This is a genomic window from Streptomyces sp. NPDC052910 (assembly GCF_055585605.1).
The window spans coordinates 1,189,780-1,245,422 of record NZ_JBVJJR010000001.1 but is presented as its reverse complement, the minus strand read 5'-3'; the positions used below and the strand labels follow the sequence as shown (position 1 = coordinate 1,245,422).

The following is a 55,643-nucleotide window of genomic DNA, read 5'->3' as shown; positions in this document are numbered from 1 at the left end:
CTCGGGAAGCGGGCCGTGGTCACCGCGCAGGACCAGGCCGTGGCCCTCGGGCACGACTTCGTCGGCACCGAGCACCTGTTGCTCGGGCTCGTCGCCACCGCCGACGGCGGCGGTGCCGGCGACGTGCTCGGCGGGTACGGCGTCGACCTGCCGCGGGCGCGCGAACGCGTCGCCGGGCTGCGGCGGGCGGACGGGACGGAGCCCACCGGCGGCCAGGCGGCGAAGGACGCCCTGGCCACCCTCGGCATCGACGCCGACGAGGTCCGCCGCCGGGCCGACGAGTCGTTCGGCGCCGGCGCTTTGCGGTTTCCGCGTCCGGCCTACACGGAGAACGCCAAGGAGGCCCTCACGGCCGCCGTGCGCGCGGCCCAGGGCCTCGGACACGACCGGATCGGCACGGAGCACGTGCTCCTCGGCCTCCTCGGAGCGGAGGAAAGCTCCGCGCTGAAGGTGCTCGCCGCGCTGGACGTCGACATCGCCGCCGTCCGCCCCGCGGTCCTCAACATGCTGGAACGGCAGGCCTCCTGAGCCACTCGGAGGCGCACGGCGCCGCTCGGGCAGTTGCCGGGCGGCGCCCCGGACGGGCCGCGCGCCGTGGCGAACGGGAAGGAACGCGAGTTCGCAAGGGAACGCTTGTTCGCGCCAGGGGTCGAATGAGTGATCGCCCGCCGAAAGCGGGATGCGCGGCGCGCGGCAGTCCTACGTTCGGCTCATGGTCACATCGCAACACGAGGCGTCCCACCGGATCTTCCAGGAGCAACCACCCCTGCTGGGGCCCGTCTTCCGGCTGCTGGGGGTCTGCCTGCCTCCCGAGAGATCCGTGGAGATCCTGTCGCCCGACCTCACGGAGATCAGACCGCTGGAACGGCGGGTGGACAGCCTGCTGCGGATCGAGCCGAGCGACGGCAGCAAACCCTTCCTGGTCGCCGTCGAATCGCAGGGGCGCAAGGACGCCGACAAGGCGGTGAGCTGGGCCTACTACCTGGCGTTCCTGAAGGCGAAGTACACCTGTCCCGTGCTGCTCCTCGTGTCCTGCCAGGACAAGGCGACCGCCGACTGGGCAGCGGGCCCGTTCCACCTGGGACCGGGGAGCTGGCCCTCGCTCTCGGTCCGCCCCCTGGTCCTGGGCCCGGGAAACATCCCGAAGATCCTCGACGCGGAGGAGGCGGCACGCGACCTGACCCTCGCGACGTTCTCCGCGATGACACACGCGCGGGACCCCGAGATCCCGGACATACTGAAGGCACTGGCAAGCGCCCTGGGGTCGGCCGACCGGGCTGTCGCCCCCTACTACGTGGAGCTGTTGGATATCGCCCTGGGAGACACCAAGGCGAGGGAGACCTGGAGGAAGCTCATGGCCATCCGCACCTATTTCCCCGGACGCGGGACGTTCGTCGAGGAGACGCTGCTGGCCGGCGAAGCCAAGGGGCGAGCCCAATCCGTCCTGCAGGTACTGGAGCACCGTGGCATCGCGGTGCCCTCCGAGGTGCGGGACCGCATTCTCGACTGCGCCGACCTCGACGCACTGGACCAGTGGTTCGACCGGGCATTCGTCGTCGACCGGGCCGAGGCCCTGATCGAGGGGCAGGAATGAGGATGCCCGTGTGCCCCCACAGCGGAGGCGCCCGATGGCTCTGATCCCGAACTTCCCCGGCAGTGGCACGATCATCGAAGAGGCGTTTCTGGCGGGAAAGAAGGAAGAACGCGCTCGCGTGGTGCTGCGCGTCCTGGAGAAGCGGGCGATTCCCGTGTCGCTCGACATCAGGCGGCGCGTGATGAGCTGCCCGTGCCTGGACGCGCTGGACCGCTGGTTCGATCGTGCGTGGGCCGTGATGGAAGCCGAGGAGATCTTCAAAGGCTGGAGCTGAGAGCCCACTGACGCCGCCCGGCAGCAGGACCGTCCGCTGCGGGGCGGCGTCGCACGTGCCGCCGGTCGCTTACTTCACGACCGTGATCCGGTCCGCCTTCGGCGGGGACAGCGGGTTCGTCTTGGAGGAGTGGGCGCCCAGGTAGGCGAGGAAGACGTCCAGGTCGGACGCGCCGACCCGCTTGTTCTTCGCCTCCTTGAACGCGGCGAAGCCGTCACCGCCGCCCATCAGGAACTCGTTGGCCGCGACGCGGTACGTCTTCACCGGGTCGATCGCCACGCCGTCGAGCTTCACGGACGAGGCGACGACGCGGTCGGCGCCGGTCTTCGTCAGGTCCAGGGTGTACGTCAGGCCCTTGCTGATCTGCAGGATCTTCGGCTGGGGGCCGTTGACCGCGCCACTGACCTGCTGCTGGAGGACGGAGATCACCTGGGCGCCGGTGAGGTCGGCGGTCTGCATCATGTTGGTGAACGGCTGGACGGTGAACGCCTTGCCGTAGGTGACGACGCCGTCGCCTTCGCCGCCCGCCGCCTTGTAGGCGAGGTCGGAGCGGATGCCGCCGGGGTTCATGAAGGCGATCCGGGCGCCGCCCTTGTCGGCCGGGGCCAGGGCCTCGAGCTGGGAGTCCGCGATGACGTCGCCGAGCGGCTTCTCGTACGCCTCGGAGCCGCGGCCGTTGATGTCGGCGGAGATGTAGCCGACGGGCCGGTTGGCGATGGGGGCGGCGAGCGCGTTCCAGCGCGCGATGAGGGAGGTCATGTCCGCGGCCTTGGGCCGGTCGCGGTCGACGACGTGGTTGGCGGCGTGCGGCCGGGCGACCGGGGTGCGGACGATGTCGCGGGTGCGGCGGTCGTACGTCAGCGTGGTGTCCGTGTACAGCCGGCCGAAGGAGGCGGCCGAGGTCACCGTGCGCGGGTTGCCCGCGGGGTCGGGGATGGTGCAGGCGTACGCCTGGTGGGTGTGGCCGGTGATGAAGGCGTCGACCTTCGGCGTCACCTTCTTGGCGATGTCGACGATCGGGCCCGAGATGCCGGCGCCGGCGCCCGGGCTGTCGCAGTCGTCGTTGTAGGCGCCCGAGGCGGGCATGCCGCCCTCGTGGACGAGGGTGACGATCGCCTTGACGCCCTGGCGGTCGAGTTCCTTGGCGTACTTGTCGATGGTCGCGACCTCGTCGGCGAACTTCAGACCCTTGACGCCCTCGGCCGTGACGACGTCAGGGGTCCCCTTGAGGGTGAGGCCGATGATGCCGATCTTCACGCCCTTGTGCCGCCAGACGGTGTACGGCTTGAGGATGGGCTTGCCGGTCTTCTCGTCGGTGACGTTCGCGGCGAGGTAGGGGAAGTCCGCGCCCCGGAACTTTCTGCCCTTCTCGAAGCAGCCTTCCTTGGGGTGGCAGCCGCCGCGCTGCATCCGCAGCAGTTCGGCCCGGCCCTCGTCGAACTCGTGGTTGCCGACCGAGGTGACGTCGAGCTTCAGCTTGTTGAGCGCCTCGATGGTGGGCTCGTCGTGGAACAGGCCGGACATCAGCGGGCTGGCGCCGATCATGTCGCCGGCCGCGGCGGTGATCGAGTACTCGTGCCCCTTGCGCGCGGTGCGCAGCGCGTCGGCCAGGTACTCCATTCCGCCGGCGGGTATGACCTTCTTCGTCCCGTCCTTCTGCGTCTCGGTGACGGTGCCGGACGAGCCCTGCGGCGGCTCCAGGTTGCCGTGCAGGTCGTTGAAGGACAGCAACTGGACGTCGACCGTCCGGCCGTGGCGGTGTCCCGGGCCCTGGGAGCCGTGGCCGTGGGAGCCGTGGTCGTGCGAGGTCGCCGCGCCGGCGGGCGTGGCGGCGAGGACACCGGCGGTGGCGGCGAGGACGGCGGCGCTGGCGGCCAGTTGTCTCGCGAGGCGCTTCCGTGGCGGCGTCGCGTGCATGGGTTCCCCTTTGTGCGGAAATCTGCGGATGTGGGCGCGGGCCGGCAGGTGCCAGGCGACGCGGTCTGCGAAAGCGTACGGTCAACGCGCGTAGCGCGCAGGAGGGTTGAGGTGACGAATTGGTAGCGCTTGTGCGCTCCTGTTCCCCAGAGCCCGCCCCCGGGACCTGCCCCCGGATCTGCCCCCCGGGACCTGTTCCCTGCGGCCTTCCCTCCCGCGGACGCCGGCCGGGAGCGGACGCCGACCGGGAGCGGACGCCGGCCGGGAGCGGACGCCGCTCGGAAGTGGACGCCGGCCGGGTCCGTTCCCCGCCGCGGCATAGGCTCGGGGCCATGACTGACGAGTGGAACGACGAGAGCGGACGGCGCCGTATCGAGGTGCTGGACGAGCCGACGCCCGAGCGCGCGCGGGAGGTGCTCCGGCTGATCGCGGACGCCGCGGCCGCCGACGGCCGGTACGCCGTCTCCGAACAGGGCCGGCTCCAGTTGAAGGGCGGCCGGCCGGGCGTCCGGCACCTGCTGCTGCACGACGTGACCGACGGCACGGAGACGCTCGCCGGGTACGCGCAGTTGGAGGACACCGACCCGGTCGAGGCGCCCGCCGGTGAGCTCGTCGTGCACCCGGCGTACCGGGGGCGAGGTCACGGCCGGGCGCTGGGCAACGCGTTGTTGCGGGAGTCCGGCAAGCGGCTGCGCGTCTGGGCGCACGGCGGCCACCCGGCCGCACGTCACCTCGCGCAGGTGCTGGGGATGAGCCTGTTCCGTGAGTTGCGGCAGATGCGACGGCCGCTGGACGGCCTGGACCTCCCCGAGCCCCGGCTGCCCGAAGGCGTGACCGTACGGACGTTCCGTCCCGGCACCGACGACGCGGCGTGGCTCGCCGTCAACGCCGAGGCGTTCGCGCACCATCCGGAGCAGGGCTCGCTCACCCAGCGTGACCTGGACGACCGCAAGGCCGAAAGCTGGTTCGACCCCGAGGGCTTCTTCCTCGCCGAGCGCGACGGTGCGATCGTCGGCTTCCACTGGACGAAGGTGCACGCCGAGGAGCGGCTCGGCGAGGTGTACGTCGTCGGCATCCGGCCCGGGGCCCAGGGCGGCGGGCTCGGCAAGGCGCTGACCGGCATCGGCCTCCGCCACCTCGCGGCGGCGGGCCTGCCCACGGCGATGCTCTACGTGGACGCGGACAACGCCCCGGCCGTGTCCGTGTACGAACGGCTGGGCTTCACGGTCCACGAGACGGATCTGATGTACCGCACGGAGTCCTGACCCGCGCGTCCGGCCCCGCTCCCGGTTGCACCTCCGGCCATACTCCCGTGCCGGATTCCGGCTGCGCGCCCGATGCCCCGAGGGTGTTGACGGGGGAAGCGGAGCGACGTCATCCTGCTTTCACTAGGCATTTGATGGAATGGTCCGGTGCAAGCGGGGTGGGGCGAGGGCGTGGTCGAGTTCCGCATCGACCGGCGCAGCGGCGTCGCTCCCTATGTGCAGATCGCCCGGCAGGTCGAGCAGGCGCTGCGGCTCGGCCTGCTGGTGCCCGGCGACCAGCTCCCCACCGCCCGCGAGGTTGTCGCGGCCACCGCCATCAACCCGAACACCGTGCTGAAGGCGTACCGCGAACTCGACCGCGCCGGCCTGGTCGAGGCGCGCCCAGGGCTCGGGACGTTCGTCCGGCGCTCCCTGGCCAGGCCGGACGCCGCCGCCGACTCGCCGCTCGGCGTCGAGCTGGCCGGCTGGGCGGAGCGGGCCCGCGCGGCGGGGCTCGACCGGGACGACGTCTCCGCCCTGGTGGCGTCCGTCCTGGAGAAGTGCTTCGGCGGCGCGTCGTCCGGCGGCTCGTACAGCGCCTCACCGGATGACCCGACGCCGGGCACGGCGGCCACGGGCGCACCGGCGGCGGCCGGCCCCCCAACTGCGGCGAGCACCCCGGCGGCCATGGGCGCGCCACCGGCCGCGGACACAGCGGCCCCCGGCGCCTCACCCGACCTCACCACCTTCACGGACCTCGCCGACGAGGGGACCGGATGACCGACCTGACCTACGTCCCCGGCGGGACCGCCATCGAGGCGGCCGGACTGGGGGTGAGGCACCGGCGTGCCTGGGCGCTGCGGGACTGCTCGTTCCGGGTGCCCACGGGGCGGGTCTGCGCGCTCGTCGGGCCGAACGGCGCCGGCAAGTCCACCCTGCTCTCCGTCGTCGCGGGGCTGCGGCGGCCGGAGGCGGGGCGACTGGAGGTGCTGGGCGGTCCGGCGGGCGGGCCGGGGACGCGGCCCCGGGTCGCCTATCTGTCCCAGGACAAGCCGCTGTACCCGCAGTTCACGGTGGCCGACACCCTGCGCATGGGCCGCGAGCTCAACCCGGGCCGCTGGGACCAGGCGGCTGCGGAACAACTGGTCAGGGAGGGCAACCTGCCGGCGCACGCCCGCGTCGGCGCCCTCTCCGCCGGCCAGCGCACCCGCGTCGCCCTGGCCCTGGCCTTCGGCAAGCGCCCCGACCTGCTGTTGCTGGACGAGCCGATGGCCGACCTCGACCCGCTGGTGCGGCACGAGATCACCGCGGCGCTGATGGCCGAGGCCGCCGAGCACGCCACCACCATCGTGCTGGCCTCCCACGTCCTCTCCGAACTCGACGGCGTCTGCGACTACCTGGTGCTGCTGGGCGACGGCCGGATCCGGCTGGCGGGCGAGGTCGAGGACCTGATCGGCGTGCACCGCGTCGTCGTGGGCCGCCACGAGGGCCCGGAGCCGCCCAGGACGTTCGGGGCGCACACGGTCGTCTCGGCGCGGACCACGGGCCGGCAGCTCACCGCCGTCCTCCGGCCGGAAGGGCCGGTCGCAGGGGAGTGGGAGGTGTCGGAGCCGACCCTGGAGGACCTGCTTCTCGCGCACCTCCGTTCCCCGGAAGTACCCCCGCTGCTCACCCCGAGCGCCGAACCCCGGTCCGGGAGGGCCGCCGCGTGACCGCCACCCTGACTCCCGCACCCGCCCCCTCCGCGTCGGCGGCCGGCCGGCGCGGCTTCCGGCCGCGCGGTTTCGTCTGGCTCGTCCTGCGCCAGCACCGGGCCACCCTCATCGTCCTGGCCGTGCTCCTGGTGGCCCACCTCGGGCAACTGGCGCTCCTCGGCCTGATGCTGCGGCACAACGCGGACGTCCGGGCCCTGCACGACCTGTGCGCGGGCGGTGGCACCGAATGCGCCGAACGCTGGTCCCCGGCCGCCGACTTCCAGGCCGGGTACGGGGACGCGCTGCACTTCAACGGACTGGTCGTGCAGTACGTGCCGCTGCTGGCGGGGCTGTTCACCGCCGGCCCGATGGTCGCCCGCGAGCTGGAGAGCGGTACGTGGCGGCTGGCCTGGACGCAGTCCGGCACACCGGCCCGCTGGCTCGCGGCCAAACTCGCCGTGCCCGTGGTGCTGGTGCTCGTCGGGGTGTCCCTGATGTCGGCGCTCTACACCTGGTGCTGGACGGCCGTCCCCACCGAACTGCTGCCCGGCCAGCGCTGGTACGACGCGTTCGGCATGCTCGGCCCGATGCCGGTCGCCGACGCCCTCTGCGGGGTCGCGCTCGGCGCGCTGGCCGCGCTGGTGACACGGCGCACGGTGGCGGCGATGGTCCTGACCCTGGTGGGGTACGGGCTGGTGCGGACCGTGCTCGGCATCGTCCGCCCCCACCTGTGGCCGCGCACCCGGGCGGTCTCGCTGAGCATGCCCGGATACCCGAACGACGGCACGTGGGTGCTCGGACGCGGTCTCCTCACCCGTTCGGGTGAAAGTCTGCCGGATGACGTCTGCGGCGTCGGGGTCTCGCCCGAGCGCTGCCTCGCCACGCACGACGCCGACCGCTGGTACCTCGATTTCCACGCACCGGCCCACCACTGGCCACTGGCGTGGCTGGAGGCGGGCATCCTCACGGTCATCGCCGCGTTCGCCGTCTGGGCGGCGGTGCGCTGGATACGGCACACCGCTCCCTCCTAGCAAGGCGCCGGGCCCCGGCGGCGGACGCCCCGGCCGCGCCGGGCTGACACCGGGGTGACGCCGGTTGACGCCGGGTTGACTCAGGCGGTGACGCCGGACCGACGAGACCTCGTGCCGGGCCGCCGCCGCGCGCCGGCCACGCTCCTCCGCACCACCCGGAACCCTCCGGTCACCCCCGGGAGGCGTCCGGGTTTCCCGCACGCCATGTGGGCGTTACCCGTGATTCAACCGCGGTTGCCAGTCTTGCGGAATGCAGCCGGTCGCCCCCCACGCACGACAACGCAGGCCACGCGGAACCGCGGTCGCCGCCGTGCCCGCCCTCCAGGACGAGCGGAACAATGAGGGCATGGCAGACCCTCCGTCGTCCTCGTGCCCCCGGGGGAACCGGGAAGACCGGCCGGCCCGGCAAGACCAGGACCGGGAAGACCGGCAGGTCCGGGAAGACCGGCAAGTCCGCGATGACAGGGAAGGCCGGGAAGAGCGGCGGGCCCGCGAGGACCGCGCAGCGGAGCGGCCGTCCGGTGACCGGTACGCGGTCCCGCGCCCCGGCGGCTTCCTGGCCGCCGCGCACCGCCCCGGCCCGGCCGCCCCGGACGTCCCCGAGCTCGAACCCGACCTGGACGCCGACCTCGACGGCTACGGCGTCGGCTACGGCGATGACGACGGTTACGGCGACTACGAGGGCCGGGACCCCGCCCGCTACGCCGAAGCCCACGGCGCCGCGGAAGCGGGGATCGACTACGCCGACGGTTACGACGACCGCGCGGAGGACCCCGCCCGGGACGGCGAGTCGCTGCCCGAGAACCGTTTCCTGGACCGCGAGCGCAGTTGGCTGGCGTTCAACGAACGGGTGCTGGAGCTGGCCGAGGACCCCGCCACGCCGCTGCTGGAACGCGCCAACTTCCTGGCGATCTTCGCGAGCAACCTCGACGAGTTCTTCATGGTCCGCGTCGCCGGGCTCAAGCGCCGCATCGCCACCGGCGTCGCCACCCGCTCCGCGTCGGGCCTGCAGCCGCGCGAGGTGCTGGAGCTGATCTGGACCCGCTCCCGCGAGCTCATGGCCCGGCACGCCGCCTGCTACCAGCAGGACGTGGCCCCTGAGCTGGCCGAACACGGCATCCACCTGATCCGCTGGCCGGAGCTGACCGAGAAGGAGCAGTCCCGCCTCTTCACCCTCTTCCGGCAGCAGATCTTTCCCGTCCTCACCCCGCTCGCCGTCGATCCGGCGCATCCCTTCCCGTACATCTCCGGGCTGTCGCTCAACCTCGCGGTGGTCGTCCGCAACCCGGTCAGCGGCCACGAGCACTTCGCGCGGGTGAAGGTGCCACCGCTGCTGTCCCGGTTCCTGGAGGCGTCGCCGCAGCGGTACGTGCCGCTGGAGGACGTGATCGCGGCGCATCTGGAGGAGCTGTTCCCGGGGATGGAGGTGCTGGGGCACCACATGTTCCGGGTGACGCGCAACGAGGACCTGGAGGTCGAGGAGGACGACGCGGAGAACCTGCTCCAGGCCCTGGAGAAGGAGCTCATGCGCCGCCGCTTCGGCCCGCCCGTGCGGCTGGAGGTGGAGGAGTCCATCGACCCGTACGTCCTCGACCTGCTGGTCCGCGAGCTGAAGATCTCCGACGCGGAGGTCTACCCGCTGCCCGGCCCGCTCGACCTGACCGCCCTGTTCCACATCGCGGCACTGGACCGGCCGGAGCTGAAGTACCCCACGTTCGTCGCCGGGACCCACCGGGACCTGGCCGAGGTGGAGTCCGCGTCGGCGCCCGACGTGTTCGCCGCCCTGCGCGAACGGGACGTGCTGCTCCACCACCCGTACGACTCGTTCTCCACCTCCGTCCAGTCCTTCCTCGAACAGGCCGCGGCCGACCCCGACGTCCTCGCCATCAAGCAGACGCTCTACCGGACGTCCGGCGACTCCCCGATCGTCGACGCGTTGATAGACGCCGCGGAGTCCGGGAAGCAGGTGCTCGTCCTCGTCGAGATCAAGGCGCGCTTCGACGAGCAGGCGAACATCAAGTGGGCGCGCAAGCTGGAGGAGGCCGGCTGCCATGTCGTCTACGGGCTCGTCGGGCTGAAGACGCACTGCAAGCTGTCGCTGGTGGTACGGCAGGAGGGGGACACCCTCCGCCGCTATTCCCACGTGGGGACGGGCAACTACCACCCGAAGACCGCCCGGCTCTACGAGGACCTGGGGCTGCTCACCGCCGACCCGCAGGTGGGCGCCGACCTCTCCGACCTCTTCAACCGGCTGTCCGGCTACTCCCGCCGACAGACCTACCGGCGGCTCCTGGTCGCCCCCCGCTCGCTCCGGGACGGCCTGGTGGCACGGATCTCACGGGAGATCGCCCACCGCCGGGACGGCCGCCCCGCCTCCATCCGGATCAAGGTCAACGCGATGGTGGACGAGACGGTGGTCGACGCCCTCTACCGCGCCTCGCGCGCCGGGGTCCCGGTGGACGTGTGGGTGCGCGGGATCTGCGCGCTGCGGCCTGGGGTGCCCGGTCTCTCGGAGAACATCCGGGTGCGCAGCGTCCTGGGGCGGTTCCTGGAACACTCCCGCGTCTTCGCCTTCGCGAACGGCGGCGAGCCCGAAGTGTGGCTGGGCAGCGCCGACATGATGCACCGCAACCTCGACCGGCGCATCGAGACGCTCGTCCGGGTCACCGACCCCGCGCACCGCGCCTCGCTCAGCCGGCTGCTGGAACTCGGCATGTCCGACCGGACCGCGTCCTGGCACCTCGGCCCGGACGGCGGCTGGACCCGCCACGCGACCGACGCCGAAGGCCGGCCGCTGCGCAACGTCCAGGAAATCCTCATCGACGCCCGGAGGCGCCGGCGTGGCACAGCGACCCCCTGACTCCTCGGGCGCCCTCACCGCGGCCGGGGGGCGGACCGACACGACGACGGACACGGCCGGTGCGCCCGACGCCGGGCCGCCGCCGCTGACGCATCGGACACTCCGGGCAGCGGACGGCGGCCGGCCGCCGCACGGCACGGGCAGCGCCGCCGACGTCCTCACCCGCTATCTGCACCAACAGGCGACGGAGTTCCTGCGCGGTCTGCGACTGCACGGCGACAGCGGGCACGGTGCCGGGACCGCGGCGGAGGAGGCGGCCGAGGCCGTCCGCCTGCTGCGCGGCGCCGCCCGCCGCATCGCGGGGACGCTCCACGTCTTCCGCCCGCTGACCGAGGTGCCGTGGACCGACCAGTTCCGGTCCGAACTGGCCTGGCTGACCGAGACGCTGGGGCGTGAGTACGCCTGCGCGGCCCGGCTGGCCCGGCTGCGGGGCGCACTGCACCGGCTGTCCGGCGCGGCCGAGGCGGGAAGCACCGCGGCGCCCGCCGTGGGCGCCGCGCGCGCCGGCGCGCTGCTCGAACGCCAGCTCACGCTGGCCCGGACGCGCGCCCACTCGGCGGCCCTCCAGGCCCTGGGCTCCGCGCGCTTCCACGCCGTCGCCGACGCCGTCGCCGTCCTGTCGACCGACCCGCCGCTCGACCCGTCCGCCCGCGCCCTGCGGGCCCAGGACGCCCTGCCGCTGCTGGCCGAACAGAGCCACCGGGCCCTCCTGGAAGCGGTCGACACCCTGCTGCTCCCCGCCGCCGGCCTGCCGTACAACGCCGAGGCCCTCTCCCACGCCCTCGCCGACGCGGGCGTCCCGGCGGCCGAGAGCCGGCAGGACACCCCCTGGCACCAGGTGCGGCTGCTGGTGCGGCTGCGCCGGTACGCGCAGGAGGTGCTCGACGAGCAGCACCAGACGGAGGTCGAGCCCGGCCTGACCATACGGCTGTTGAGCGCCGGCCAGGCCCTCGACCGCCACCGCGACGCGGCCGAGGCCGCCGCCTACGCCGCGGCCGCCGCCCGCACCCCGCGCATCGCCCCGGCCACCGCGTACGCCCTGGGCGTGCTCCACGCCGACCAGCGGTACGAGGTGGAGGCGGCGCGCTTCGCCTTCGGCCGGGTCTGGCAGCGGACGGGGGTGCATCCCCGGTGAAGCCCGTGCGGCCCGAGGACGGGACGGAGGACGCGGTCGTCCGCGCGGCGGGGTGCGTGCTGTGGCGGCGCGGCCCGGGAGGCGGCGTCGAGCTCGCCCTCGTCCATCGGCCGAAGTACCTCGACTGGTCGTTCCCGAAGGGCAAGCTCAAGCGCGGCGAGTCCGCGCGGGTGGGGGCCCTGCGGGAGGTGCGCGAGGAGACGGGCCTGGACTGCGTCCTGGGGGCGGCCCTCCCGACCTCCCGTTATCCCGTCGCGGACGGGCGCCTCAAGGAGGTGCGGTACTGGGCGGCGCGGCCTGTTGGCGGTGCATTTGTTCCCAACCGGGAGGTGGACCGGTTGGCATGGCTGCCCGCGGAGGAGGCGCGAGCGCGCCTGACACACGAGCGTGACCGCGGGTTGGTGGACGCCCTGCTGGCCGTGTTGGGGGTGGGCTAGCCCCTGCCCCTCCCCCAGAGGGGGCACCCCCAACGGGCTGAAGTGTGTGCCCGGGCGCGCTATCCAGCCAGTCCGGCGTTTGAGGACGAGCGGTGAAGCCGTGAAAGGGGGGTCTGGGGGCGCAGCCCCCAGGAAACGGCGAAAGGGTGGGATCGGGGCACGGTCACCCCCGAGGGGCCACCGCCTCCCACCGCACCGTGACCTCGCCCTGCCGCCACCGCCGGACCCCGTCCGCGAGCGGCCAGTCCCCGGCCAGCGACGAGGCAGCCCGGATCCACCGCTGCCGCGCACCCAGCGAAGCGTAGGGAGCCGCGGCCGCCCAGGCCCGGTCGAAGTCCCGCAGGAAGGCGTGCACGGGCTCCCCCGGCACGTTCCGGTGGATGAGCGCTTTCGGCAGCCGTTCGGCCAGGTCCGAGGGTGAGCCGAGCGACCCGAGCCGCGCCGCGAAAGTGACGGTCCGGGGGCCTTCCGGGCCGAGCGCGACCCACACGTGCCGCCGCCCGATCTCGTCGCAGGTGCCCTCGACGAGCAGCCCGTCGGGATCGAGCCGGGCGCACAGCCGCTCCCAGACGGTGGTGACGGAGGCTTCGTCGTACTGGCGCAGTACGTTCGCCGCGCGGATGATCAGCGGCCGGCGGCCGGCCGCGAGGGGGACCTCGAAGCCGCCGTGGGCGAAGACCAGCCCGTCGCGCTCGTAGGGGGCGGCCGCGGCCACCCGGGCCGGGTCGATCTCGACGCCGACCACCTGCGCGTCGGCGCGCACCCGGCGCAGCCGTTCCAGCAGCTCGACGGCGGTCCAGGGGGCGGCCCCGTAGCCGAGGTCGACGGCGACGGGGTCGGCGGCGCGGCGCAGGGCGGAGGCGTGGGCGGCGGTGATCCAGCGGTCCATCCGGCGCAACCGGTTCGGATTGGTCGTGCCGCGCGTCGCCGTCCCGACGGGGCGGTGGTGCGGGGCGGGGGAGGGGCGGGCGGCGGCCATGCACCGAGCGTAAGCGGTTCCGGTTCGGCCTCGGTCCGTGAGGGCCGCATCACTCTTTGGTAAAGGAGGGAAGGGGAATCCCCGGCCCCGTGTTCGAAGGGTTGACCCCTGACGTACGCACGCCCCCCCAGGCGGACGGAGGACCCGAACGGTGAGCCAGTACGCACCCCGGCGCGGCACGCGCCGTACCCGTACGCAGGGCAGCCCCTTCTCCCGGTCGCAGCAGTTCCTGCGCCGGGCGCAGGGCCGGCTGCCGCGCCGTGTCGCGATGCTCAGCGTCCACACGTCGCCGCTGCACCAGCCCGGCACGGGCGACGCGGGCGGCATGAACGTGTACATCGTGGAGCTCGCCAAGCGGCTCGCCGCGCTCGGCATCGAGGTGGAGGTCTTCACGCGGGCGACCACCGGGCAACTGCCGCCCGCCGTGGAGCTGGCGCCCGGCGTCCTCGTCCGGCACATCGACGCCGGCCCGTACGAGGGGCTGGCGAAGGAGGAGCTGCCGGCCCAGTTGTGTGCCTTCACGCACGGGGTGACGCAGGCGTGGGCGGGCCACCGGCCGGGCTATTACGACCTCGTCCATTCGCATTACTGGCTGTCCGGCCATGTCGGCTGGCTGGCGGCCGACCGCTGGGGCGTGCCCTTGGTGCACGCGATGCACACGATGGCCAAGGTGAAGAACGCGGCGCTGGCCGCGGGCGACACCCCGGAGCCGCAGGCCCGGGTGATCGGCGAGACGCAGATCGTCCGCGCGGCCGACCGGCTGATCGCCAACACGGAGGGGGAGGCCGAGGAGCTGATCCGGCACTACGACGCGGCGCCGGACAAGGTCGCCGTCGTCCACCCCGGCGTCAACCTGGAGCGGTTCCGGGAGGCCGACGGCCGGGCAGCCGCGCGCGAGCGGCTCGGGCTGCCGCAGGACGCGCTGGTGCCGCTGTTCGCGGGCCGGATCCAGCCGCTGAAGGCGCCGGACGTGCTGCTGCGCGCGGTGGCCGAGCTGCTGGACCGGCGTCCCGCGCTGCGGTCGCGGATGGTCGTGCCGGTGGTCGGCGGCCCGAGCGGCAGCGGTATGGCGAAGCCGGAGGAGCTCCAGAAGCTGGCCGCCCGGCTGGGCATCGCCGACGTGGTCAGATTCCGCCCGCCGGTCGACCAGGAACGGCTCGCGGACTGGTACCGCGCGGCGTCCGTACTGGTCATGCCCTCGCACAGCGAGTCGTTCGGCCTGGTGGCGGTGGAGGCGCAGGCGTGCGGTACGCCGGTCGTCGCGGCGGCGGTGGGCGGCCTGCCGGTGGCGGTCCGGCACGGGACCAGCGGTTTCCTGGTGGACGGCCACGATCCCGCCGACTACGCGCGGGCGCTGGAACGTTTCGCGGACGCCCCGGAGCTCGCGGCCACGATGGGCGCCGCGGCGGCGGCGCACGCACGGTCCTTCGGCTGGGACACGGCGGCCGCCGCCACGGCCGCGGTGTACACCGAGGCGATCGGCGAACGGCGGCGTCGCCTACGCTCGGCACATGTCTGATCAGCGCATGCCCGACGCGAAGACGGTCATCGAACGGACGCTCGGCGAGGCCGGGCTCGAGTGGGAGAGCCCGTCCGACGGCACGTACGTCGTGAAGCTGCCCGGTACGCGGAAGCTGTCGACGACCGTCTCGCTGGTCGTCGGCAACCACTCCCTCTCCGTCAACGCCTTCGTGGTGCGCCGCCCCGACGAGAACCACGAGGCGGTGCACCGCTGGCTCCTGGAGCGCAACACCCGGCTGTACGGCGTCGCCTACGCCGTCGACCACCTCGGCGACGTCTACCTCGTCGGGCGGCTGCCGCTGGCCGCCGTCACACCCGAGGAGGTCGACCGGATCCTCGGCGTCGTGCTGGAGAACGCGGACGGCAGCTTCAACACGCTGCTGGAGATGGGGTTCGCGAGCGCGATCCGCAAGGAGTACGCGTGGCGCACCGCGCGGGGCGAGTCCACGCGCAACCTGGAGGCGTTCGGACGGCTGACGGGCGAGGGACGTACGGGAGCCGACGAGGCGTCAGGCTGACGCGCCCTCGGCCGGCACGGGGGCGGGCCGCTTCTCCGGGGCCGCCCCGCCCGCCGCGTGCGCCGCATCCACGGCGTCCCTTGCGTCCCTGGCATCCCTGGCGCCTTCTTCCGGCAGGTTCCGGGTGAGCAGCCAGTAGCCGGCCGCGGCGAAGGTGCCGATCACCGCGCACGCGGCCCAGAGCACGTCCGCGCCGAACTCCTCGATGACCGCGCCGCCCGTCAGCGGCGCGATCAGGGCCGACAGGGTCCAGGACAGCGAGAACACGCCCTGGTAGCGGCCCCGCGCGTGGCGCGGCGAGAAGCGCACCACCATGCCGGACTGGGTGGGGGCGTTGACGATCTCGGCGAGCGTCCAGACGGCGATGGTCAGCGCGAAGAAGCCGACCGAGCCGGCGAACGCGGTCAGGCCGAAGCCGTACCCGGCGAGCAGCGCGGAGAAGACCAGCAGCGTCCGCGGGTCCCGGCGTTCGATGATCCGGGTCACCGGGATCTGAAGGATGACGATCATGATGCCGTTGACGGCCATGACCATGCCGTAGTCCCGGGTGGAGAGCCCCGCCCGGCCCATCGCCACCGGCAGCGCGACCGAGCTCTGCGTGAAGAGGAGCGCCACCAGGAAGGCCAGGCCGGTGACGCCCATGAACCGCCCGTCCCGCAGGACGGTGCCCAGCCCCACCGCGGGCGCCGCCTTGCCGGCGTCCGACGGCGCGGCCGGCTCGGGCCGCGACTCGGGGAGCGTGAAGTAGGCCAGGACGGCGCAGACGAGCGTGATCGCGGCCTCGCCGAGGAAGCCGGCCAGGTAGCTGTACTCGGCGACGAAGCCGGCCGCCGTGGAGGAGATCGCGAAACCGAGGTTGATCGCCCAGTAGTTGATCGAGTACGCCCGGAGCCGGTCCTCGGGCCGGACGATGTCGGCCATCATCGCGGTGACGGCGGGCCGCGAGGAGTTGCTCGCCAGTCCCACCAGGAAGGCGGCGCCCGAGATGGACACGGGATCGTGCACGAAGCCGAGCAGCGCGACCGAGGCGGCCGTCGACACCTGGGCGATCATCAGGGTGGGGCGCCGCCCGAGCCGGTCGGTCATCACCCCCGCCCCGATCGAGGCGATCACCCCGCCGAGCCCGTGCAGGGCGGCGACCAGCCCGGCGAAGAACGCGGAGTAGCCGCGCTCCAGGGTCAGGTACAGGGCGAGGAACGTGGCGACGAACGCGCCCAGCCGGTTGACCAGCGTGCAGACCCACAGCCACCAGAACGCGCGGGGGAGCCCCGCCACGCTGTCCCTCGCCGCTCTGCCCATCCGCGTCATCACGCGTCCGCCCCCCTGAGGTAAGTGCCGTTCCGGTGCTCCGCACGTTACGAGCGTCTGGCGTGGGCACGCCATTCAATTGACAAGGTGTGTCAAACGGCGCCGTGAGCGGCACCGGGAGCGGCGTCCCCACCTCGTCGATTACGCTCAAGGGCATGGCCGACGCACCGTACAAGCTCATCCTCCTCCGCCACGGCGAGAGCGAGTGGAACGCGAAGAACCTGTTCACCGGCTGGGTGGACGTCAACCTCAACGAGAAGGGCGAGAAGGAGGCCGTCCGCGGCGGAGAACTGCTCAAGGACGCCGGCCTGCTCCCTGACGTGGTCCACACCTCCCTCCAGAAGCGCGCCATCCGTACCGCGCAACTGGCCCTGGAGGCGGCCGACCGCCACTGGATCCCCGTCCACCGCTCCTGGCGCCTGAACGAGCGCCACTACGGCGCCCTCCAGGGCAAGGACAAGGCCCAGACCCTGGCCGAGTTCGGCGAGGAGCAGTTCATGCTCTGGCGCCGCTCGTACGACACCCCGCCGCCCGTCCTGGAGGACGGCGCCGAGTTCTCCCAGAGCGACGACCCGCGCTACGCCTCCATCCCCCCGGAGCTGCGCCCCCGCACCGAGTGCCTCAAGGACGTCGTCGTCCGCATGCTGCCGTACTGGTACGACGGCATCGTCCCGGACCTGCTGGCCGGCCGCACCGTCCTGGTCGCCGCCCACGGCAACTCGCTGCGCGCCCTGGTCAAGCACCTGGACGGCATCTCCGACGCCGACATCGCGGGCCTCAACATCCCCACCGGCATCCCGCTCGCCTACGAGCTCGACGCCGACTTCCGCCCGGTCGTCCCCGGCGGCACCTACCTCGACCCGGAGGCCGCCAAGGCCGCGATCGAGGCCGTGAAGAACCAGGGCAAGAAGAAGTAAGCCCGGGAGCCCGGCCCTTGAGCGGTCCGGCACGGGCAAGGGCCCCCGGGGCGGCGTCGGCCGCCCGGGGGCCCTTCCCGTGAGTGACGTGGACGAGGCGTGTCAGCCGCAGCCGCCGCCGCACTGGCAGGAGCCGCCGCTCTGGCAGCCGCACGTGCAGCCGGGACCGCACTGGCATCCGCTCATCGCGGGTGCTGCGGGGGTCACGCGCTCTGGGGTGTGCGCAAGAGAACCGGTCATGCGGTACCTCCTCGATGGGTGGTCTGCCACACCCCACTCAACGCTCACCCGGCGTGGGTCGTCAATGCGTCGGGTGTACGACTGTGCGGGCGCACCGGGTGCGTCAGGGGGCGTACGGGCGCACGTGGGGTGTCACGAGGTTTGTCCTGCGCCGGGGGTGTTCCCCGTCTGGTTGAGCTCGTCCGCGTGCTCGCCCGTGACCAGGTAGACGACGCGCTTGGCGACGGAGACGGCGTGGTCGGCGAACCGCTCGTAGTAGCGGCCCAGCAGGGTCACGTCCACGGCCGTCTCGATGCCGTGCTGCCAGCGGTCGTCCATCAGGTGCTGGAAGAGGGCGCGGTGCAGCAGGTCCATGGCGTCGTCGTCCTGCTCCAGTTGGAGCGCCAGGTCGACGTCCTTGGTGATCAGCACCTCGCCCGCCTTGGCCATCAGCCGCTGGGCGAGCTGACCCATCTCCAGCACCGTCGAGTGCAGGTCGCGCGGGACCGCCGTGTCGGGGAAGCGCAGCCGGGCGAGCTTCGCGACGTGCTGCGCGAGGTCGCCGGAACGCTCCAGGTCGGCGCTCATGCGCAGCGACGTCACCACGATCCGCAGGTCGGTGGCGACCGGCTGCTGCCGGGCCAGCAGCGCGATGGCTCGCGCCTCCAGGTCCCGCTGGAGGTCGTCCACCTTGCTGTCGGCGGCGATCACGGCCTCCGCGAGCTTGAGGTCCGCGTCCAGGATCGCCGTCGTGGCACGCCCTATGGCGGAGCCGACGAGCCGGGCCATTTCGACCAGCCCGTCGCCTATCGAGTCCAGCTCCTCGTGGTACGCGTCCCGCATCGTGTCCTTCTCTCGCTTCGAGCCTTGCTTCGAGTGGGCGGCGGCCGGGGCCGCGGTCCGGCGCTTTTCGGGCCGTCCGGTACCACGATCCGGCCGGAACGCGACGGGTGTCGACCCCCGGAGTGAACCACCGCCGACCTCAAGGTGAACTCTCGGCAACGTGTGTTCGAGACGCCCCCCATTTGGCTGTGGGGCTGTCGGTGCCCCCGCATAACCTGGAGGCATGAACGTGGACGCGGCCGTCGCCGCAGCGGCAGCCCTCGCCGGCCTGTGCACCGGTGTGATCGCCATGCTGGCGTTCCGCTGGAGCGAGCGCGACCAGGCGCGCCCCAGCCGCAGCTCGCTGCACACCGACGCGGTCCTGCCACCCGGCGTCGACACCGTCCTCTCCGTGCTGCGGTCCTCCGCCGTCGTCCTGGACGAGGGCGACGCCGTCGTCAAGGCCAGCTCGGCGGCGTACGCCCTGGGCCTGGTGCGCGGCGGCCGGCTCGCGGTGGACGCGATGCTCCAGATGGCCCGCGACACCCGGCGCGACGGGGAGATACGCCAGGTGGAGCTGGACCTGCCGCGCCGCGGCACCGGCCGCGGCGAGGCCCTGGCGGTCTCCGCGCGGGTGGCGCCGCTGGGCTCCCGCCTGGTGCTGCTGCTGGTCGAGGACCTCACCGAGGCGCGCCGCATCGAGGCCGTCCGCCGGGACTTCGTCGCCAACGTCAGCCACGAGCTCAAGACCCCGGTGGGCGCGCTCTCGCTGCTCTCCGAGGCCGTGATGGACGCCAGTGACGATCCCGAGGCGGTCACCCGGTTCGCGGGCCGGATGCAGATCGAGGCCACCCGGCTCACCAACCTGGTGCAGGAGCTCATCGACCTCTCCCGGGTGCAGAACGACGATCCCCTGGAGGACTCCGAGCCCGTCCGGGTGGACGAGCTCGTCGCCGAGGCCGTCGACCGCTGCCGCCACCAGGCGGGCACCAAGCAGATCACCATGGCCTCGGGCGGCGCGGCCGGCCTGCACGTCTGGGGCAACCGCGGCCAGCTCGCCGCGGCCCTCGGCAACCTCGTCGAGAACGCCGTCAACTACAGCCCCGCCCGTACCAGAGTGGGCATAGCGGCCCGCCGGGTCGCCGCCCCCGGCGGCGACCTGATCGAGATCGCCGTCACCGACCAGGGCATCGGCATATCGGAGAAGGACCGCGAGCGGGTCTTCGAACGCTTCTACCGGGTCGACCCCGCCCGCTCCCGCGCCACCGGCGGCACCGGCCTCGGCCTGTCGATCGTCAAGCACGTGGCCGCGTCGCACGGCGGCGAGGTCACCGTCTGGAGCGCCGAGGGCCAGGGGTCCACCTTCACGCTCCGCCTCCCGGAGGCGGGCGTCGGCCGCGACCGGCTCCGGATGCACCGGGCCGACGCGGACGACCCGCTCGACGCCGCCGACGCCAGTGGCCACCTCGACGCCGGGCTCTCCACCCAGGAGACACTCCGGTGAGTCACCCGCGCCCCGCGCGCCCCGTCGTCCCCTTGCTCTCCTTCCGCCCGCACCGCCAGAACGAGATCCGACCGGAGGTCGCCCCGTGACCCGAGTGCTCGTCGTCGAGGACGAAGAGTCCTTCAGCGACGCGTTGTCCTACATGCTGCGCAAGGAGGGGTTCGAGGTCGCCATCGCGGCCACCGGCCCCGAGGGCCTGGAGGAGTTCGAGCGCAACGGCGCCGACCTCGTCCTGCTCGACCTGATGCTGCCGGGCCTGCCCGGCACCGAGGTCTGCCGGCAGTTGCGGGGACGCTCCAACGTGCCCGTCATCATGGTCACCGCGAAGGACAGCGAGATCGACAAGGTCGTGGGCCTGGAGATAGGGGCCGACGACTACGTCACCAAGCCGTTCTCCTCGCGCGAGCTCGTCGCCCGCATCCGCGCGGTGCTGCGCCGCCGGGGGGAGCCGGAGGAGGTCGCGCCCGCGGCCCTGGAGGCCGGCCCGGTGCGGATGGACGTCGACCGGCACGTCGTCACCGTCGCCGGCGGCAAGGTCGACCTGCCGCTCAAGGAGTTCGACCTGCTGGAGATGCTGCTGCGGAACGCCGGGCGGGTGCTGACCCGGATGCAGCTCATCGACCGGGTGTGGGGCGCGGACTACGTGGGCGACACCAAGACGCTCGACGTCCACGTCAAGCGGCTGCGCGCCAAGATCGAGCCGGACCCGGGGGCTCCGCGCTACCTGGTGACGGTGCGCGGCCTCGGCTACAAGTTCGAGCCGTAGGCCGCCACAGCGGACCGCGGTCGCACCGCCGGACCGCACCGCGCGGCCGTGGCCGGGGTCCGGAGCCGACGGCTTCCGGGCCCCGGCCGCGTTTCCGCGCGGCGGGGCCCGGCCGGGTCAGCGCTCGCCGTCGGGCGCCTGGCTCTTCTCGCCCTTGGCCTTGTCGTTCTCGCCGTTCGCCGGCTTCTCGGCCTTCTTGGCCTTGTCCTCGGCCTTGCCCGAGGCCGGCGCGGTGGCGCCGCCGGAGGCCGGGGCGGTGGCGCCCGGCTTGCCCTGCTTGCCGCCGCCCGGCTTGCCCGGCTGCGGGGACCCCGAGGCCTGCGGGGCCTCGGTGGGGCCCCAGTCCTTGAAGTAGCTCGTGGCCGGGACGACGAACGCGCCGACCCGTACGTCACCGGTGCGGCTGAAGACGAACGACAGCGGCTGCTGCGCGCCGTCCTTCAGGCTCTCGCGGCCGTTCGGCAGGACGGCGGAGGCGTTGCCCTTGCCGCCGAGCGTCACCGAGCCCCCGGCGGGGACGACCACCGGGCCGCTGCCCTTGGCGCCGGTGAGCTGCACCGTGACGTTCTTGCCGGGCAGTTTGACGGCGGTCAGCGACTGGGGGACGTCACCGTTGTTGAACACCTGGCCCGTGATGACGGCCGGGCCGGTGGTGGTCTGCCCCGGCTGGGTGACCACGGTGACGTTCTGGAGCTTGATGGCACCGACGGAAGCGGCGGCGTTGTCCGGCTTGACCTGCAGCGTCCCCGCGTCGTTGCCCGCCGCGCAGGCGGAGAGCGAGGCGATCGAGAGCGCGAGGACGGTGGCGGCGAGAGCGCCGCGTCGAAGGCTGCTGCTCACGGCGGCGGCATCTCCTTGGACGAAGTAAGAGGTGTGTCAGCGCGCTTAGGTTACCGAGCCGTCGCGTGGGCCCCGCACCCGACCCGCCCCTCAAGGTCCACTCGACCCCCGAGCGTCCCACCACCGGCTTATCGGAGGAGCTGTCGGGCGGATTATCGGTAAGGAATGTGAGTAGTGGGGGGAGTGAGTCACGAAATTGATCAAGTTCGGCTTGATCAATTCCGTAAAGCGCGCGCGGAAGGTTCCGCCGCCCGATCGGAGTACCGGAAGTGCCACGACCGGACCCCGGCAAAACGGGACGTTCGACCGCTCGCGTGCCCGTCCGGGTACGTGTAACGTGCCCGTTTCGCTTGCCCCGGACAACCGCTCCGACCTGCGAATACCTGCTTCCGGAACCCTCGCGCAGCACGTCCCGGCCGCTGTTGTCAAGCCCCGAGATATGCCCTGACCTGCGGAAACGCCATTCAGAACGGACACTTCCCGTGTTAGACTGGATAGCCACGGAAGGGGTACCTGTCACATGACGTTCAAGGTTGGCGACACCGTGGTCTATCCCCATCACGGGGCCGCGCTGATCGAGGCCATCGAAACTCGCCAGATCAAAGGCGTGGACAAGACCTACTTGGTGCTGAAGGTCGCCCAGGGTGACCTGACGGTTCGGGTGCCGGCGGACAATGCGGAGTTCGTCGGTGTTCGCGATGTGGTCGGCCAGGACGGGCTCGACCGGGTCTTCGAGGTTCTTCGGGCACCGTATGCCGAAGAGCCGACCAACTGGTCCCGCCGCTACAAGGCGAACCTGGAGAAGCTCGCGTCCGGCGACGTGATCAAGGTCGCCGAGGTCGTGCGCGACCTGTGGCGCCGGGAGCGCGAGCGCGGTCTGTCCGCCGGTGAGAAGCGCATGCTCGCCAAGGCCCGCCAGATCCTGGTGAGCGAGCTCGCCCTCGCGGAGAACACGAACGAGGACAAGGCCGAGGCCCTGCTCGACGAGGTCCTCGCGTCCTGACGCACACCTGACGCTCAGGTGCCGGCTCCCCGCCGCACAACAGAAGTGCGACGCAGAGGTCGCGACGTGGAAGTGCCGCGGTGCCCGCTGACGAACGAAAGCTCGTCCGACGGGCGCTGCGGCATCTCTGCTCCGGCGCGGCACCCCTGCTCCGGCCGGTGTCCCGGCCCGTACCGCACACGGCCCGTGTCACCTGTACCCGAAGGCCCGGCACACGACTGGTCGGCGGGCGAGCGGCCGGACCAGTCGTTTCACGGAAGGGGCTGGTCACGGTGAGCGCCCGGCACTCCCCCGAGCCCTGCGCGCTCGGGGTTCCCCCAGGCCATACCCACCTCGGCCGAGGAAGCAAACCTGAACGCCAACGCGATGTCTGATCGAGTCACCGTTCCCGCCCGGCCGGAGCCGAGCGGCGCCCCCGCGGCCACCCGGGCCCCCGCACCCCGTACCGCCGCGGTGATCCCCGCGGCCGGACGCGGTGTCCGGCTCGGACCCGGCGCGCCCAAGGCCCTGCGCGCCCTCGGCGGGACGCCCATGCTGGTGCGCGCCGTCCGCGCGATGACCGCCTCCCGGGCCGTCTCGCTGGTCGTGGTCGTCGCCCCGCCGGACGGCGAGGCCGAGGTGCGGGCCCTGCTCGACGAGTACCCGCTCGCGGGCGACCGGACCGAGGTCGTGGTCGTCCCCGGCGGAGCCACCCGGCAGGAGTCCGTGGGCCTGGGCCTGCGGGCGCTGCCCGACGACGTCGGGACCGTCCTCGTCCATGACGCGGCCCGTCCGCTCGTCCCCGTCGACACGGTGGACTCCGTCGTCGCCGCCGTCCGCGCCGGGCATCCCGCGGTGGTGCCGGCCCTGCCGCTGGCCGACACGGTCAAGCAGGTCGCTCCGGGCGACGGCGCGGACGCCTCCGCGCCCGAGACCGTCACCGGCACCCCGGAGCGCGCCCTGCTGCGCGCCGTGCAGACCCCCCAGGGGTTCGACCGGCGCACCCTGGACGCGGCCCACGCCGAGTTCGAGGCGGCCGCCCGCGAGGGCGACGGGGCCACGGACGACGCCGGAATGGTCGAGCGGCTGGGCCTGCCCGTCGTGGTCGTCCCCGGCCACGAGGAGGCGTTCAAGGTGACCAGGCCGCTGGATCTGGTCCTGGCCGAGGCAGTGATCGCCCGGAGGAGGGCCAACGATGGCTTCTGACGCACCGGCCCTGCCCCTGGTGGGCATCGGCACCGATGTGCACGCCTTCGAGGAGGGCCGCGAGCTGTGGTGCGCGGGCCTGCTCTGGGAGGGAGCGACGCACGGCCTCGCCGGCCACTCCGACGGCGACGTCGCCGCGCACGCCGCCTGTGACGCGCTGTTCTCCGCCGCGGGCGTCGGCGACCTGGGCGCCCACTTCGGCACCGACCGCCCCGAGTGGTCCGGTGCCTCCGGCGTGACCCTGCTGGCCGAGGCGGCGCGCATCGTCCGAGCCGAGGGCTTCGCGATCGGCAATGTGGCGGTGCAGGTCATCGGTGTCCGCCCGAAGATCGGCAAGCGCCGGGCCGAGGCGCAGCGCGCGCTGTCCGAGGCGGTGGGCGCGCCGGTGTCCGTCTCCGGGACGACCACCGACGGGCTGGGCCTGACCGGTCGCGCGGAGGGACTGGCGGCGGTGGCGACGGCGCTGGTGTACCGGCGCTGAACGGGGCGTGCGGGGCCGGCCGCATCGCGCCCCAGGGTGACGGTGTCGTGGCATACGGTGATCGGGTACCGCCACTTCGCCGTGCGCGCGCCCGCCCGGTGCGCGCCCACTGAGGGAAGGACCCGAAAGGTGTCAGCCATGCTCTCGGACGATCTGAAGCAGTACCTGGACGACAATCCCGCCTTCGTCACCGTCGCCACCGTCCAGCCGGACGGCAGCCCGCAGCTCTCCGTCACCTGGATCAAGCGGGACGGCGACGACCTGCTGATCTCCACCACCGTCGGGCGCCGCAAGGAGAGGAACCTCCGCCGTGACCCGCGGATCACCGTCCTGGTGAACCCGCCGAACGCGCCTTACACCTACGCCGAGATCCGCGGTACGGCGGAGGTGACCACCGAGGGCGGGCCGGAGCTCATCGACGAGCTGTCCCGGAAGTACACGGGCAAGGCGTACGCGGACTTCAACCCGGCCGCGAAGGACGACGCCGAGCGGGTCGTCGTCCGGGTCACGCCCCGCAAGGTCGTCGGCCGCCTCTGAACGGCCGGACGCGCCCGCCGTTTCCCCGGCGGGCGCGTCCGCGCGCGTCGTCCGCCCTCAGCCGTCGACCGTGCCGGCGGCCACGCGGCCGGACTCGGCCGGTTCGAAGGGCTTGGCGCCGGGCTGGGCGTTCCTGGGCTCCTGGAGGATGGTCAGGCCGCTCTGCGGGTCGGGCTTGCGCAGCGCGGGGACGGTGGAGTTGCGGCGCATCTCCTCCATGCCCTGCTGCATCGCGCGCCGCAGGCGTTTGCCCAGCGGGCGTTCGACGTACCGGTGGATCAGCCAGGCGGCGCCCAGCATCACCGCGATCAGCCCGGCCACCAGTGGGTACGGTGGGACGTGGGAGCGCAGGCCGTGGATGACGGTCATGCCGATGTACTGGTGGATGAGGTACAGCGGGTAGGTGAGCGCGCCGGCGGTGGTGAGCCAGCGCCACTGGACGCGGTTGAGGTACCCCAGCGCGATCAGGGCCATGAGCACGAAGGCGGCGACCACCAGCAGCTTGGCGGGCCAGGTCGGGATGCCGGCGTGGGTGTTGTCGGCGACCCGCTTGGGCACCCCGTGCAGGGCGACGAGCAGGGACATCGTGACGAGGCCCCACAGCAGCGCCGTCGGCTTGAAGCGGTGCATCAGGTAGAAGGCGATGCCGGCCACGAAGTAGGGCGTGTAGAGGGAGGGCGCCCACATCTCCAGCAGCTTGCTGTCGGACCTCGGGGCGATGACCGCCGCGACGGTCCAGACGCCGCAGAACAGGACGCATTTGCGGTACGTGACGCCGGTGGCCACCACGATCGCGAAGAGGACGTAGAACTTGAGCTCGATGAACAGCGTCCAGTAGACGCCGTCCACGTCCCACACCCCGAAGGCCTCCTGGACCATCGTGAGGTTGGTGAGGACGACGTCCCAGTTCTCCACGCTGCGCACCTGCGGCCACAGCGTGATCACCCCGGCGGTGAGGAAGATCGCGAACCAGTAGGCGGGGTAGATCCGGGAGACACGGGAGACCACGAAGTCGCCGAGCGACCGCCCCCAGGTGCTCATGCAGATCACGAACCCGCTGATCAGGAAGAAGACCTCGACGCCGACGAAGCCGTAGCGGGTGACCGTCCGCAGCCCGGGGAAGACGTGGTCCGGGTTCTGGTCCCAGCCGCCGCGCAGGGCGGTGTAGTGGAAGACCACGACCATGAGGGCCGCCACCAGACGGAGTCCGTCCAGTACGGCGAGCCGGGGTGCCGGGCGCCGGACGGCTCGTGGGGCGCCGTCGAGTTCACCTCGCCTGGCGAAGCGCATGTCGTCCTCTTCCGTGGGCTAGTCGGATCGTCATACAGAGCGGGGGTGTGCGGGAATGCTGACACAGAGGACATGCGCATGGCTGCGACCGTCGTCTCCTGTCCCTGTTTTTCTCCACCGTCTCCCCTGGATGGTGGTATTCATCCGTGCCCCTCGCCGACGGTCGGGTGACGACCGGGTGACCGGATGGTGCCGGCGGCCCCCGGCGGTCCGGCGCCCACCCGCGCGACGGCGCGCCGGAGCGCGCCCCCAAGCCGGCGGGCCAGCGGGCGCTCGATCCCCCGGTGCACCAGCCAGGCGGCCGTCAGCACCCCCGCCAGCAGGAGGGGGAGCAGCACATGGCGCGGGAGGTGACCGTCCGCGTGCCGGATGACCACCCACCCGACGCGCTCGTGGAGCAGGTAGAGGGGGTAGGTCAGCGCCCCCGCGGTGGACAGCCAACGCCAGTCGAGCCGTCGTGTCCACCCCAGGGCGACGGCCGTCAGGGAGAGGTAGAACACGGTGACCAGGGCGAGGGTGGGCCAGTGGGGCACCCGGTGGCCCATGTACGCCTCCGCGCGGCGCTCCGCGACCAGCAGATCGTGCTGGGCGATCAGGAAGGTGCCGCCGATGATCAGCCAGAGGAGAGGGGTCGGGCGGAAGCGGTACATCAGGTAGAAGGCGATGCCCGCGATGAAGTACCAGCAGTCGTAGGGCAGCAGGACGCGTTCCAGCAGGTGGTCGCCGGTCGCCCGGGCGACGACCGCCCCGAGGCCCCAGAGCCCGCAGAAGGCCATGACGCGCCGGTAGTCGAGCCCCTTGCGGACGACGAGCGCGAACAGCAGGTAGAAGCGGACCTCGATCCAGAGGGTCCAGTACACGCCGTCGACCGGTTCCACTCCCAGGGGTTCCTGGAGCATCGTGAGGTTGACGGCGACGTCCTGGAGGGCGGTGGGGGAGTTGACCTCCGGCCACAGCCGGACGACGACGGCGACGAGCAGCACCGCGAACCAGTAGGCGGGGAAGAGCCGGGTGATCCGGGAGACGGCGAACCGGCCGACGCCCTTGCCCCAGCCGCTCATGCAGATCACGAACCCGCTGATCAGGAAGAAGAGCTGGACGCCCAGCCAGCCGTAGGACGCCGGCAGGTACGCGGTGGGGAAGAGGGCGCGGGCGGAGCGGTGGCCCCAGGCGCCGCTGTCGAAGGCGATCCAGTGGTAGGCGACGACCATCAGCGCCGCGCACAGCCGCAGCCCGTCCAGGGCGGCCAGCCGGCCCGGGCGGTGCGCGCCGGACGCGGGGGGCTGCTCCCGGGGTTGGGGGTGTTCCTGCTGTACCGGCAGAGTGGAGTGCAACGCCCCTCCTGGTGTCCGCGGCGCTCCGGTCCCGAGGTGTGCCCGGGAAGTTACCACGCGGAATTGTATTTTTGCCGCAAAACATTAAATAGCGGGCAAAGCGCGCCGAGGGGCGTGCGAGGGCCGCTCCACGCCCGGCCGCGCACGCCCCCGAGGCGGCTCGGGGTCCGGATCAGGGGCGGATCCGGGTGCCGCGCGCCCGGGGCACTGCCGTGGGACCACTACCCTGGTTCCGTGACCATTCGCCTGTACGACACCAGCGCCCGGCAGATCCGTGACTTCTCCCCGCTCGTCCCGGGCTGCGTCTCGATCTACCTGTGTGGCGCGACCGTGCAGGCCGCGCCGCACATCGGCCACATCCGGTCGGGGCTGAACTTCGACATCATGCGCCGCTGGTTCGCCTACCGCGGCTACGACGTGACGTTCGTCCGCAATGTGACGGACATCGATGACAAAATCATTAAAAAGTCGGCCGAGCAGGGCCGCCCCTGGTGGGCGATCGGCTACGAGAACGAGCGCGCGTTCAACGCCGGCTACGACGCCCTGGGCTGCCTGCCCCCGACCGTCGAGCCGCGGGCCACGGGCCACGTCCCCGAGATGATCGAGATGATGCGCGGGCTGATCGAGCGCGGTCACGCCTACGCCGCGGACGGCAACGTCTACTTCGACGTCCGCTCCTACCCGGGCTACCTCCGCCTCTCCAACCAGGAGCTGGAGAACCTCCTCCAGCCCTCCGGCGAGGGCGAGACCGGCAAGCGCGACCCGCGTGACTTCGCCATGTGGAAGGCGGCCAAGGAGGGCGAGCCCAGTTGGGAGACGCCCTGGGGCCGCGGCCGTCCGGGCTGGCACCTGGAGTGCTCGGCCATGGCGCACAAGTACCTCGGCACCGCCTTCGACATCCACGGCGGCGGACTCGACCTGATCTTCCCGCACCACGAGAACGAGATCGCCCAGGCCGCGGCCTTCGGCGACGACTTCGCCGCCTACTGGGTGCACAACGCCTGGGTCACCATGAGCGGCGAGAAGATGTCCAAGTCGCTGGGCAACTCGGTGCTGGTCTCCGAGATGGTCAAGGAGTGGCGCCCGATCGTCCTCCGCTACTACCTGGGCACCCCGCACTACCGCTCGATGATCGAGTACAGCCCGGAGGCGCTGCGCGAGGCCGAGTCGGCGTTCGCGCGGATCGAGGGGTTCGTGCAGCGAGTCACCGAGAAGGCGGGGAAGACCGTCCTCCCCGCGGCCGAGGTGCCGCCCGCGTTCGCCGAGGCGATGGACGACGACTTCGGCGTCCCGCAGGCGCTGGCCGTGGTGCACACCACCGTCCGGCAGGGCAACGCGGCCCTCACCGCCGACGACAAGGAGGGCGCCGTCGCCCGTCTGGCCGAGGTGCGGGCGATGCTCGGCGTCCTGGGCCTGGACCCGCTGGACGAGCGGTGGTCCGGCGGCGAGCGTGGCGACGATCTGCACGGCGTGGTCGACTCGCTGGTCCGGATGGTGCTGGAGCAGCGCCAGGCGGCCCGCGCCCGCAAGGACTACGCCACCGCCGACGCCCTCCGCGACCAGCTCCAGCAGTCCGGTCTCGCGATCGAGGACACCCCGTCCGGCCCGCGCTGGTCGCTGTCCTGAGCACCGGTCGCCGTCCTGAGCGACACTTTTCGTACGTACGTCTACTGAGCCGCGGCCAGCGGCTCTGGCAGTAAAAGAAACAGGTGACCCCATGGCCGGCAACAGCCAGCGCAGGAACCGCCGCACGTCCAACAAGAAGGGCGCGACGGTCGGCAGCGGCGGCCAGCGGCGCCGGGGCCTGGAAGGCAAGGGCCCGACCCCGCCCGCGAGCATGCGCAAGGGACACAAGAAGAACCGCGTCGCCAACGCCGCGGCCAAGCAGGCCGCCCGCCGCCCGGCCCCGCGCCGCGGCGGCCCCAAGGGCACCAACGAGCTCGTCGTCGGCCGTAACTCGGTGGTCGAGGCGCTGCGCGAGGGCGTCCCCGCGACCACGCTCTACGTCCAGCAGTACCTGGACAACGACGAGCGCGTCCGCGAGGCGCTCCAGCTCGCCACGGACAAGGGCCTCAACCTCATGGAGGCCCCCCGTCCCGAGCTCGACCGGATGACCAACGGGCTCAACCACCAGGGCCTCGTCCTCTCGGTGCCGCCGTACGACTACGCGCACCCCGAGGACCTCACCGCGGCGGCGCACGCCGACGGCGAGGACCCGCTGATCGTGGCCCTCGACGGCATCACCGACCCGCGCAACCTCGGCGCCGTCGTCCGCTCCGTCTCCGCCTTCGGCGGTCACGGCGTGGTCGTGCCGGAGCGGCGCGCGGCCGGTATGACGGCCAGCGCCTGGAAGACCTCGGCCGGTACCGCCGCCCGGACGCCCGTGGCCCGCGCCACCAACATGACGCGGATGCTGGAGGCGTACCAGAAGGAGGGCCTGATGGTCGTCGGCCTGGCCGCCGACGGTGACGTCGAGCTGCACGAGCTGGACGCCCTGGAGGGCCCGGTCGTGATCGTCGTGGGCAGCGAGGGCAAGGGCCTCTCCCGGCTCGTCGGCGAGACCTGTGACTTCCGGGTGCGGATCCCGATGCCGGGCGGCGCCGAGTCGCTGAACGCCGGTGTCGCGGCGGGCGTCGTGCTGTACGAGGCGGCGCGCCGCCGGGCGTGACGGCGCGGGCGCCGAAGGGCGCCGCGGGTGAGGGGCGCAAGGGCCGGACGGGGCTGATTTTCAGCCCGTCCGGCCCTTGCGCGTGCGCTTGTTGCCCGCCTTGACGGGTCTCGGACACCCGTGTCGGTCAAGGCAGTGTCCTAAGCTCCGGTCACTCGGTTAGATGAGCGTGGACACCAGAACACCCCGCACACCTACGGGGGGAAGCTCTTCCGGGTACGACGACCAGCCCGCGCTGAGTACGGTGAAAGTCCCGTCCGACCCCGCGCAGGTCTCCGGCAACCACCTGAGCTTCCGCGTGCAGCTCGCGCGTCCCCCGCACGCAGCGGCCCGGCACTACGCCGGTGTCGCCGTCGACACGGCGCAGCTTCCCACCGTCAAGGGCCCGGCCAAACGCCGGGCCCCCGTGGTGTGGAGCGGGCGGGCCGAGCCCGGTGACGCGGCGCCGACCCGGCTCCTCGACGCCGTGCGGGAGTCCGGGGCGGCCCGCGTCGGCGGCGAGGCCGGGGCCACCCAGGTCCTGCCGCGGATCGGCGTCGACGACGCCCCGACCACCGTCATCGGCCCCCGCGGACCCGTCGAACCGGGGGAGCCGCTGCTCGGCGGGATCCGCCCGGCCCGTGGCGCTTTCGATGAACAGCCGTACGGCTACGGCGAGTTCGACGAGGGCGAGGACGACTGGGCCGAAGAAGGCGGGGACGGCGAGGACGCCAGGGAGGACGGCCGCGACCGCGGCGACTCCGACCTGCACGCCTACTACCCCGGGCGGCGGATGAACCTGGGCGTCGTCCTGCTGCCGCTGCGCATCTTCCTCGGCCTGATCTCCGTCTACGCCGGCATGGGCAAGCTGTGCGACCCCGTCTACTTCGACGGCGGCAAACGCGGCTCCATGGTCACCTGGCTGACCTCGCTGCACCCCTGGCCCGCCGCCGCCCCGCTCCGGGAGCTGGCGCTGGCGCACCCGGTGGGCGCGGGCCTGACCGTGGCCTTCCTTCAGATCATCGTCGGCGTCCTCACCATCTTCGGGCTCTGGCAGCGCCTCGCCGCCGCCATCGGCGTCCTGCTCTCGGCCACCCTGCTGGTCACCGTCAGTTGGCGGACCGTGCCGGCCTACGACGCCCCCGACATCATCTACCTGGCCGCCTGGAGCCCGCTGGTGATCGCCGGCGCCCCGGTCTACTCCCTCGACGGCCGGCTCGCCGGTGAGGCGTGGCGGCGGCTGGGCCCCCGGGCCGGGGTCGGGCACCTGCGGCGGCGGGTGCTGCGCCGCGGCACGGTGATGGCGACCGTGCTCATCGGCCTCTCGCTGCTGGTCGGTTCGATGCTCGGCGGTGCCGTCCGCTCCTCGCGCCCGGCCCCGGCGCCCGGCCCGTCCGCCCCGCCGGTCAACAACCTGCCCGGTTCGCCGCTGCCGCAGCGTCCGTCGGCCGGTTCCACCCCGCGCGGCGGCGCCCACGGCTCCGCGACGCCGGGGACGCCCCGGCCGAGCGCCACGGGCCGGAAGAGCCCGTCGCCGAGCGTGAAGCCGGCCGTTCCCGGCTCGGTGAAGTCGCCCACGGGTGCGGCGACTTCCGGCCACCCGGAGGCCGGTACGCCCGGCACCCGGCCCGCGACCCGGACGCCCCACCAGCGCCCCGCCGCCCCGGCCGCGCCGCACAGCCCCACGGGCGCCGCGACCACCGGTGGGACGACCGGCGGAGGGACGTCGTCGGGCGGTACCGGCTCCTCCGGCGGTTCGACGGGCGGTGGCGCCCTCGGCGGCCTCCTCGGCTGAGCACCGCCGGAACGACCGCGGCCCCGCACCCGGGTGGGTGCGGGGCCGCGGTGCGTGGCGGGGCCGCGGTGCGTGGCGCGGGAGTCAGCCGGCCAGTTCCCTGGCCGCCTCGGTCAGGTCCTTGGCCGTGTCGATGGCGCGCCAGTAGGCGCCGTGCGGCAGCGGGTAGCCGGCCAGCCGCCGCTCGCGGGCGAGCCGGGGGAAGGTGGTGCGCTCGTGGTCGCCGCGCTCGGGCAGCAGGTCGGCGAAGCCCGCCGAGAAGACGTAGACGCCCGCGTTGATCAGGTAGGGCGAGGGCGGGGCCTCGATGAAGTCCAGGACGTGCCCGAACTCGTCGGTCTCGACCGCTCCCCAGGGGATCCGCGGCCGGGCCAGGGCGAGGGTCGCGGTGGCGTCCCGCTCGTGGTGGAAGGCGGCCATCTCGCGGAGCGAGAACCGCGTCCAGATGTCCCCGTTGGTGGCGTACCAGGGCCGGTCGGGGTGGGGGAGGGAGGCGGCGGCGTGCTTGAGGCCGCCGCCGCGGCCGAGCGGCTCCTTCTCCACCACCGTCGTCACCCGCAGCGGGAGGTCGGCCGACGCGAGCCACGCCTGGAGCACCTCGGCGAGGTGGCCGCAGGAGACGACGGCGTCGGTGACGCCCTCGGCGGCGAGCCAGGCCAGTTGGTGGCCGATGATCGGCACGCCGGTGCCGGGGATCTCGACCATCGGCTTGGGACGGTCGTCGGTGTAAGGGCGAAGCCGTGACCCCTGGCCTCCGGCCAGGATCACGGCTTGCGCTGGGGTGGGGACGGGGTGCGTGCCGGTCATGCCCCGCACGATATGCCGTGCCGCGGGGTGCGGTGCGACCGGCCGCCGCCGGGGTGGGGGGCCGTCAGTGGCCCTGGGCCACCCCGGAGGCGTACGAGGTGTCGCAGACCGGGCGCGAGTACGCCTGGGCCTTCTTCGCGGAGTGGTACTTGGCGACGGCGGCCTGGCCGAGGACGCGGGCGATGTCCACGCAGTAACGCGCCAGCGACGGGCGGCCGTTGGTGGCCACCTGGAGGTGGGTCAGGGCCACTCCGGGGTTCTTCTCCTGGAGCTCCGTGAGCAGCTTGTCGCGCAGCACCTCGTGCGGGGCGCGGGCCCTGGCCTGGCTGGAGGCGGTTTCCGAGGACGCGGTGAGCACCTGGGACTCGGCGGTGGGCGCCGCCCACGGGACCCGGGTGACGGCGAGGGTCCCGGAGAGCACCATGACGACGGGGAGGACGAGGGCGAGGGTTCTGCCGATGCGGCGGGCGGCCTGGTTCATGCCGCAGATGGTAGCGAGGCGTAATGAGACCGCGACATTTAGTCACCCGGTCGGGTGACATTAGCTCGGCCCTTCGGTGGGAAGAGTTGACGCCCGGGGTGCCGGACCAGGGACGGTCGCCGCGAAATCGGTGACGCGTCCGGTTGACCGCCTGTGAGCCGCCCGTGAGTCCGGCGGCGAGGCCCTTCACGGGACCTTCCGCGGGGACCGCCGTGCCGCCCGGCGCGGGGCGGCACGGCGGCGTGAATCAATCGCTCAGCCGCTCGCCCGACGAGGTCGAGAACACGTGCAGCTCGCCCGGGCGGGGGACGACGTGCAGGGCGGAGCCCTTCTCCGGCACGCGCCGCCCGTTGACGCGGACGACCAGGTCCTTCTGCTCGCCGCCGACCTCCGCGGTGCCGTACACGTAGCCGTCGGCGCCCAGCTCCTCGACCACGTTGACCGTGACGGCCAGGCCGGCCGGGGCGTCGTCGGCCTCCTTGCTCAGCATCCGGGCCGTCTCGCCGTTCTGCTCCACGACGTCGAAGTGCTCGGGCCGGACGCCGACGGTCACCGTCCGGTCGCCGCGGTCGGCCGCGGCGGCCAGTGCCTCGCGGGAGACGGGCACCACGCTGTTGCCGAACCTGACGCCGCCGTCGGTGATCGGCACCTCGACCAGGTTCATGGCCGGGGAGCCGATGAAGCCCGCGACGAAGAGGTTGGCCGGGCGGTCGTACATGTTGCGCGGTGAGTCGATCTGCTGGAGCAGCCCGTCCTTGAGCACCGCCACCCGGTCGCCCATGGTCATGGCCTCGACCTGGTCGTGTGTGACGTAGACGGTGGTGATGCCGAGGCGCCGCTGGAGGCCCGCGATCTGCGTACGGGTCTGTACGCGCAGCTTGGCGTCCAGGTTGGACAGCGGCTCGTCCATCAGGAACACCTGCGGCTCGCGGACGATCGCCCGGCCCATCGCCACGCGCTGCCGCTGACCGCCCGAGAGCGCCTTCGGCTTGCGGCCCAGGTACTCCGTGAGGTCCAGGATGCGTGCCGCGTCCTCGACCTTCTGCCGGATCTCCGCCTTGGGCACGCCGGCGATCTTCAGGGCGAAGCCCATGTTGTCGGCGACGGTCATGTGCGGGTAGAGCGCGTAGTTCTGGAACACCATGGCGATGTCCCGGTCCTTCGGCGGCAGATGGGTGACGTCGCGGTCGCCGATGCGGATCGAGCCGCCGTCGACGTCCTCCAGCCCCGCGAGCATCCGCAGCGAGGTGGACTTGCCGCAGCCCGACGGGCCGACCAGGACGAGGAATTCGCCGTCCTCGATGCGGATGTCGAGCTGGTCGACGGCGGGTTTGTCGGAGCCCGGATAGATCCGGGTCGCCTTGTCGTATGTGACCGTGGCCATGGTGGTGGGTCCCTTCACCGGCAGGAACGTGCCGGACGATCCGAGTAGAGGGAGCGGTATGACTGGTCCAGTCCAATTCGGACGGGTTGCCGGTGACGGTACCCGGGCGGCGGGCCGTTGTCAGCAGGCTCCGGGTCGGAAAATCGGGGGGAGCGGCGGCGCCGTCTCCGGTTAGACTGCTTCCGCGCGCTGCCGCGTGCCGCCTTAGCTCAGTTGGCCAGAGCACCTGTCTTGTAAACAGGGGGTCGTCGGTTCGAACCCGACAGGCGGCTCTTGCCGCGCGCAGAGCGAAGCCCGGGCCTTTGGCCCGGGCTTCGTCCGTTTCCGCGGGGTCCGCGGGGAGTGTGCCCCGCGGACCCGAAACCGCGCTCCGCGCGGTCGTCCTCGAACGCCGGACGGACCGGATCGCCGGATCCGGCCCGTCCGGCGCCGGGCGGACCTACCGGCGGCCGCTGTACGACGGCGCGTCGTGCATGCCGTCGCCGTACTCCGCCTTCCGCGCCTCCTGACGCGGGGCGTCCTGGTGGCCGGGCCACCACGCCTTGTGTCCCAGCAGCGACGTGACCGTCGGCACGAGCAGCATGGCCATCACGAACGCGGTGAGCAGGATGCCGAAGGCGACCGCGAAGCCCATCTGCTGGAGCATGGAGTTCTCGGCGAGCAGCAGCACACCGAACGTACCGGCCAGGATGATCGCCGCGGAGGCGACCGTCGGCGCCGACTGGGCGACGGCGGTGCGGATGGCCTCGCGTGGCGGGACGCCCTTGCGGACCTCCTCGCGGAGGCGGGCGACCATGAGGATGTTGTAGTCCGTGCCGATCGCCACCACGAAGAGGTAGATGATGATCGGCAGCATGAACAGCATGCCGTCCTCGCCCTTGAGGTCCTGGAAGAGCCAGACCGTGGAGCCGAGGGTGGCGCCGAAGCCGAGGGCGACGGCGATCATCAGGTAGAGCGGGGCGACCAGGCTGCGCAGCAGCAGGCCCAGGATCAGCATGATCGCGAGGCCGGCGACCGGGAAGACGACCTTGTAGTCGTGCTGGACGGCGTTCTCGATGTCCGTGAGGACCGCCGAGGTGCCGCCCACCAGGGCCTCACTGCCCTTCGGGGCCGACTGGTGGGCCGTGTCGCGCAGCTCGCCGCCGACCAGCTTGATGGCCTCGTCGTGGTTGGGCTTGGCCTTGGTGACCACGCTGAGCTGGGCGACGGACCCGTCCTTGCTGGGTATCGCGGGGCCGACCTTGTCCACGCCCTTGACGGCCGCGAGCTTGCCGCGGAACGCCTCCAGCTCGCCCTTGTCGAGCCGTGCCCCGTCCTTCGCCTTGACGAACACCATGGCCGGGTCGGCCTGGCCGGCGGAGAAGCCCTTCTGGAGGTCCTTCATCGCCTGGACGGACTCCAGCTTGTCGGGCAACTGGCTGTCCATGTCCCACTGCGACTTGAAGCCGAAGGCGCCGACCGCCAGGACGGCGAGCACCACGGTGGACAGCGCCGCCACGATGCCGGGGCGGCGGGAGACGAGGCCGCCGAGCGCGTTGGCCGTGCGGTTCTTCGGAGTCTTCTTCCAGGCCTTGGACGGCCAGAACGCCTTGGTGCCCAGCAGGGAGAAGACGGCGGGGACCAGCGTCAGGGCGGCGATCAGGGTCACGGCGACGGCGATGGCCAGGGACGGGCCCAGGGCCTTCATCATGCCCATCGTGGACAGCAGCAGGGCCAGGAACGAGGCGATGACCGCGCCGGCGGCGGAGGCGATGGTCTCGCCCACGCGCGCGACCGCCTCGGCCAGGGCCGCCTTGGGCTCCTCGCCCTTGCGCAGCAGTTCGCGGTAGCGGAAGAGCAGGAAGAGGATGTAGTCGGTGCCCACGCCGAAGAGCACCACGATCAGGATCGGGGTGACGCTGGCGTCGGCCTTCAGCCCGCCGACGTCGGCCGCCGTGCCGATGAGGCCGTTGGCCACCGCGGTGACGACCAGGATGATGAGGACCGGCAGGACGGCGATGAGCGGGCTGCGGAAGATGACCAGCAGCAGCACGATGATGAGGACCAGCGTGGCCATCATGATCATGCCGTCGGTGTCGCCGGACTGCTCCTTGGAGTCGAGGTTGGACGCCGCCTGGCCGGTGACGCCCAGCTTCAACTGGGTGCCCTTCAGCAGGGGTTTGGCGTCCTTGCGGAGGCTCTTGACCGACTCCATGACGGTGTCGTCCGACCAGTTCTTCTCGCCGGAGTAGATGTTGGCCAGGGCTATCTCGCCGTTGGGCGAGACCGCTTCCGGCCCCGTCGTCACCTTGGATATCTTCTTGTAGTGCTTGTCCTGGAGCGCGGCGGCGACCTTCGCCACGTCCGCCTTGTCCTGGGCGGTGAGCTTCCCCCCGTCGGCGCGCTTGAAGACGCCTATGGCGGCGGCCTGTTCGTCCTGGGGGAACGCCTTCTCCTGGACCTTGCCCGCCTGCACGGACTCGTAGTGGGACGGAAGGAACTCCGCCTGGTCCGTGGTGGACTTCAGGCCCGGCGCCAGGACACCGAGGGCCACGGCGGCCACGACCCAGGCCAGGATCGTGAGCCAGGGCCTATGGACGGCGAACCGTCCGACTCGTCGGAACATGGTGTGGAGCTCCCCCTTGGAAATACGTGGATCCACGGCAACACTGAGCGGATACTGAGTGGGTGGTGCAAGGATTCGGTGCGGCCCGGCGGAGGGTACAGATGTCCGAACGGGCACCCCTACGCTAGGGACGCTCTTTACCCGGGTCCAACGAATAGTCGATTAATCAGGGGAAAATCGGCCCTGGGGTGGGGACGCCTCCTCCCCTCGGAGGAGAGGCGTCTCACCCGTGGGGTAGAGATCGCCTGCCGAACGCCTCCACCCGGATTACGCTGCCCCCATGGCGATCACGTCGATGGAAGCGTCCCCCGGCCCGCTGGGCCCGGGTCACTACACGGCCCGGATGGAGCGCGCGGCCCGCTCCGCCGCCCAGGCCGGCATGGCCGGACTGATCATCGCGCCCGGCCCCGACCTGGCCTGGCTCTGCGGCTACCACCCGCCCGTCACCGAACGCCTCACCGCACTGGTGGTGACCCCGGGCCGCAGGCCCCTGCTGCTGGTCCCCGAGCTGGAGCGGCCCGACGCGGAAAAGGCGCCCGGCGCTCCGGCGTTGACCGTCGTCGGCTGGCGGGACGCCGAGAGCCCCTACGACGCGCTCGCCGGGCACCTCGAACCGCAGGGACGTTACGGCGTGTCCGACAACACGTGGGCGCTGCACCTGCTGGCCTTCCAGCGGCTGCGCCCCGGCGGTGCCCACGCCGCGCTGACCGAGGCGCTGCCGATGCTGCGCGCGGTCAAGGACGCCTACGAGGTGGAGCGGCTCGCGGCGGCGGGCGCGGCGGCCGACGCCACGTACGAGGAGATCGTCCGGCTGCCGTTCGCCGGGCGGCGTGAGCGTGAGGTGGCCGCCGACCTGGACCGGCTGCTGCGCGAACACGGCCACCAGCGGGTGGACTTCACCCTCGTAGGCTCGGGCCCCAACGGCGCCGACCCGCACCACGAGGCGGGGGACCGGACCATCCGGGACGGCGACATGGTCGTCATGGACTTCGGCGGTCTGATGGACGGGTACGGGTCCGACACCACCCGCACGGTGCACGTCGGGGAGCCGGGCGCCGAGGAGCGCAAGGTCCACGACCTGGTCCGGGAGGCGCAGCAGGCGGCCTTCGAGGCCGTCCGGCCGGGCGCGGCCTGCCAGGACGTCGACCGGGCGGCCCGCCAGGTGATCGCACGCCACGGGTACGGGGAGTACTTCGTCCACCGGACGGGGCACGGGATCGGCGTGACCACGCACGAGCCGCCGTACATGGTCGAGGGGGAGCATCTGGCCCTGGTGCCGGGGATGTGCTTCTCGATCGAGCCCGGGATCTACCTGCCGGGCCGGTTCGGGGTGCGGATCGAGGACATCGTGGTCTGCACGGAGGACGGCGGGCGGCGGCTGAACACGACGGGCCGGGAGCTGCTCGTCGTGTCGTAGCGGGGGAGCGAGAGCGGTCAGCGGCGGGTCCGCCCCGGCTCCTGTGCCCGCCGCTCCCCTCCGGCCCCGCCGGCGTCGTCCGCCGTGGCCCGGTCGCCGTGGTGCGGCGCCGGTGCCGTGATCACCACCCAGGCCACCACGGAGGCGGCCAGCATGATCACCGAGGCCCAGGCCAGCCCGACGTGGAAGCCGTGCACCACCCCGTCCTTGGCGATGGCCGCGCGTGCGGCCGGGCCGACCGGTCCGGTGGCCGCCGCGGACTTCAGGTGCGCGGCGATGTACGTACCGGCCGTGGACGTGGCGATGGTGTTGAGCAGTGCGGTGCCGATCGAACCACCCACCTGCTGACAGGTGTTGACGGTGGCGGAGGTGACGCCGGAGTCGTTCGGGTCGACGCCCTTCGTCGCGGTGTCCATCACCGCCACGAAGATCAGGCCCATGCCGATGCCGAACAGGATCGTCGACGGCAGAACGTGCACCACGTAATCCGCCTTCACCGGCAGGAACGTCAGCAGGAACAGGGCGACGGCGGCCAGCAGCGTGCCGGGCGAGATGAGCAGGCGCGGCGGCAGCCGGTGCAGCAGCCGGGACGCGATCTGGGTGCTGGTGACGATGATCGTGGCGGACATCGGCAGGAACGCCAGACCGGCCTGGACCGGCCGGTAGCCGAGGACGTCCTGGAAGTAGTACGTCATGTACAGGAACATCCCGAACATGGCGATCACGGCGAGGCCCAGCGTCAGGAAGGCTCCCGCCCGGTTGCGGTCGCGGATGACGCGCGGGGGCAGCAGCGGGCTGCCGGCCCGGGTCTGCCACCAGCCGAACAGGGCCAGAAGCGCCACGCCGACCACGAGGAGGGTGAGCACCCGGGGGCTGCCCCAGCCCTGCGGCTCGGCCTCGCTGCACCCGTAGACGACGGCGACCAGACCCGTACAGGCCAGGACGACGCCGCGCAGGTCCAGCCGGGTGCGCTGCTCGGGGCGGTGGTCGTGCAGGGCCCAGAGCCCGCCGGCGAAGGCGATGAGGGCGATCGGGGCGTTGACGTACATGCACCAGCGCCAGTCCAGGTACTCGGTGAGCAGGCCGCCCGCGAGCAGCCCCACGGCCGAGCCCGCGCCCGCGATGCCGCTGTACACGCCGAACGCCTTGCCGCGCTCGCGCGGGTCGGTGAACGTCGTCGTCAGCAGGGACAGCGCGGAGGGCGCGAGGAGGGCGGCGAAGACGCCCTGGAGGGCCCGGGCGCCGAACAACTGCCAGTCCGTCTGCGCGGCGCCGCCCAGCGCCGAGGCGACGGCGAAGCCGACCAGCCCGGCGAGGAACGTGCGCTTGCGGCCGACCAGGTCGGCGATCCGGCCGCCGAGCAGCAGCAGACCGCCGAAGGCCAGGGTGTAGGCGGTGATCACCCACTGCCGGTTGGTGTCCGTCATCGACAGCTCGCGCTGGGCGGACGGCAGGGCGATGTTCACGATCGTCGCGTCGAGGACCACCATCAACTGGGCGAGACCGATGAACACCAGTCCCCACCAGCGGCGGGGGTCGGACGCGGAGTGCGCGGGGGCGGTCGGTGCGGTGGTGCGGCTCATCGCGGAACCTCGCAGCCGTGGGGTGCAGAAGCTCTCGGATCAGCCTAGGTCTTCCGGGTGGGGTGCGCCTGTCGGGGCGGGTGTGGCCACTTCCGCCGCTTTCGGCTCTTTTGTCGATTCTCGCCACCTTCGGTCGCTCGGGTCCCGTGCGTCCCCTCAGTCACACGGGAAGGAGGTCTCGGGCGGCGGGGAAGCGGCGCTCCGGCGCGCGGGACCGGCTCCCGGAGCCGCGGGAAGGGGCTCTCAGGCGCTCGGAAACGGCTCTCAGACGCGCGGGAAGCGGCTCTGCAGCGTCCACACGGCCGGGTTGTCCCCCAGCCCGTCGTGCATGTCGGACAGGTCGGCGATCAGGTCGTGCAGGAAGTCCCGGGCCTCCCGGCGGAGCGCCCGGTGGTCGAAGACGAGCGGGGGCTCCTCCACGGGGGCCCAGTCCGCGGTGACCTCCACCCAGCCGAAGCGGCGCTCGAAGAGCATGCGGTCGCTGGACTCGGTGAAGTCCAGCTCGGCGTAGCGCGGGGTGGCCGACCGGGAGCCGCGCGGGTCGCGGTCCAGCTCCTCGACGATGTCGCACAGCGCCCAGGCGAAGTCCAGCACCGGAACCCATCCCCAGGCTGTGGACAGCTCCCGGTCCTCCTTGGTGTCGGCGAGGTAGACGTCGCCGCAGAAGAGGTCGTGCCGCAGGGCCCGGACGTCGGCGGTGCGGTAGTCCGTCTGCGGCGGGTCGGGGAAGCGGCGGGAGAGCGAGTAGCCGAGGTCGATCACGTCCCCGATGGTGTCACGACGCCCGTGCCCCCGGCGCGGCGGCCGGGGGCACGGGATGCGGTGCTGCTGTCGCGTGGCGCGTGGCGGGGTTACTTGACGTTGACCCCGGACCAGGCCGCGGCCACGGCCTTGTACTCCGCGCTGTTGTTGCCGTAGAGCGACGCGGCGGCGTTCAGGGTGCCGGTGCGGGCCTTGGCGTAGTTGGTGTTCGAGGTGAACTGGGTGGTCAGCGCCTTGTACCAGATCTTCTGGGCCTTGTCCCGGCCGATGCCGGTGACCTTGGAACCGTCGGCGGTCGGGCTGTCGTATGTGACGCCGTTGATCGTCTTCTTCCCGCTGCCCTCGGAGAGGAGGTAGAAGAAGTGGTTGGCCGGGCCGGACGAGTAGTGGACGTCGACCCCGCCGAGGCCGGAGTACCAACTGTCCTTCGACTTGCCGTCCTTGCTCGGCTTGTCCATGTAGCGCAGCGGCTTGCCGTTGCCGAAGATGTTGATCTTCTCGCCGATGAGGTAGTCGCCCACGTCGGTCTTGTTGTTGGCGTAGAACTCGGTGGCGGTGCCGAAGATGTCGCTGGTCGCCTCGTTGAGGCCGCCGGACTCGCCGCTGTACACGAGCTTGGCCGTGGCGGAGGTGACGCCGTGGCTCATCTCGTGGGCCGCCACGTCGAGGGCGGTGAGCGGGTTCTTGTTGCCCTCGCCGTCGCCGTAGGTCATGCAGAAGCAGGAGTCGGACCAGAAGGCGTTGACATAGCCGTTGCCGTAGTGGACGCGGGAGTAGGCGCCCTTGCCGTCGTTGCGGATGCCGTTGCGGCCGAAGGTGTTCTTGTAGAAGTCCCAGGTCACGGCAGCGCCGTAGTGCGCGTCGACGCCGGCGGTCTGCCGGCCGCCGCCCCAGGTGTCGGTGCTGTTGGTGTACAGCGAACCGGTGCCGGACTGGCCCTGGTTGAGGTCGTACGTCTTGTGGCCGCCGCGCGCGCCGTCGGTGAGCTGGAACTGCGAGCCCGACTTGGTGGTGGTCAGCGGGACGGTGCCGCTGTAGGTGCTGGTGCCGGTGCCGGTCTCGATGGCCTCGTACTGGTACAGCTTCTTGCCGGTGGCCGCGTTGGTGATCACGTGCAGCTCGCTCGGGGTGCCGTCCTTCTGCACGCCGGTGACCACGGTCTCGTACGCGAGGACCGGCTTGCCCTGCGCGGCCCAGACGACCTTGCGCGGCGTCTGGCCGGCCGGCTTGGCCGTCTTCACGTCGGCCGCGGCGCTCAGCGCCGACTTCTTCGCCTCGGCCGGGGCCAGGGAGGCGCTGGTCGAGACGGCTATGGACGCGTCGGTCGCCTTGGTGACCGAGCGGCCGCCCTTGGCCTCATGGACGATCAGGTCGCCGCCGAGCACGGGCAGCCCGTCGTAGGTGCGCTCGTAGCGCGTGTGGACGGTGCCGTCGGCGTCCTTGACGACGTCGCGGGCGATCAGCTTCTCCTTGCCGCCCAGGCCGATCTTGGCGGCGGTCGCCGACGCGCCGCTCTGGGCCTCCTGGAGGGCGGCGGTGCGCTGACCCGCGGAGAGCGTCAGCGGCTGCCCTCCGCTGTCACGGTCACCCGAGGCGCTCGCGCTGCCCGTCTGCACGCCGACGACGACCATCGCCGCGGAGGCGACGAGAGCGGCGGCACGCAGGGCCGTGGTGCGGGGGGTGGCGGTGAGTCTCAACTCTGTCTCCTCTGAGGGGGGTTACGGGCGGCCCGGGGTGAGACGGCCCGCTGGTGCGTGAGAGGTGCAGGAGCGAATGGAGGAGAGCGTGCCAGCAACTGACCGCTTTTGACAGGGGCGCAACAAGGATGTGATCTGCTGTTATCCAAAAGGGGTCAGTTCTGGTCGGAGTTGAGAATTCAGGTTTAGGAAAGGCAGATTTGGGGCTGTAGTGGCGCCTGTGACACCTGGGATGTGTCGCGAAGACCGCGCGGGGAAGGGGAGTTCGGAAGGATTCGTCCCTCCCCGGCGCTCGCGCGCCGGGGCGTGCCCGCACGGCCTCGCGGGGGCGCCGTGTACGCGCGGCGGGACGCGCCATGGGGACGCCGTGGGGACGCCGAACCGGAGGAGGCGGAGTGCAGGTCAGGACCTACGCGGAGGGGTGCGTTCCAACGGAGCTGGCCGCCCGGGCGGACGCGCTGCGCGCCCAGGTGTGGGCCGGCGGCGGACCACCCGACCCCGCGCTGCGCCCGGTCGCGATGCTGCTCGTCTCACCGGACGGTGAGGTGGCGGCGGCGCTGGACGTCCTGTCCAAGGAGATCGACCACGCGGGCGCGCGTTACCGGGCCGCCGGGCTGAGCGCGGTGGTCACCGACCGGGCCCGGCGGGGCCGCGGCCACGGGCGGCGGCTGGTGTCCGCCGCGCGGGAGTGGATCGCCGCGGACGGGGCCGACCTCGGCCTGTTCACCTGTGACCGGCCGCTGCGGCCGTTCTACGAGAGCGCGGGCTGGGAGGCGCTGGAGGGGACCGTCCTCGTCGGCGGGACGCCGGGCGATCCGTTCCCGAGCGACGGCCCGGGACTCGACAAAGTCACCATGGCCGGATTCTTCTCCACCCGGGCGCGACGGGCGGCGGAGGCGTTCCGGGGGTGCCGCGTGGGGCTCTACTCCGGTGACATCGACCGGCTGTGGTGACGCGGGTACGGAGGGGTGATACCGGGCCGGCTGCCGAGGGCTGATGCCGGGGGGTGCGGTGCGCCGGAGGGTGGCGGTGCGCCGGGGGAGCGGCACGTTGAGGGGTGGCGGGCTAGAGGAGGCGGTGCGCTGAGGAGACGGCGGCGCACGCGCGGCGCCGGACGGGCTCGACCGGCCCGTCCGGCGCGTGGGGGTGACGCGGCGGGGGCCGCCGCGTCAGAGGGATCCGTCAAGGGCCCGCCGGCCCCGGGGCGCGCTTCCTACGGCTGCCCGTCCGTGGGCGGCCGGTTGCCCAACTGCTCGTCGATCTTCCGCTGTGCGGCGTCGACCTGGCTCTGGTACTTGTTCCCGGTCTTGGCGTCGAAGGCGTCGCCGGCCTTCTCGACGCCCTGCCGGGCGGTGTCCTCGTGGCCCTTGAGCAGACCCTTGAGCTTGTCGAGCATGGACATGGGTGTCCTCCTAACGCATGCCTGACCTATCCAGCATCGCGGTATTCGTTCCGGTTCGCACTCCGGCTGTGGCGGGTGAAGACGGGTGGGGCCGCTGTCGACGGCTGAGGGGCCGGTGGGTGGCGGGCCGACGGTCAGGGGGCGCCCCAGGGCCCGCCCCACGACGCGTTGCCCGCCCGGTCATCGGGTCCGATGGTGGGATCGAGTGCCGAGTCGTACGACCCCGTACCGCGGCAGTGCTTGCACTGGCCCGTGCGGTGGACGGTGTCGGCCGGGCCCCGGAACGGGTCGGGGCCGGGGTTGTAAGCGAGCACGCGGGGGACGAAGCCGGAGCCCTGACACCAGTGGCAGAGGGCCTGCGGCCGGTGATCGTCGTCATTGCCGCCATTTCCGTCATCGCCGTAACTGCCGTCACCATCGTCGTCGCCGTCGGCGTCCTCGGGCTCTCGGGGTTCCTCGCTGTCGGCCATCGGGTCCGATGATGGCGTCCGGCCACGGCTTCCGTCCCCGCGAGGGGCGACGCTTCATCCGTATGAGGAGTACCCGGAACCCGGAGGCTTCCGGTGCTTCACGCGGATCACCGTCCCATGGTCCGGCGAACCACGCCTGTTCTCCGTCGAGTTCCCGGGAACGTGCGGAACAAGCCAAATCCGGGACGGGCAAATCTCCCCATAGCGGCCTGCGGGTGCAGCGTCGGCCGGGGTGCCATGTGGCGCTGTCCAGCGACGTTGCACGGGACGGGCGTCAGGAAGCCCCGCCCCTGCATGGCTGGTGTTTTACGTGTGCCCTGTGTGTTCACACTTCCACCACCGGCCGTGACCGTGTTCGGCTCTCCGACGGACGGTGAGGGGGGATCACCTGACGGTTCAGGACGGCGGGATCGCTCCCCCGCCCGCAGAGCTCCCGGAAGCAAGGTGCGTACCTGGTAATGAAACACGTCTTCACGCCGAAACCGACGAAGGAATGAAGGGGGGTATGCGGGTGTGACCGAAAGTATCGAGCTCGATCGTCATGCCGGGACCCTGCGGAGTCCCGCTTCACGGCTTTACGCCCTCGACGGCCTGCGGCTCGTCGCATCCTTGATGGTGGTCGCCTTCCACCTGGTGGCCTACAACGGACCCGGCTGGACCCGGCCGGTCGACACGCTCTTTCCCGGCGCGCACATCGCGGCCTATTACGGCTGGATCGGCGTGCCGCTGTTCTTCATCATCAGCGGTTTCGTCATCTCGATGAGCTGCTGGGGCAAGACCGTGGGGGACTTCGCGGTCTCCCGTGCGTCCCGCCTGTATCCCGCCTACTGGTTCGCGGTGCTGGCCGCCGCGCTGATGCTCTGGCTGTTCCCGGGCAGCCGGGACGTCCCCACGCTCAGCGGGGTCGCCGTCAACCTGACCATGTTCCAGGACCCTCTGGGCGTGGACCGCGTGGACAGCGTGTACTGGTCCCTGTGGGCGGAGGTGCGCTTCTACATCCTCTTCGCGCTGGTCGCCCGGAAGGGGCTCACCTATCGGCGGATCTTGGTCTTCTGCTTCTGCTGGGGCGTCGCCGGACTGCTCGCCGCCCAGACCGACAGTCGCTTGCTGCGAGTGGTGGTGATGCCGGAATACTGCTGGTACTTCATCGCCGGCATCGCTCTCTATCTGATCCACCGGTTCAAGCCCAACATCATCCTGTGGGGGATCGTGGCGGGCTGTTTCCTGCTGAGCCAGCACTTCCTGGCCGTGTCCCACCGGTCGTCCCAGTACTACTCGGGGGTCAAGGCGCCGCTGTGGCCCGCCGTGGTGGCCCTCGGCTGCGTCTTCGTTCTGATGTCGCTGGTCGCGGCCGGGCTGACCGACCGCCTCACCTGGAAGTGGCTGCCCGCCGCCGGAACTCTGACCTACCCCCTGTACCTCCTGCACGAGGACATCGGATGGATCACCATCCGCCGCCTGGAGGACCGAGTCCAGCCCTATGTCCTGCTGACCCTGTTGCTCATGGTGTTGCTGGTGGCGTCCTGGCTCGTGCACCGCTATGTGGAGGAACCCGTGGGCCGGTGGATGCGCCGCCTGGGCCGAGCCGCCCTCGCCGAGATGCGCTTCTACAGCCTGTCCGTCACCTCTCTGGACCCCCTCCGCTCCGACGACCCCCGTGTACCGAAGGACCGTTGACACTTCGCCCCGCTCCGGAAGGGAGCAATGCGAGACCCCCGGGCGTATGGCCCGGGGGTCTCGTGGCTCCGGCCGGCGGGTGAGGGGGAGCGGCCGCGTCAGCCGCTCGGGGACGGCGAAGACCCCCCGACGGCGGGTCGGGGGGTCTTCGTGCCGGCCCGGTGCCGGGCGGTGGCGCGATGCGTGGGGCAGGCGGCCGGTCGGGCTCAGACGTTGACGCCGAAGTCCTGGGCGATGCCGGCGAGGCCCGACGCGTAGCCCTGGCCGACGGCGCGGAACTTCCACTCGGCGCCGTTGCGGTAGAGCTCGCCGAAGACCATGGCGGTCTCGGTGGCCGCGTCCTCGCTCAGGTCGTAGCGGGCGATCTCGGCGCCGCCGGCCTGGTTGATGATGCGGATGTAGGCGTTGCGGACCTGGCCGAAGTTCTGCGAGCGCGTGGTGGCGTCGTAGATGGAGACCGGGAAGACGATCTTGTCGACGTCGGCCGGGAGAGCCGCCAGGTTGACGTTGATCTGCTCGTCGTCGCCCTCGCCGACACCGGTGGTGTTGTCACCGGTGTGCACGATGGACTGGTCCGGCGTCTGCTTGTTGTTGAAGAAGACGAAGTGGGCGTCCGAGTAGACCTTGCCGCTGGGGTTCACCGCAATCGCACTCGCGTCCAGGTCGAAGTCCGTGCCCGTGGTGGTGCGGACGTCCCAGCCGAGGCCGACGGTGACGGCCGTCAGGCCCGGGGCCTCCTTGGTGAGGGAGACGTTGCCGCCCTTGGACAGGCTTACAGGCATGGGGGTGATCCCTTTCTCATCGACTCGCGGACCGCGTGCTGCCACACGGTCCCGTCACCCGGGATAACGCCGATGACAGGGGGTGGGGTTCCATCCTCCTTTACTTTCTTTACTGCTTTCTGATGGCTGCTCGGGCCGAAGCCGTCCTGCCGCCGCCGGTTCGCCGCCGGTTCGCCGTCCGGCAACCGTCCGGTTCCGGGCGCGGAGTGGGGCAAAACGAGGTGACGCGGGCGGAGCGGGCGGGAGACCATGGAGGCATGTCCGGTCCCTACGTCATCCGCGGTGCCGTCAGCCTGCCCGAGGCGGAGCTCGTCTGGCGCTTCTCGCGCTCGTCCGGGCCGGGCGGGCAGCACGTCAACACCAGCGACAGCCAGGTGGAGCTGCGCTTCGACCTCGCCGCCACCGACGCCCTGCCCGCCGTGTGGAAGGAGCGCGCCCTGGAGCGGCTCGCGGGGCGGCTGGTGGGCGGCGTCGTGACCGTACGGGCGTCGGAGCACCGTTCGCAGTGGCGCAACCGGGAGGCGGCGGCCGTCCGGCTGGCCGCGCTGCTGGCCGAGGCCACCGCGCCGCCGCCGAAGCCGCGCAAACCGACGCGAATACCGCGCGGCATCAACGAGCGGCGGCTGCGGGAGAAGAAGCAGCGCGCCGAGACGAAGCGGGGGCGCTCCGCGCGGGACTGGGGCTGAGGGCCCGCGGCATCGGCGGGCGTGCCCCGGTCGCCGGGCGCATCGCGGGATGGCCGGGGGTACCCCGGGACCGCTGGGTGTCCGCGGGATTGCCGTGGGTACCGCGTGCGGGCCCCGGGCCTCCGGCCCCTCCCTCTCGGGCCGGGCGGGGGACGGTCGTGTACCGGCCGTGTCCGGGAGGCCGATGCCCAGTTGGTTCAGGGCATGAGCATCCTCATGTGTTCCGTTCGTCCCGTTCGTGTGGTGGTGTGTCTCGCCGTGCTGGGAGCCGCGCAGGCGGTGGTCGCCGCACCGGCCCGGGCCGGGGGCGTCGGGGGCCTGCTGTCGCCGGCCATGGGGAACGGCTGTGCCGCCCGGGGCGATGGCACGTCCGCCCGTGGTGTCGCCGCCGCGAGCCAGGGGTCCACGGCCGGCAACCTGCTCGGCGTTCCCCTCGCCGGTCCCACGAACCAGTGCGGGGGCGCCGATCTGCCGGGCGGTCTCGTACAGGGCGGTGTCGGGCAGAACCTGTTGAATCCAAACGTGTTCGGCGACCTGACGTAGCGCGGGGCACCGGCGCTCAGCGTCCGGCCCGGGCCTCCGAGAGCCCGGCCCATGAGCCGGGCGCCCAGCCCGCGCCCGCCGCCGCTCCGTTCACGACAGGTGCCGGTACCGGCCCCGGAAGTACGTCAGCGGGCCGCTCTCCGTCGTGGAGGCGGCGGCCTTCAGGACGCGGCCGATGAAGAGCGTGTGGTCCCCCGCCACCACGCGCTGCTCCGTCCGGCACTCCAGGACCGCCAGCGCGCCCCGGACGAGGGGCGAGCCGGAGAATTCGCCGCGATCGCAGGGGAGGTCCGCGAACAGCAGCCGGTCGCTGACCCGTCCCTTCATCGCGAACCGGCCGGCGACCTGCCGCTGGCTCTCGGCCAGCAGGGAGACCGCCCAGAGGGGCTGCCGGGCGAGCAGCTCCTCCATCCGGGAGTCGTTGCGAACGCTCACCATCACGAGGGGTGGGTCCAGGGACACGGAGAGAAACGCCGTCGCCGTCATGCCGACGTCCTCGCCCCGCGGGCCGTCGTCGGGGTCGTGCGCGGTCACCAGGACCACGCCCGCCGCCAGGCGGGCGAGGGCGGCGCGGAATTCCTCGGCGGTCACACCGTCAGCATGCGGTATGCGGGCCTCGGCGGGCGAAGTCGTCTGCAACACACGACGCACGCTAGCCGCCCGTGACGAGCCGCCGCATCGGGCTGCGGTACCAGGACGGTCCTGGTACTCGGGACTAGGCCCTCGCACGGTCCGATCCGGCGGAGGCCCCGCCTCCGCCTGGTCCCTCCGCCGTCCCCACGCACCTCCTCTGACCTCGCGGATCTCCTCAGAAACACGGCAGGCTCTGCCTTATTTGCGAGGTGCAAACATGGGATGTTTGCGAACGCTCCGTAAGGGGCTCCGTCACGCGCTGTGACATGAGTCACAGAAGGCCCTATTTGTTGACCCTGTGTACCGAGTTGTCAGCTCCCTGTGATTCAGTGGCCGTGTAATCGGACGACAAGAAAATCTGGAGAGTCGCTGTCGAGGTCTCGGGGGAGAGCGAGCTATGGAAACCGAGTCGGAGCCATATGTACGTCTGACGACCCTGCGGCAGGTTCACCAGGCGGTGGCGGATCTGAATACCGCCCGCAGCCTCGCGGACACCTTGCAGACCGTCGCGGAGGGCGTGGTGAACGGGCTCGGCTACGAGCTCGCGGCGGTCAACCTGGTCCGTCCGGACGGTGACCTCGTGGTCGCCGCCGTCGCCGGGAGCGCGAGCGCCGAGGCCTTCCTGTCCGGCCGGGTCGGGTCGCGGGTCTCGTGGGAGCGCCGGCTCAGCATGGGCGAGCGCTGGGGCGAGCTGCGCTTCATCCCGTACACCGAGGGCTGGGTCCTCGACGACGACGACGTCCCGCAGTGGCGCACCACCGGCCCCGCGCCGCGTTTCCCCGACGAGTGGCACCCCATGGACCGGCTCCTCGCGCCCATGTACTCGACCGGTTCGGGCAGCGGCGACCTGATCGGCGTGATCTCCGTCGACCGGCCGCGCAACGGCCGCCGCCCCGGCGCCTGGGGCCGGGAAGCGCTCCAGATGTACGCCTTCCAGTCGGCGGTCGCGATCAACAACGCCCGGCTCCGGGCCGACATGCAGCGCACCCTCGTCCGCCTGGAACGCGACCAGCAGGCCCTGCGCGCCAGCGAGGAAAGCTTCCGGCAGGCGTTCGAGTACGCGCCCAGCGGCATGGCCATCGCCGAACTCGGCGGCGACCAGCACGGGCGGCTGCACCGCGCCAACGACGCGCTCTGCCGGCTGCTCGGCCGCCCGGCCTCCCAGATGCGCCGCTACTCGTTCTCCGACCTCGTCCACCCCGAGGACATCGGCACCCTGCTGCGCACCTCCGCCGAGGGCGGCCGCGCCGAGCTGCGGCTGCGCCGCCGGGACGACACGTACGTCTGGGTCTCGCTGCGCAACTCCGTGGTCGCCGACGCCGCCGACGGGCCGCGCCTGCTCCTGACCCACGTCGAGGACATCGAGGACCGCAAGCGGCACGAGCTCCAGCTCGCGCACCGCGCCAGCCACGACTCCCTCACCGGCCTCCCCAACAGCGCCGAGCTCCGCGCCCGGCTCAGCAGCCGGCTCTGCGGCCGCCCGCCCGGCAGCGAGACGCACGCCGGGGCCGGTCACGGCCCGTTCGGGCGGCTCGACGGCTTCGACGAGGTCGCCGGGTTCGGAGACCCCTTCGGCGGCCCGTTCGGCGAGCCCCTCGGCATACCGGGCGGCTTCCCGGGCGGCGGACCCGGCGGCTTCCCGGGCGGGGACGGCGCCTACGGGCACGACCGCGCCCCGGATCCGCTCGGCGACGACCGCCCGCCCGGCGGCTACCGCCCCGGCGACTACGCGGCAGCCGACTACGGCACGGGTGACTACGCGACCGCCGACTACCCGGCACCCGGCGCCGCCGGCTACGACCACCGCGACCACCACGTGCACACCGTCCCGCTCGACGAGGACAGCGCCGACGGCGACAAGGGCCTCGCCGTCCTCTTCTGCGACCTGGACGGCTTCAAGTCCATCAACGACCGCTTCGGGCACCACACCGGCGACGCGGTCCTCATCGAGGTCGCCCGGCGGCTCAGCAGCGGCGTCCGCGACGGCGACACCGTGGCCCGGATGGGCGGCGACGAGTTCGTCGTCCTCGCCGACGGCCTCGGCCGCGCCGACGCGGAGGACCTCGCGGTCCGGCTGCGCAACGCGATCATCCCGCCCATCCGGGTCGACGGCCGCGCGGTCCGGGTCGGGGCCAGTTTCGGCATCGGCTGGGCGGGCTGCGGGATGTCCGCCGACGAGGTGCTGCGCTCCGCCGACCAGCGCATGTACGTCGAGAAGCGGTCCCGCGCCCGGACCGGCCGCCGGGCCGGGTGACCGGCCGGTGGCCCCCGTACGCCCCCCGTGTCAGGGCGTGCCACTTGCCGCACGGGGTAGGCTGCGCCGATGCGGCACCGCCGCCGGACCGTGGTGGCCGAACCGGCCTCGACAGCCGCGGAACCGGTACACGAACGTGGGTGCCGGACGGCACATTCACGTGGGGAGTGACAGGGGATGACGGCCGGTAACAACGGCAACGGCAAGCCGGAGGACGAGGATCCGTTCGGTTACCTGTACCGCTCGGAGGGCGGGGACCAGGGCACCGACGCGGCTGCGTCCGCACCACAACCCGGCGTCCCCCGTACGTCGTACAACCAGGTCCGGCCGGTCGGCTCACGCCAGTACACGCCCCAGCAGGGCGGCGGAACGTACGGGGCGGGCATGCCGGCCCCCCAGCAGCCGACCCCGCACTACGCCGCCCCCGAGACCCTCCCGGGCGGCGCCCCCCGCCAGCCGGGCCCGCCGCCGGGCGCCCACGGCCCCCAGCGCCCGAAGCGGCGCGGCCTGCTCATAGCCGCGATAGCCGTGGTGGTCGTGGTCGCCGGCGGCATCGGCGCGGCGGTCTACGCCAACCAGGACGACGGCGACGACAGCAAGAACACGACGGCGCAGCAGACGCCGTCGGACAAGCCGTCCGAGAAGCCGGAGAAGAAGAACGGGAAGGACGACGAGAAGAAGCCGTCCGGGAAGCCCGTCAAGGACCTCAATCGGGATGCTGCGACGCTGCAGCTCGGCGGTGGGGCGACCACGGCGAAGGACGTGAAGGGAGCGCCGACGGAGGGTGGCGTCTACGTCACCCTGAAGCAGGGTTCTTCCATCGAGTGGAAGGACGTGCCCGTCAATGACGCCGGTCAGTACACGGTGTGGGTGGACTACGGTGCCCAGAACGGGGCGGCCAGCGGCTCACTCTGGGTCAACGGTGAGAAGTTGAGCACGACCGTCGACTGGAAGAAGTGGGCCGGCACCGGCTGGTCGTTCACGTACAACTACGTCCAGCTCAAGGGCGGCAAGAACGACATCAAGCTGTCGTGCGAGTCCCAGTGCGACATCAATGTGGCCCGGGTGAAGATTCTTCGGGGTTGGTACAAGTACAAGTCGTAGCCGCTCGTCCCAGATGTCTTCACCTCGGTCGGATCGTCGGGGTGCTCCCCGGCCTGAGTCACGCTTCCTTGAGCAGGCGGTTGATGAAGTCGCGAGAGCCGGCTATGTCGAGGGCCTGATCGCGGAGGTGGCCGAACGCCGCGTCGTAGCGGAGGGTGTCGGAGACCTCCTCCAGGTAGACGGACGTGGTGAGCGGCTCGATCGCCACGAGCGGCTCCTCTTCGTCGAAGTGGAAGACGGTGTATGCCCCGTTGACGCCGGTGTGCGCACCGGCGGCGAACGGCATGACGCGTACCTCCACATTCGGCATGTGCGAGGCGTCCAGCAGGCGCTTGAGCTGCCCTTCGAGCACGCCGGGCGCTCCCACCCGGCGCCGCAGGCACGCCTCGTCGAGGACGCAGCGCATCATGAGCGGTGGCATGGGGACGTCGTTGGTGCTGCGGTTCTCCAAGGCCTGCTGGCGCTTCACCCGTAGCTCGGCGAAGGTTCTCGCCTGGCGGGCGGTGTCCCATGTGCGGCTGCCTTCGATGACCGCGCACGCGTAATCCATGGTCTGCAGCAGGTCCGGGACGGCCAGTGCCGCGTAGGTATCGGCCTGGCTCGCCAGCTCTTCGAGCTCGATGAGGTCGGCGAGCGAGTCACGGATGACATCACCGTATTTGGTGAACAAGCCCCTACGGCGCCCTGTCTCCGCAAGCTTCGCCAGCTTTCGGATCTCCGCGATCCGCACGTCGTCCGTGACGCCGTACACGCTGAGGCACTTGTCCAGATCGATGCGCTGCTTGCCGTATTCAGCTTTGCTCAGGCTCGGTGAGGAGGTGCCGAGCAGCCCGGCGGCCACAGCCAGGCTCATGCCTGCCCGGATGCGCAGGGTCCGAAGCTCCGCCCCGAGGCGTCGGCGCATCAGGGTGGGCACAGCGTCCGACAAATGATCACCTACCTCATCCTCGGACGCCGACTCTACGACAAGCGTCAGCATGCGTACGTCAGTTAACTCCTTCGGGCGCATTGGGCGCCGAAAATTTCGGCCTAATCCAGGAAGGCTCCAGACTGGCCGCATGGACGGATTTCGAGCCGCGGTGACGTACCGAGCAGGCAGCTATGTCGTGGATGTCAGCGACGGCCGCTTGGCGCAGGTGGCGGAGGCCGCCGACGGCCTCGTCCACGTACGCAGCCCGGACGGCGGCGCCCCCTGGAGCGTCCCGCCCGACGCCCTCCGCCTCGCCACCCGCGAGGAGCGGCAAGCGGCCGGGCTGCGGCCGTATCAGACCGGCTGCGACGAGTGCGCCGCGCTCGAAGCGGCCAGGAAGACCGCCGCCGACAGCGGCAACATCCTGCGGTCGCGGAACGCCACCGCCGCCGCGTACACGCACTGGATCGTGGCGCACTCCGCGTCCGCGATGAGGAGGGGCAACTGATGCGAGCCGTCGGACGCTTGATGCGGCACTGTGCGCACCGTTCCGGCTGGGAGCGGGGCGGCGGTGAGGAACGGTGCCGCGACTGCGGGGCGCGCCGCTTCACCGACTACGCCGCCCTGCTGATGCCGGAGCGCCCGGCGGCGGCAACGGCCCCGCCGCGCCGCGACCCGGCCCGCGCGGACCGCTCGGCCGCCGCCCTCATCGCGTTCGGGCTGCACCGCGTCAGCCGGTGGGGGACCGGCGCCGCCGCCTGGCGGCTGGCGGTCTGACCGCTGCGCTGCGGCATCGAAGCGGCAGAAGGGCGGGCGGGAGCGCACGGCGTGAGTGCACGATCCGCCGTACCCCGGGGTGGCTCTCTGGAGCGTCTACGCTCCTCGCTCGTGTGAAGCGCCCCTCGGCGGCGGGTTGGCTGCCGCCCTGGGGCCTGCTGCCGTCCGGCGCTGACGCGCCGCCCGGCTGTCCGGTCCGGCCCCCGCCCCTCCCTGGCGCCCCAGGCCGACCGGTCGCGCCGCAGGACCCTTCCGACAGGGTGGGTGGGACGGTCCGGGAACAGGGGCTTTGGCGCGTCGCTCAGCGCGTGCTGGTGCCAGGTGACAACAGGCCCGCGGCTTCGGCGACGGTCCTGGGGTCAGCCGGCCTGGCTGATGCAGAAAGGCTGGCCCGATGGGTCGAGCAGCACGGTCCAGTGCTCCCCGCCCGGCTGGTGGGCGGGCTTGGTGGCCCCCAGTTCCAGGAGCCGGCGCTCCGCCTCGGCGACGTCGGGGAAGGCGAGGTCCAGGTGGAAGGGGAGTTCCTGAGCCGGCCAGTCGGGGGCCGTGAACGACTTCGCGGTGTAGAAGACGTGCATCACCCCGCCGATGAGCACGGGGAACGCGGTCTCGTCGCCGTTCTCGTCCGGGTAGGCGTCCCCGACCGTGGTGCCCAGGGCGGCCGCGTAGAACTCGGCCGACTGCCGCCCGTCCGGCGCCCAGACGGCGTACGAGATGACCTTGCCGGACAGGCCGGTACCGGTGACGTTGTCGGCCATGACGCTCCTCCTTTGGGAAAACCGTGCGGTCGCACGGCTTGGAGTGAGAGTAATGTCCCTGTAGGTCACCAAATGTCCTACACGGCGGCAGGCGGTCTCGCTGCCAGGCCGAGGGTGGTCGCGGGAGCCGGGCCGGCCGTGACGGATCACGGGCCGGGCGTCGTCCCCTCGCTGATCGCGGTCAGGAACCGCTCCACCGTCGCAGCCATCGCCTCGCGCGCCGGGGTGAGGTAGCGGCGGGGGTCGACTGTGGACGGGTGGGCCTCCAGGAAGGCGAGGACGGCGCCGGTGAAGGCCGTGTTGAGGGCCGTGCCGACGTTCACCTTCCTGATGCCCGCCCGCACGGCGCGGCGGAGTTCGTCGTCCGGGACGCCCGAGGAGCCGTGGAGGACGAGGGGGACGGGGACGGCCTCGCGCAGGGCGGCGATCAGGGGGTGGTCGAGGGCCGCCGTGCGGGTCGTCATCGCGTGGGAGCTGCCGACCGCGACGGCGAGGGCGTCCACGCCCGTGTCCGCGACGAAGGCCGCCGCCTCCGCCGGGTCCGTGCGGACTCCCGGCGTGTGGGCGTCGCCCGGTTTGCCGCCGACGCGGCCCAGTTCGGCCTCCAGCCAGAGGCCGCGTGCGTGGGCCCAACGGGCTGCTTCCGCCGTCGCTTTGACGTTCTCCGCGTAGGGGAGCGCCGACGCGTCGTACATCACCGACGAGAAGTCGTGCGCGCTCGCGGCGTGCAGGAGGTCCACGGACTCGACGTGGTCGAGGTGGAGGGCCAGGGGGGCGGTGGAGGCGCGGGCTACGGCTGCGGCGGCGGAGGCGATCGGGGCGAGGGCTCCGCCGTGGAACTTCACGGCGTTCTCGGAGATTTGCAGGACGGCCGGGCGGCCCGCCGCTTCCGCGCCGGCGGCGATGGCCTCCGCGTGCTCGACGGTGATGACGTTGAACGCGGCGACGGCGGTGCCGGCGGTGCCGGCGGTGCCGGCGGTGCCGGCGGTGAGGAGGTCGGCGGTACGGGCCAGGGGCATCGGCTCAACTCCCGTGCGCGAGCGGGCGCGGGCCGCTGTG

51 protein-coding genes, 1 tRNA gene and 1 pseudogene (1 of these 53 running past the window's edge) are annotated in these 55,643 nt (G+C 72.2%); 32 read left to right on the top strand and 21 right to left on the bottom strand.

Going from position 1 to position 55,643, the window contains the following annotated elements; translation table 11 throughout:
- From ACZ6X9_RS05350 to ACZ6X9_RS05340, 3 genes are all read left to right on the top strand, one after another.
- On the top strand, positions 1–528 hold the 3' portion of the coding sequence (locus tag ACZ6X9_RS05350; protein WP_469776536.1) for a Clp protease N-terminal domain-containing protein. It extends 21 nt beyond the left edge of the window; only the last 528 of its 549 coding nucleotides appear in the window; the start codon falls outside the window, past its left edge; it ends in the stop codon at positions 526–528.
- 184 nt (positions 529–712) lie between these two features.
- Complete coding sequence (locus tag ACZ6X9_RS05345; RefSeq protein WP_469776535.1) at positions 713–1,594, top strand: hypothetical protein; 882 nt, start codon at positions 713–715, stop codon at positions 1,592–1,594.
- A gap of 34 nt (positions 1,595–1,628) precedes the next feature.
- Positions 1,629–1,868, top strand: a complete 240-nt coding sequence (locus ACZ6X9_RS05340; RefSeq protein WP_469776534.1) for a hypothetical protein — start codon at positions 1,629–1,631, stop codon at positions 1,866–1,868.
- A gap of 69 nt (positions 1,869–1,937) precedes the next feature.
- Here the strand turns inward: ACZ6X9_RS05340 and ACZ6X9_RS05335 are convergent, their stop codons facing one another.
- Complete coding sequence (locus ACZ6X9_RS05335; RefSeq protein ID WP_469776533.1) at positions 1,938–3,785, bottom strand: bifunctional metallophosphatase/5'-nucleotidase; 1,848 nt, start codon at positions 3,783–3,785, stop codon at positions 1,938–1,940.
- Between the two features lie 332 nt (positions 3,786–4,117).
- On the opposite strand from ACZ6X9_RS05335, the gene mshD reads away from it, so the two are divergent.
- From mshD to ACZ6X9_RS05300, 7 genes and pseudogenes are all read left to right on the top strand, one after another.
- Positions 4,118–5,050 carry a mycothiol synthase gene (gene mshD, locus ACZ6X9_RS05330; protein ID WP_469776532.1) on the top strand — a complete coding sequence of 311 codons (933 nt, stop codon included), beginning with the start codon at positions 4,118–4,120 and terminating at the stop codon, positions 5,048–5,050.
- A gap of 171 nt (positions 5,051–5,221) precedes the next feature.
- Positions 5,222–5,614, top strand: a pseudogene (locus ACZ6X9_RS05325) (GntR family transcriptional regulator); the annotation flags it as partial.
- A 191-nt stretch (positions 5,615–5,805) separates the two neighbouring features.
- Positions 5,806–6,741, top strand: a complete 936-nt coding sequence (locus tag ACZ6X9_RS05320; RefSeq protein WP_469776531.1) for an ABC transporter ATP-binding protein — start codon at positions 5,806–5,808, stop codon at positions 6,739–6,741.
- Entirely contained in the window at positions 6,738–7,754 is a 1,017-nt protein-coding gene (locus tag ACZ6X9_RS05315; RefSeq protein WP_469776530.1) for a hypothetical protein, read from the top strand. Before ACZ6X9_RS05320 ends, ACZ6X9_RS05315 begins: the two co-directional genes overlap by 4 nt.
- Before the next feature lie 346 nt (positions 7,755–8,100).
- Positions 8,101–10,614, top strand: a complete 2,514-nt coding sequence (locus ACZ6X9_RS05310; protein ID WP_469776529.1) for an RNA degradosome polyphosphate kinase — start codon at positions 8,101–8,103, stop codon at positions 10,612–10,614.
- Entirely contained in the window at positions 10,595–11,749 is a 1,155-nt protein-coding gene (locus tag ACZ6X9_RS05305; RefSeq protein ID WP_469776528.1) for a CHAD domain-containing protein, read from the top strand. The genes ACZ6X9_RS05310 and ACZ6X9_RS05305 overlap by 20 nt, the downstream gene beginning before the upstream one ends.
- The gene (locus tag ACZ6X9_RS05300; protein WP_469776527.1) at positions 11,746–12,186 is read left to right on the top strand and encodes an NUDIX hydrolase; all 441 of its coding nucleotides are present in this window, start codon (positions 11,746–11,748) and stop codon (positions 12,184–12,186) included. Before ACZ6X9_RS05305 ends, ACZ6X9_RS05300 begins: the two co-directional genes overlap by 4 nt.
- Positions 12,187–12,349: 163 nt before the next feature.
- Here the strand turns inward: ACZ6X9_RS05300 and ACZ6X9_RS05295 are convergent, their stop codons facing one another.
- Entirely contained in the window at positions 12,350–13,165 is an 816-nt protein-coding gene (locus ACZ6X9_RS05295) for a class I SAM-dependent methyltransferase (protein ID WP_469776526.1), read from the bottom strand.
- A gap of 151 nt (positions 13,166–13,316) precedes the next feature.
- On the opposite strand from ACZ6X9_RS05295, the gene mshA reads away from it, so the two are divergent.
- Both mshA and ACZ6X9_RS05285 read left to right on the top strand, forming a co-directional pair.
- Positions 13,317–14,684, top strand: coding sequence for a D-inositol-3-phosphate glycosyltransferase (gene mshA, locus ACZ6X9_RS05290; protein WP_469776525.1), 1,368 nt, complete (start codon positions 13,317–13,319; stop codon positions 14,682–14,684).
- The gene (locus tag ACZ6X9_RS05285; RefSeq protein WP_469776524.1) at positions 14,677–15,204 is read left to right on the top strand and encodes a type III secretion system chaperone family protein; all 528 of its coding nucleotides are present in this window, start codon (positions 14,677–14,679) and stop codon (positions 15,202–15,204) included. The genes mshA and ACZ6X9_RS05285 overlap by 8 nt, the downstream gene beginning before the upstream one ends.
- On the opposite strand, the gene ACZ6X9_RS05280 is transcribed toward ACZ6X9_RS05285, so the two are convergent.
- Positions 15,196–16,512, bottom strand: a complete 1,317-nt coding sequence (locus tag ACZ6X9_RS05280; protein WP_469776523.1) for an MDR family MFS transporter — start codon at positions 16,510–16,512, stop codon at positions 15,196–15,198. The two genes, ACZ6X9_RS05285 and ACZ6X9_RS05280, sit on opposite strands and share 9 nt — an antisense overlap.
- A 155-nt stretch (positions 16,513–16,667) precedes the next feature.
- Here ACZ6X9_RS05280 and ACZ6X9_RS05275 point away from each other — a divergent pair, with 155 nt between their 5' ends.
- On the top strand, positions 16,668–17,429 hold the full coding sequence (locus ACZ6X9_RS05275; protein WP_436779057.1) for a phosphoglyceromutase: 762 nt from the start codon (positions 16,668–16,670) through the stop codon (positions 17,427–17,429).
- Between the two features lie 372 nt (positions 17,430–17,801).
- Here the strand turns inward: ACZ6X9_RS05275 and phoU are convergent, their stop codons facing one another.
- The gene (gene phoU / locus ACZ6X9_RS05270) at positions 17,802–18,491 is read right to left on the bottom strand and encodes a phosphate signaling complex protein PhoU (protein WP_469776522.1); all 690 of its coding nucleotides are present in this window, start codon (positions 18,489–18,491) and stop codon (positions 17,802–17,804) included.
- A 223-nt stretch (positions 18,492–18,714) separates the two neighbouring features.
- On the opposite strand from phoU, the gene phoR reads away from it, so the two are divergent.
- Together phoR and phoP are read left to right on the top strand one after the other, a co-directional pair.
- A complete protein-coding gene (gene phoR, locus ACZ6X9_RS05265; protein ID WP_469776521.1) occupies positions 18,715–19,974 on the top strand; it encodes a two-component system sensor histidine kinase PhoR in 1,260 nt (419 codons plus the stop codon).
- 94 nt (positions 19,975–20,068) lie between these two features.
- Positions 20,069–20,740: a two-component system response regulator PhoP gene (phoP, locus tag ACZ6X9_RS05260; RefSeq protein ID WP_469776664.1), complete on the top strand. Its 672-nt coding sequence runs from the start codon at positions 20,069–20,071 to the stop codon at positions 20,738–20,740.
- A gap of 117 nt (positions 20,741–20,857) precedes the next feature.
- Here phoP and ACZ6X9_RS05255 read toward each other — a convergent pair whose 3' ends face one another.
- Positions 20,858–21,580 carry a copper chaperone PCu(A)C domain-containing protein gene (locus tag ACZ6X9_RS05255; protein ID WP_469776520.1) on the bottom strand — a complete coding sequence of 241 codons (723 nt, stop codon included), beginning with the start codon at positions 21,578–21,580 and terminating at the stop codon, positions 20,858–20,860.
- Positions 21,581–22,100: 520 nt separating this feature from the next.
- Between ACZ6X9_RS05255 and ACZ6X9_RS05250 the strand changes: the two genes are divergently transcribed.
- The 4 genes from ACZ6X9_RS05250 (at position 22,101) to ACZ6X9_RS05235 (ending at position 24,786) form a co-directional block, all read left to right on the top strand.
- Positions 22,101–22,583 carry a CarD family transcriptional regulator gene (locus ACZ6X9_RS05250; RefSeq protein WP_003953493.1) on the top strand — a complete coding sequence of 161 codons (483 nt, stop codon included), beginning with the start codon at positions 22,101–22,103 and terminating at the stop codon, positions 22,581–22,583.
- Positions 22,584–22,949: 366 nt separating this feature from the next.
- A complete protein-coding gene (ispD, locus tag ACZ6X9_RS05245) occupies positions 22,950–23,768 on the top strand; it encodes a 2-C-methyl-D-erythritol 4-phosphate cytidylyltransferase (protein WP_469776519.1) in 819 nt (272 codons plus the stop codon).
- Positions 23,758–24,249 (top strand): 2-C-methyl-D-erythritol 2,4-cyclodiphosphate synthase, encoded by a 492-nt coding sequence (ispF, locus tag ACZ6X9_RS05240; RefSeq protein ID WP_469776518.1) that lies wholly within the window; start codon positions 23,758–23,760, stop codon positions 24,247–24,249. The genes ispD and ispF overlap by 11 nt, the downstream gene beginning before the upstream one ends.
- 129 nt (positions 24,250–24,378) lie before the next feature.
- Positions 24,379–24,786: a PPOX class F420-dependent oxidoreductase gene (locus ACZ6X9_RS05235; RefSeq protein WP_469776517.1), complete on the top strand. Its 408-nt coding sequence runs from the start codon at positions 24,379–24,381 to the stop codon at positions 24,784–24,786.
- Between the two features lie 57 nt (positions 24,787–24,843).
- Here the strand turns inward: ACZ6X9_RS05235 and ACZ6X9_RS05230 are convergent, their stop codons facing one another.
- Both ACZ6X9_RS05230 and ACZ6X9_RS05225 read right to left on the bottom strand, forming a co-directional pair.
- Positions 24,844–26,076 (bottom strand): acyltransferase family protein, encoded by a 1,233-nt coding sequence (locus tag ACZ6X9_RS05230; RefSeq protein ID WP_469776516.1) that lies wholly within the window; start codon positions 26,074–26,076, stop codon positions 24,844–24,846.
- Positions 26,077–26,216: 140 nt separating this feature from the next.
- A complete protein-coding gene (locus ACZ6X9_RS05225; protein ID WP_469776515.1) occupies positions 26,217–27,410 on the bottom strand; it encodes an acyltransferase family protein in 1,194 nt (397 codons plus the stop codon).
- Between the two features lie 234 nt (positions 27,411–27,644).
- Between ACZ6X9_RS05225 and cysS the strand changes: the two genes are divergently transcribed.
- The 3 genes from cysS (at position 27,645) to ACZ6X9_RS05210 (ending at position 31,852) form a co-directional block, all read left to right on the top strand.
- Positions 27,645–29,036, top strand: a complete 1,392-nt coding sequence (cysS, locus tag ACZ6X9_RS05220) for a cysteine--tRNA ligase (RefSeq protein ID WP_469776514.1) — start codon at positions 27,645–27,647, stop codon at positions 29,034–29,036.
- Positions 29,037–29,127: 91 nt separating this feature from the next.
- Positions 29,128–30,078: a 23S rRNA (guanosine(2251)-2'-O)-methyltransferase RlmB gene (rlmB, locus tag ACZ6X9_RS05215; RefSeq protein WP_469776513.1), complete on the top strand. Its 951-nt coding sequence runs from the start codon at positions 29,128–29,130 to the stop codon at positions 30,076–30,078.
- 163 nt (positions 30,079–30,241) lie between these two features.
- Positions 30,242–31,852, top strand: coding sequence for a DoxX family protein (locus ACZ6X9_RS05210; protein ID WP_469776512.1), 1,611 nt, complete (start codon positions 30,242–30,244; stop codon positions 31,850–31,852).
- Between the two features lie 84 nt (positions 31,853–31,936).
- Here the strand turns inward: ACZ6X9_RS05210 and ACZ6X9_RS05205 are convergent, their stop codons facing one another.
- The 3 genes from ACZ6X9_RS05205 to ACZ6X9_RS05195 form a co-directional block, all read right to left on the bottom strand.
- Positions 31,937–32,659 (bottom strand): nucleotidyltransferase family protein, encoded by a 723-nt coding sequence (locus tag ACZ6X9_RS05205; protein ID WP_436779069.1) that lies wholly within the window; start codon positions 32,657–32,659, stop codon positions 31,937–31,939.
- A gap of 64 nt (positions 32,660–32,723) precedes the next feature.
- Complete coding sequence (locus tag ACZ6X9_RS05200; protein WP_469776511.1) at positions 32,724–33,140, bottom strand: hypothetical protein; 417 nt, start codon at positions 33,138–33,140, stop codon at positions 32,724–32,726.
- A gap of 247 nt (positions 33,141–33,387) precedes the next feature.
- A complete protein-coding gene (locus tag ACZ6X9_RS05195; protein ID WP_469776510.1) occupies positions 33,388–34,524 on the bottom strand; it encodes an ABC transporter ATP-binding protein in 1,137 nt (378 codons plus the stop codon).
- Between the two features lie 198 nt (positions 34,525–34,722).
- On the opposite strand from ACZ6X9_RS05195, the gene ACZ6X9_RS05190 reads away from it, so the two are divergent.
- Positions 34,723–34,796, top strand: a tRNA-Thr gene (locus ACZ6X9_RS05190).
- A gap of 167 nt (positions 34,797–34,963) precedes the next feature.
- Here the strand turns inward: ACZ6X9_RS05190 and ACZ6X9_RS05185 are convergent.
- The gene (locus tag ACZ6X9_RS05185) at positions 34,964–37,129 is read right to left on the bottom strand and encodes an MMPL family transporter (protein ID WP_469776509.1); all 2,166 of its coding nucleotides are present in this window, start codon (positions 37,127–37,129) and stop codon (positions 34,964–34,966) included.
- A 280-nt stretch (positions 37,130–37,409) separates the two neighbouring features.
- On the opposite strand from ACZ6X9_RS05185, the gene ACZ6X9_RS05180 reads away from it, so the two are divergent.
- The gene (locus tag ACZ6X9_RS05180; protein WP_469776508.1) at positions 37,410–38,546 is read left to right on the top strand and encodes an aminopeptidase P family protein; all 1,137 of its coding nucleotides are present in this window, start codon (positions 37,410–37,412) and stop codon (positions 38,544–38,546) included.
- Positions 38,547–38,563: 17 nt separating this feature from the next.
- On the opposite strand, the gene ACZ6X9_RS05175 is transcribed toward ACZ6X9_RS05180, so the two are convergent.
- From ACZ6X9_RS05175 to ACZ6X9_RS05165, 3 genes are all read right to left on the bottom strand, one after another.
- Positions 38,564–40,129, bottom strand: coding sequence for an MFS transporter (locus tag ACZ6X9_RS05175; RefSeq protein ID WP_469776507.1), 1,566 nt, complete (start codon positions 40,127–40,129; stop codon positions 38,564–38,566).
- 264 nt (positions 40,130–40,393) lie between these two features.
- Positions 40,394–40,891, bottom strand: coding sequence for a hypothetical protein (locus ACZ6X9_RS05170; RefSeq protein ID WP_469776506.1), 498 nt, complete (start codon positions 40,889–40,891; stop codon positions 40,394–40,396).
- Between the two features lie 89 nt (positions 40,892–40,980).
- Complete coding sequence (locus ACZ6X9_RS05165) at positions 40,981–42,522, bottom strand: M4 family metallopeptidase (RefSeq protein ID WP_469776663.1); 1,542 nt, start codon at positions 42,520–42,522, stop codon at positions 40,981–40,983.
- A gap of 461 nt (positions 42,523–42,983) precedes the next feature.
- Here ACZ6X9_RS05165 and ACZ6X9_RS05160 point away from each other — a divergent pair, with 461 nt between their 5' ends.
- Positions 42,984–43,541, top strand: coding sequence for a GNAT family N-acetyltransferase (locus ACZ6X9_RS05160; protein WP_469776505.1), 558 nt, complete (start codon positions 42,984–42,986; stop codon positions 43,539–43,541).
- A gap of 260 nt (positions 43,542–43,801) precedes the next feature.
- Here ACZ6X9_RS05160 and ACZ6X9_RS05155 read toward each other — a convergent pair whose 3' ends face one another.
- On the bottom strand, positions 43,802–43,990 hold the full coding sequence (locus tag ACZ6X9_RS05155) for an antitoxin (RefSeq protein ID WP_469776504.1): 189 nt from the start codon (positions 43,988–43,990) through the stop codon (positions 43,802–43,804).
- A 134-nt stretch (positions 43,991–44,124) separates the two neighbouring features.
- Complete coding sequence (locus ACZ6X9_RS05150) at positions 44,125–44,460, bottom strand: hypothetical protein (RefSeq protein ID WP_469776503.1); 336 nt, start codon at positions 44,458–44,460, stop codon at positions 44,125–44,127.
- A 513-nt stretch (positions 44,461–44,973) separates the two neighbouring features.
- Here ACZ6X9_RS05150 and ACZ6X9_RS05145 point away from each other — a divergent pair.
- Positions 44,974–46,137 (top strand): acyltransferase family protein, encoded by a 1,164-nt coding sequence (locus ACZ6X9_RS05145; RefSeq protein WP_469776502.1) that lies wholly within the window; start codon positions 44,974–44,976, stop codon positions 46,135–46,137.
- A 206-nt stretch (positions 46,138–46,343) separates the two neighbouring features.
- Here the strand turns inward: ACZ6X9_RS05145 and ACZ6X9_RS05140 are convergent, their stop codons facing one another.
- Complete coding sequence (locus ACZ6X9_RS05140; protein ID WP_469776501.1) at positions 46,344–46,919, bottom strand: TerD family protein; 576 nt, start codon at positions 46,917–46,919, stop codon at positions 46,344–46,346.
- Between the two features lie 257 nt (positions 46,920–47,176).
- On the opposite strand from ACZ6X9_RS05140, the gene arfB reads away from it, so the two are divergent.
- A complete protein-coding gene (gene arfB, locus ACZ6X9_RS05135; protein WP_185941537.1) occupies positions 47,177–47,605 on the top strand; it encodes an alternative ribosome rescue aminoacyl-tRNA hydrolase ArfB in 429 nt (142 codons plus the stop codon).
- 204 nt (positions 47,606–47,809) lie between these two features.
- The gene (locus ACZ6X9_RS05130) at positions 47,810–48,148 is read left to right on the top strand and encodes a hypothetical protein (protein ID WP_469776500.1); all 339 of its coding nucleotides are present in this window, start codon (positions 47,810–47,812) and stop codon (positions 48,146–48,148) included.
- Positions 48,149–48,238: 90 nt separating this feature from the next.
- Here the strand turns inward: ACZ6X9_RS05130 and ACZ6X9_RS05125 are convergent, their stop codons facing one another.
- Entirely contained in the window at positions 48,239–48,790 is a 552-nt protein-coding gene (locus tag ACZ6X9_RS05125; protein WP_469776499.1) for a flavin reductase family protein, read from the bottom strand.
- A 388-nt stretch (positions 48,791–49,178) separates the two neighbouring features.
- Here ACZ6X9_RS05125 and ACZ6X9_RS05120 point away from each other — a divergent pair, with 388 nt between their 5' ends.
- A complete protein-coding gene (locus ACZ6X9_RS05120; RefSeq protein ID WP_469776498.1) occupies positions 49,179–51,035 on the top strand; it encodes a GGDEF domain-containing protein in 1,857 nt (618 codons plus the stop codon).
- A 177-nt stretch (positions 51,036–51,212) separates the two neighbouring features.
- Positions 51,213–52,139: a carbohydrate-binding protein gene (locus tag ACZ6X9_RS05115; RefSeq protein WP_469776497.1), complete on the top strand. Its 927-nt coding sequence runs from the start codon at positions 51,213–51,215 to the stop codon at positions 52,137–52,139.
- A gap of 58 nt (positions 52,140–52,197) precedes the next feature.
- Here ACZ6X9_RS05115 and ACZ6X9_RS05110 read toward each other — a convergent pair whose 3' ends face one another.
- Complete coding sequence (locus ACZ6X9_RS05110; protein ID WP_469776662.1) at positions 52,198–53,043, bottom strand: helix-turn-helix domain-containing protein; 846 nt, start codon at positions 53,041–53,043, stop codon at positions 52,198–52,200.
- A gap of 154 nt (positions 53,044–53,197) precedes the next feature.
- Here ACZ6X9_RS05110 and ACZ6X9_RS05105 point away from each other — a divergent pair, with 154 nt between their 5' ends.
- On the top strand, positions 53,198–53,557 hold the full coding sequence (locus ACZ6X9_RS05105) for a hypothetical protein (RefSeq protein WP_469776496.1): 360 nt from the start codon (positions 53,198–53,200) through the stop codon (positions 53,555–53,557).
- A complete protein-coding gene (locus ACZ6X9_RS05100; RefSeq protein WP_469776495.1) occupies positions 53,557–53,826 on the top strand; it encodes a DUF6255 family natural product biosynthesis protein in 270 nt (89 codons plus the stop codon). Before ACZ6X9_RS05105 ends, ACZ6X9_RS05100 begins: the two co-directional genes overlap by 1 nt.
- Positions 53,827–54,185: 359 nt before the next feature.
- Here the strand turns inward: ACZ6X9_RS05100 and ACZ6X9_RS05095 are convergent, their stop codons facing one another.
- The gene (locus ACZ6X9_RS05095) at positions 54,186–54,584 is read right to left on the bottom strand and encodes a VOC family protein (RefSeq protein WP_469776494.1); all 399 of its coding nucleotides are present in this window, start codon (positions 54,582–54,584) and stop codon (positions 54,186–54,188) included.
- 146 nt (positions 54,585–54,730) lie between these two features.
- Positions 54,731–55,603, bottom strand: a complete 873-nt coding sequence (locus tag ACZ6X9_RS05090; protein WP_469776493.1) for a class II fructose-bisphosphate aldolase — start codon at positions 55,601–55,603, stop codon at positions 54,731–54,733.
- Positions 55,604–55,643: the final 40 nt, after the last annotated feature.

Coding starts and splice junctions, on each gene's coding strand:
- ACZ6X9_RS05280 (WP_469776523.1), bottom strand. CDS start 16,512: ATGACGCGGATGGGCAGAGCGGCGAGGGACAGCGTGGCGGGGCTCCCC.
- ACZ6X9_RS05335 (WP_469776533.1), bottom strand. CDS start 3,785: ATGCACGCGACGCCGCCACGGAAGCGCCTCGCGAGACAACTGGCCGCC.
- ACZ6X9_RS05100 (WP_469776495.1), top strand. CDS start 53,557: ATGCGAGCCGTCGGACGCTTGATGCGGCACTGTGCGCACCGTTCCGGC.
- ACZ6X9_RS05285 (WP_469776524.1), top strand. CDS start 14,677: ATGTCTGATCAGCGCATGCCCGACGCGAAGACGGTCATCGAACGGACG.
- ACZ6X9_RS05110 (WP_469776662.1), bottom strand. CDS start 53,043: ATGCGCCGACGCCTCGGGGCGGAGCTTCGGACCCTGCGCATCCGGGCA.
- ACZ6X9_RS05165 (WP_469776663.1), bottom strand. CDS start 42,522: ATGGTCGTCGTCGGCGTGCAGACGGGCAGCGCGAGCGCCTCGGGTGAC.
- arfB (WP_185941537.1), top strand. CDS start 47,177: ATGTCCGGTCCCTACGTCATCCGCGGTGCCGTCAGCCTGCCCGAGGCG.
- ACZ6X9_RS05115 (WP_469776497.1), top strand. CDS start 51,213: ATGACGGCCGGTAACAACGGCAACGGCAAGCCGGAGGACGAGGATCCG.
- ACZ6X9_RS05345 (WP_469776535.1), top strand. CDS start 713: ATGGTCACATCGCAACACGAGGCGTCCCACCGGATCTTCCAGGAGCAA.
- phoR (WP_469776521.1), top strand. CDS start 18,715: ATGAACGTGGACGCGGCCGTCGCCGCAGCGGCAGCCCTCGCCGGCCTG.
- ACZ6X9_RS05180 (WP_469776508.1), top strand. CDS start 37,410: ATGGCGATCACGTCGATGGAAGCGTCCCCCGGCCCGCTGGGCCCGGGT.
- ACZ6X9_RS05340 (WP_469776534.1), top strand. CDS start 1,629: ATGGCTCTGATCCCGAACTTCCCCGGCAGTGGCACGATCATCGAAGAG.
- ACZ6X9_RS05155 (WP_469776504.1), bottom strand. CDS start 43,990: ATGTCCATGCTCGACAAGCTCAAGGGTCTGCTCAAGGGCCACGAGGAC.
- ACZ6X9_RS05130 (WP_469776500.1), top strand. CDS start 47,810: ATGAGCATCCTCATGTGTTCCGTTCGTCCCGTTCGTGTGGTGGTGTGT.
- ACZ6X9_RS05150 (WP_469776503.1), bottom strand. CDS start 44,460: ATGGCCGACAGCGAGGAACCCCGAGAGCCCGAGGACGCCGACGGCGAC.
- ACZ6X9_RS05230 (WP_469776516.1), bottom strand. CDS start 26,076: ATGCGCTTCGCCAGGCGAGGTGAACTCGACGGCGCCCCACGAGCCGTC.
- ACZ6X9_RS05210 (WP_469776512.1), top strand. CDS start 30,242: ATGAGCGTGGACACCAGAACACCCCGCACACCTACGGGGGGAAGCTCT.
- rlmB (WP_469776513.1), top strand. CDS start 29,128: ATGGCCGGCAACAGCCAGCGCAGGAACCGCCGCACGTCCAACAAGAAG.
- mshD (WP_469776532.1), top strand. CDS start 4,118: ATGACTGACGAGTGGAACGACGAGAGCGGACGGCGCCGTATCGAGGTG.
- ACZ6X9_RS05275 (WP_436779057.1), top strand. CDS start 16,668: ATGGCCGACGCACCGTACAAGCTCATCCTCCTCCGCCACGGCGAGAGC.
- ACZ6X9_RS05185 (WP_469776509.1), bottom strand. CDS start 37,129: ATGTTCCGACGAGTCGGACGGTTCGCCGTCCATAGGCCCTGGCTCACG.
- ACZ6X9_RS05120 (WP_469776498.1), top strand. CDS start 49,179: ATGGAAACCGAGTCGGAGCCATATGTACGTCTGACGACCCTGCGGCAG.
- ACZ6X9_RS05200 (WP_469776511.1), bottom strand. CDS start 33,140: ATGAACCAGGCCGCCCGCCGCATCGGCAGAACCCTCGCCCTCGTCCTC.
- ACZ6X9_RS05250 (WP_003953493.1), top strand. CDS start 22,101: ATGACGTTCAAGGTTGGCGACACCGTGGTCTATCCCCATCACGGGGCC.
- ACZ6X9_RS05090 (WP_469776493.1), bottom strand. CDS start 55,603: ATGCCCCTGGCCCGTACCGCCGACCTCCTCACCGCCGGCACCGCCGGC.
- ispF (WP_469776518.1), top strand. CDS start 23,758: ATGGCTTCTGACGCACCGGCCCTGCCCCTGGTGGGCATCGGCACCGAT.
- ACZ6X9_RS05310 (WP_469776529.1), top strand. CDS start 8,101: ATGGCAGACCCTCCGTCGTCCTCGTGCCCCCGGGGGAACCGGGAAGAC.
- phoU (WP_469776522.1), bottom strand. CDS start 18,491: ATGCGGGACGCGTACCACGAGGAGCTGGACTCGATAGGCGACGGGCTG.
- ACZ6X9_RS05140 (WP_469776501.1), bottom strand. CDS start 46,919: ATGCCTGTAAGCCTGTCCAAGGGCGGCAACGTCTCCCTCACCAAGGAG.
- ACZ6X9_RS05205 (WP_436779069.1), bottom strand. CDS start 32,659: ATGACCGGCACGCACCCCGTCCCCACCCCAGCGCAAGCCGTGATCCTG.
- ispD (WP_469776519.1), top strand. CDS start 22,950: ATGTCTGATCGAGTCACCGTTCCCGCCCGGCCGGAGCCGAGCGGCGCC.
- ACZ6X9_RS05195 (WP_469776510.1), bottom strand. CDS start 34,524: ATGGCCACGGTCACATACGACAAGGCGACCCGGATCTATCCGGGCTCC.
- ACZ6X9_RS05295 (WP_469776526.1), bottom strand. CDS start 13,165: ATGGCCGCCGCCCGCCCCTCCCCCGCCCCGCACCACCGCCCCGTCGGG.
- ACZ6X9_RS05320 (WP_469776531.1), top strand. CDS start 5,806: ATGACCGACCTGACCTACGTCCCCGGCGGGACCGCCATCGAGGCGGCC.
- ACZ6X9_RS05175 (WP_469776507.1), bottom strand. CDS start 40,129: ATGAGCCGCACCACCGCACCGACCGCCCCCGCGCACTCCGCGTCCGAC.
- ACZ6X9_RS05095 (WP_469776494.1), bottom strand. CDS start 54,584: ATGGCCGACAACGTCACCGGTACCGGCCTGTCCGGCAAGGTCATCTCG.
- ACZ6X9_RS05105 (WP_469776496.1), top strand. CDS start 53,198: ATGGACGGATTTCGAGCCGCGGTGACGTACCGAGCAGGCAGCTATGTC.